The 54,758-nt window shown below is 62.5% G+C and carries 62 protein-coding genes (2 of these 62 running past the window's edge); 49 read left to right on the forward strand and 13 right to left on the reverse strand.

Annotated elements, in window-relative coordinates:
* From FJ973_RS05960 to FJ973_RS06015, 12 genes are all read left to right on the forward strand, one after another.
* Positions 1 to 365, forward strand: the 3' portion of a protein-coding gene (locus tag FJ973_RS05960; protein WP_140555200.1) for a phage portal protein. The gene continues 1,249 nt to the left of window position 1, outside the view; 365 of the gene's 1,614 nt are visible here — the last part of the coding sequence; its start codon lies beyond the left edge, outside the window; its stop codon occupies positions 363 to 365.
* Positions 365 to 1,261, forward strand: a complete 897-nt coding sequence (locus tag FJ973_RS05965; RefSeq protein ID WP_140555202.1) for a S49 family peptidase — start codon at positions 365 to 367, stop codon at positions 1,259 to 1,261. The genes FJ973_RS05960 and FJ973_RS05965 overlap by 1 nt, the downstream gene beginning before the upstream one ends.
* 25 nt (positions 1,262 to 1,286) lie before the next feature.
* Entirely contained in the window at positions 1,287 to 1,793 is a 507-nt protein-coding gene (locus FJ973_RS05970) for a hypothetical protein (RefSeq protein WP_140555204.1), read from the forward strand.
* A 123-nt stretch (positions 1,794 to 1,916) separates the two neighbouring features.
* A complete protein-coding gene (locus FJ973_RS05975; protein ID WP_140555206.1) occupies positions 1,917 to 2,543 on the forward strand; it encodes a head decoration protein in 627 nt (208 codons plus the stop codon).
* Between the two features lie 109 nt (positions 2,544 to 2,652).
* Positions 2,653 to 3,669 carry a major capsid protein gene (locus FJ973_RS05980; protein ID WP_140555207.1) on the forward strand — a complete coding sequence of 339 codons (1,017 nt, stop codon included), beginning with the start codon at positions 2,653 to 2,655 and terminating at the stop codon, positions 3,667 to 3,669.
* A 64-nt stretch (positions 3,670 to 3,733) separates the two neighbouring features.
* A complete protein-coding gene (locus tag FJ973_RS05985) occupies positions 3,734 to 4,249 on the forward strand; it encodes a hypothetical protein (protein WP_140555209.1) in 516 nt (171 codons plus the stop codon).
* A 45-nt stretch (positions 4,250 to 4,294) separates the two neighbouring features.
* A complete protein-coding gene (locus FJ973_RS05990; protein WP_140555211.1) occupies positions 4,295 to 4,666 on the forward strand; it encodes a hypothetical protein in 372 nt (123 codons plus the stop codon).
* Entirely contained in the window at positions 4,666 to 5,010 is a 345-nt protein-coding gene (locus tag FJ973_RS05995) for a hypothetical protein (protein ID WP_140555213.1), read from the forward strand. The genes FJ973_RS05990 and FJ973_RS05995 overlap by 1 nt, the downstream gene beginning before the upstream one ends.
* Before the next feature lie 10 nt (positions 5,011 to 5,020).
* A complete protein-coding gene (locus tag FJ973_RS06000; protein ID WP_140555215.1) occupies positions 5,021 to 5,461 on the forward strand; it encodes a hypothetical protein in 441 nt (146 codons plus the stop codon).
* Between the two features lie 11 nt (positions 5,462 to 5,472).
* On the forward strand, positions 5,473 to 5,913 hold the full coding sequence (locus tag FJ973_RS06005) for a hypothetical protein (RefSeq protein WP_140555217.1): 441 nt from the start codon (positions 5,473 to 5,475) through the stop codon (positions 5,911 to 5,913).
* Positions 5,913 to 6,251: a hypothetical protein gene (locus FJ973_RS06010; protein ID WP_140555219.1), complete on the forward strand. Its 339-nt coding sequence runs from the start codon at positions 5,913 to 5,915 to the stop codon at positions 6,249 to 6,251. Before FJ973_RS06005 ends, FJ973_RS06010 begins: the two co-directional genes overlap by 1 nt.
* A gap of 29 nt (positions 6,252 to 6,280) precedes the next feature.
* Complete coding sequence (locus FJ973_RS06015; protein ID WP_140555221.1) at positions 6,281 to 6,484, forward strand: phage tail assembly chaperone; 204 nt, start codon at positions 6,281 to 6,283, stop codon at positions 6,482 to 6,484.
* A 109-nt stretch (positions 6,485 to 6,593) separates the two neighbouring features.
* Here the strand turns inward: FJ973_RS06015 and FJ973_RS31135 are convergent, their stop codons facing one another.
* Positions 6,594 to 7,091: a hypothetical protein gene (locus FJ973_RS31135; RefSeq protein WP_140555223.1), complete on the reverse strand. Its 498-nt coding sequence runs from the start codon at positions 7,089 to 7,091 to the stop codon at positions 6,594 to 6,596.
* A gap of 15 nt (positions 7,092 to 7,106) precedes the next feature.
* Here FJ973_RS31135 and FJ973_RS06025 point away from each other — a divergent pair, with 15 nt between their 5' ends.
* Genes FJ973_RS06025 through FJ973_RS06070 form a run of 10 tightly spaced genes read left to right on the forward strand, consistent with a single transcriptional unit; the run spans position 7,107 to position 16,282 of the window.
* Positions 7,107 to 8,474 (forward strand): hypothetical protein, encoded by a 1,368-nt coding sequence (locus FJ973_RS06025; RefSeq protein WP_140555225.1) that lies wholly within the window; start codon positions 7,107 to 7,109, stop codon positions 8,472 to 8,474.
* On the forward strand, positions 8,471 to 9,082 hold the full coding sequence (locus FJ973_RS06030) for a hypothetical protein (protein ID WP_140555227.1): 612 nt from the start codon (positions 8,471 to 8,473) through the stop codon (positions 9,080 to 9,082). Before FJ973_RS06025 ends, FJ973_RS06030 begins: the two co-directional genes overlap by 4 nt.
* Positions 9,079 to 9,657, forward strand: a complete 579-nt coding sequence (locus tag FJ973_RS06035; protein WP_140555229.1) for a hypothetical protein — start codon at positions 9,079 to 9,081, stop codon at positions 9,655 to 9,657. Before FJ973_RS06030 ends, FJ973_RS06035 begins: the two co-directional genes overlap by 4 nt.
* Positions 9,658 to 9,690: 33 nt before the next feature.
* Positions 9,691 to 10,110 carry a hypothetical protein gene (locus tag FJ973_RS06040; protein WP_140555231.1) on the forward strand — a complete coding sequence of 140 codons (420 nt, stop codon included), beginning with the start codon at positions 9,691 to 9,693 and terminating at the stop codon, positions 10,108 to 10,110.
* Positions 10,110 to 12,707, forward strand: a complete 2,598-nt coding sequence (locus FJ973_RS06045; RefSeq protein ID WP_140555233.1) for a phage tail protein — start codon at positions 10,110 to 10,112, stop codon at positions 12,705 to 12,707. Before FJ973_RS06040 ends, FJ973_RS06045 begins: the two co-directional genes overlap by 1 nt.
* Positions 12,704 to 14,299 carry a hypothetical protein gene (locus FJ973_RS06050; protein WP_140555235.1) on the forward strand — a complete coding sequence of 532 codons (1,596 nt, stop codon included), beginning with the start codon at positions 12,704 to 12,706 and terminating at the stop codon, positions 14,297 to 14,299. Before FJ973_RS06045 ends, FJ973_RS06050 begins: the two co-directional genes overlap by 4 nt.
* A gap of 58 nt (positions 14,300 to 14,357) precedes the next feature.
* Positions 14,358 to 14,582, forward strand: a complete 225-nt coding sequence (locus FJ973_RS06055; RefSeq protein ID WP_140555237.1) for a hypothetical protein — start codon at positions 14,358 to 14,360, stop codon at positions 14,580 to 14,582.
* Positions 14,583 to 14,584: 2 nt separating this feature from the next.
* Positions 14,585 to 15,616 carry a hypothetical protein gene (locus tag FJ973_RS06060; RefSeq protein ID WP_140555239.1) on the forward strand — a complete coding sequence of 344 codons (1,032 nt, stop codon included), beginning with the start codon at positions 14,585 to 14,587 and terminating at the stop codon, positions 15,614 to 15,616.
* On the forward strand, positions 15,616 to 15,945 hold the full coding sequence (locus FJ973_RS06065; protein WP_140555241.1) for a hypothetical protein: 330 nt from the start codon (positions 15,616 to 15,618) through the stop codon (positions 15,943 to 15,945). Before FJ973_RS06060 ends, FJ973_RS06065 begins: the two co-directional genes overlap by 1 nt.
* The gene (locus tag FJ973_RS06070) at positions 15,932 to 16,282 is read left to right on the forward strand and encodes a hypothetical protein (protein ID WP_140555243.1); all 351 of its coding nucleotides are present in this window, start codon (positions 15,932 to 15,934) and stop codon (positions 16,280 to 16,282) included. Before FJ973_RS06065 ends, FJ973_RS06070 begins: the two co-directional genes overlap by 14 nt.
* On the opposite strand, the gene FJ973_RS06075 is transcribed toward FJ973_RS06070, so the two are convergent.
* From FJ973_RS06075 to FJ973_RS06085, 3 genes are all read right to left on the reverse strand, one after another.
* Complete coding sequence (locus FJ973_RS06075; protein ID WP_140555245.1) at positions 16,168 to 17,949, reverse strand: glycosyltransferase; 1,782 nt, start codon at positions 17,947 to 17,949, stop codon at positions 16,168 to 16,170. The two genes, FJ973_RS06070 and FJ973_RS06075, sit on opposite strands and share 115 nt — an antisense overlap.
* The gene (locus FJ973_RS06080; protein WP_140555247.1) at positions 17,950 to 20,226 is read right to left on the reverse strand and encodes a glycosyltransferase; all 2,277 of its coding nucleotides are present in this window, start codon (positions 20,224 to 20,226) and stop codon (positions 17,950 to 17,952) included.
* 314 nt (positions 20,227 to 20,540) lie between these two features.
* Positions 20,541 to 20,756, reverse strand: coding sequence for a hypothetical protein (locus tag FJ973_RS06085; protein ID WP_140555249.1), 216 nt, complete (start codon positions 20,754 to 20,756; stop codon positions 20,541 to 20,543).
* Positions 20,757 to 20,813: 57 nt separating this feature from the next.
* On the opposite strand from FJ973_RS06085, the gene FJ973_RS06090 reads away from it, so the two are divergent.
* The 4 genes from FJ973_RS06090 (at position 20,814) to FJ973_RS06105 (ending at position 22,828) form a co-directional block, all read left to right on the forward strand.
* Complete coding sequence (locus FJ973_RS06090) at positions 20,814 to 21,665, forward strand: glycoside hydrolase family 108 protein (protein WP_140555251.1); 852 nt, start codon at positions 20,814 to 20,816, stop codon at positions 21,663 to 21,665.
* Positions 21,662 to 21,955 carry a hypothetical protein gene (locus tag FJ973_RS06095; protein ID WP_140555253.1) on the forward strand — a complete coding sequence of 98 codons (294 nt, stop codon included), beginning with the start codon at positions 21,662 to 21,664 and terminating at the stop codon, positions 21,953 to 21,955. Before FJ973_RS06090 ends, FJ973_RS06095 begins: the two co-directional genes overlap by 4 nt.
* A gap of 205 nt (positions 21,956 to 22,160) precedes the next feature.
* Positions 22,161 to 22,532 (forward strand): DUF1515 family protein, encoded by a 372-nt coding sequence (locus FJ973_RS06100; protein WP_224684680.1) that lies wholly within the window; start codon positions 22,161 to 22,163, stop codon positions 22,530 to 22,532.
* Between the two features lie 47 nt (positions 22,533 to 22,579).
* Entirely contained in the window at positions 22,580 to 22,828 is a 249-nt protein-coding gene (locus FJ973_RS06105) for a hypothetical protein (RefSeq protein WP_140555256.1), read from the forward strand.
* 81 nt (positions 22,829 to 22,909) lie between these two features.
* On the opposite strand, the gene FJ973_RS06110 is transcribed toward FJ973_RS06105, so the two are convergent.
* Both FJ973_RS06110 and FJ973_RS06115 read right to left on the reverse strand, forming a co-directional pair.
* Complete coding sequence (locus tag FJ973_RS06110; protein ID WP_246675827.1) at positions 22,910 to 23,116, reverse strand: hypothetical protein; 207 nt, start codon at positions 23,114 to 23,116, stop codon at positions 22,910 to 22,912.
* Positions 23,113 to 23,301, reverse strand: a complete 189-nt coding sequence (locus FJ973_RS06115) for a DUF3606 domain-containing protein (RefSeq protein ID WP_140555260.1) — start codon at positions 23,299 to 23,301, stop codon at positions 23,113 to 23,115. Before FJ973_RS06115 ends, FJ973_RS06110 begins: the two co-directional genes overlap by 4 nt.
* Positions 23,302 to 23,430: 129 nt before the next feature.
* Here FJ973_RS06115 and FJ973_RS06120 point away from each other — a divergent pair, with 129 nt between their 5' ends.
* Complete coding sequence (locus FJ973_RS06120; protein ID WP_140555262.1) at positions 23,431 to 24,294, forward strand: ATP-dependent DNA ligase; 864 nt, start codon at positions 23,431 to 23,433, stop codon at positions 24,292 to 24,294.
* On the forward strand, positions 24,291 to 24,521 hold the full coding sequence (locus FJ973_RS06125) for a hypothetical protein (RefSeq protein ID WP_246675828.1): 231 nt from the start codon (positions 24,291 to 24,293) through the stop codon (positions 24,519 to 24,521). Before FJ973_RS06120 ends, FJ973_RS06125 begins: the two co-directional genes overlap by 4 nt.
* Here the strand turns inward: FJ973_RS06125 and FJ973_RS31700 are convergent.
* Positions 24,518 to 24,763 carry a hypothetical protein gene (locus FJ973_RS31700; protein WP_140555392.1) on the reverse strand — a complete coding sequence of 82 codons (246 nt, stop codon included), beginning with the start codon at positions 24,761 to 24,763 and terminating at the stop codon, positions 24,518 to 24,520. The two genes, FJ973_RS06125 and FJ973_RS31700, sit on opposite strands and share 4 nt — an antisense overlap.
* Positions 24,764 to 24,854: 91 nt before the next feature.
* Here FJ973_RS31700 and FJ973_RS06135 point away from each other — a divergent pair, with 91 nt between their 5' ends.
* Positions 24,855 to 25,598: an SOS response-associated peptidase gene (locus FJ973_RS06135; RefSeq protein WP_140555264.1), complete on the forward strand. Its 744-nt coding sequence runs from the start codon at positions 24,855 to 24,857 to the stop codon at positions 25,596 to 25,598.
* On the opposite strand, the gene FJ973_RS06140 is transcribed toward FJ973_RS06135, so the two are convergent.
* Positions 25,595 to 25,777, reverse strand: coding sequence for a hypothetical protein (locus tag FJ973_RS06140; protein ID WP_140555265.1), 183 nt, complete (start codon positions 25,775 to 25,777; stop codon positions 25,595 to 25,597). The genes FJ973_RS06135 and FJ973_RS06140 overlap by 4 nt on opposite strands.
* A 59-nt stretch (positions 25,778 to 25,836) precedes the next feature.
* Here FJ973_RS06140 and FJ973_RS06145 point away from each other — a divergent pair, with 59 nt between their 5' ends.
* From FJ973_RS06145 to FJ973_RS06165, 5 genes are all read left to right on the forward strand, one after another.
* The gene (locus FJ973_RS06145; protein ID WP_140555267.1) at positions 25,837 to 26,130 is read left to right on the forward strand and encodes a hypothetical protein; all 294 of its coding nucleotides are present in this window, start codon (positions 25,837 to 25,839) and stop codon (positions 26,128 to 26,130) included.
* The gene (locus FJ973_RS06150; RefSeq protein ID WP_140555269.1) at positions 26,127 to 26,501 is read left to right on the forward strand and encodes a hypothetical protein; all 375 of its coding nucleotides are present in this window, start codon (positions 26,127 to 26,129) and stop codon (positions 26,499 to 26,501) included. Before FJ973_RS06145 ends, FJ973_RS06150 begins: the two co-directional genes overlap by 4 nt.
* 225 nt (positions 26,502 to 26,726) lie before the next feature.
* The gene (locus tag FJ973_RS06155) at positions 26,727 to 27,395 is read left to right on the forward strand and encodes a protein-L-isoaspartate O-methyltransferase (RefSeq protein ID WP_140555271.1); all 669 of its coding nucleotides are present in this window, start codon (positions 26,727 to 26,729) and stop codon (positions 27,393 to 27,395) included.
* A gap of 178 nt (positions 27,396 to 27,573) precedes the next feature.
* Positions 27,574 to 28,953 (forward strand): TolC family outer membrane protein, encoded by a 1,380-nt coding sequence (locus tag FJ973_RS06160; RefSeq protein ID WP_140555394.1) that lies wholly within the window; start codon positions 27,574 to 27,576, stop codon positions 28,951 to 28,953.
* 258 nt (positions 28,954 to 29,211) lie between these two features.
* Positions 29,212 to 30,042 (forward strand): PopZ family protein, encoded by an 831-nt coding sequence (locus FJ973_RS06165; RefSeq protein WP_140521041.1) that lies wholly within the window; start codon positions 29,212 to 29,214, stop codon positions 30,040 to 30,042.
* 193 nt (positions 30,043 to 30,235) lie between these two features.
* On the opposite strand, the gene FJ973_RS06170 is transcribed toward FJ973_RS06165, so the two are convergent.
* Entirely contained in the window at positions 30,236 to 31,780 is a 1,545-nt protein-coding gene (locus tag FJ973_RS06170) for an FAD-dependent oxidoreductase (RefSeq protein ID WP_140555272.1), read from the reverse strand.
* 43 nt (positions 31,781 to 31,823) lie between these two features.
* Here FJ973_RS06170 and FJ973_RS06175 point away from each other — a divergent pair, with 43 nt between their 5' ends.
* The 5 genes from FJ973_RS06175 (at position 31,824) to FJ973_RS06195 (ending at position 39,820) form a co-directional block, all read left to right on the forward strand.
* Positions 31,824 to 32,321, forward strand: a complete 498-nt coding sequence (locus FJ973_RS06175) for a MarR family winged helix-turn-helix transcriptional regulator (protein ID WP_140517148.1) — start codon at positions 31,824 to 31,826, stop codon at positions 32,319 to 32,321.
* Positions 32,322 to 32,580: 259 nt separating this feature from the next.
* A complete protein-coding gene (locus FJ973_RS06180; RefSeq protein ID WP_140521040.1) occupies positions 32,581 to 35,364 on the forward strand; it encodes a valine--tRNA ligase in 2,784 nt (927 codons plus the stop codon).
* 359 nt (positions 35,365 to 35,723) lie between these two features.
* Positions 35,724 to 36,953 carry an OmpP1/FadL family transporter gene (locus FJ973_RS06185; RefSeq protein WP_140495753.1) on the forward strand — a complete coding sequence of 410 codons (1,230 nt, stop codon included), beginning with the start codon at positions 35,724 to 35,726 and terminating at the stop codon, positions 36,951 to 36,953.
* 307 nt (positions 36,954 to 37,260) lie between these two features.
* Positions 37,261 to 38,985 carry a dihydroxy-acid dehydratase gene (gene ilvD, locus FJ973_RS06190; RefSeq protein WP_140495754.1) on the forward strand — a complete coding sequence of 575 codons (1,725 nt, stop codon included), beginning with the start codon at positions 37,261 to 37,263 and terminating at the stop codon, positions 38,983 to 38,985.
* Complete coding sequence (locus FJ973_RS06195) at positions 38,972 to 39,820, forward strand: tetratricopeptide repeat protein (RefSeq protein WP_140495755.1); 849 nt, start codon at positions 38,972 to 38,974, stop codon at positions 39,818 to 39,820. The genes ilvD and FJ973_RS06195 overlap by 14 nt, the downstream gene beginning before the upstream one ends.
* Before the next feature lie 36 nt (positions 39,821 to 39,856).
* Here the strand turns inward: FJ973_RS06195 and FJ973_RS06200 are convergent, their stop codons facing one another.
* From FJ973_RS06200 to erpA, 4 genes are all read right to left on the reverse strand, one after another.
* A complete protein-coding gene (locus FJ973_RS06200; RefSeq protein ID WP_140495756.1) occupies positions 39,857 to 40,174 on the reverse strand; it encodes a hypothetical protein in 318 nt (105 codons plus the stop codon).
* Positions 40,175 to 40,238: 64 nt separating this feature from the next.
* Entirely contained in the window at positions 40,239 to 41,033 is a 795-nt protein-coding gene (gene xth, locus FJ973_RS06205; protein WP_140555274.1) for an exodeoxyribonuclease III, read from the reverse strand.
* A 7-nt stretch (positions 41,034 to 41,040) separates the two neighbouring features.
* A complete protein-coding gene (locus tag FJ973_RS06210; RefSeq protein ID WP_140495758.1) occupies positions 41,041 to 41,433 on the reverse strand; it encodes a VOC family protein in 393 nt (130 codons plus the stop codon).
* A gap of 7 nt (positions 41,434 to 41,440) precedes the next feature.
* Positions 41,441 to 41,788 carry an iron-sulfur cluster insertion protein ErpA gene (gene erpA, locus FJ973_RS06215; protein ID WP_140495759.1) on the reverse strand — a complete coding sequence of 116 codons (348 nt, stop codon included), beginning with the start codon at positions 41,786 to 41,788 and terminating at the stop codon, positions 41,441 to 41,443.
* A 126-nt stretch (positions 41,789 to 41,914) separates the two neighbouring features.
* Here erpA and FJ973_RS06220 point away from each other — a divergent pair, with 126 nt between their 5' ends.
* From FJ973_RS06220 to serS, 10 genes are all read left to right on the forward strand, one after another.
* Positions 41,915 to 43,129: a deoxyguanosinetriphosphate triphosphohydrolase gene (locus tag FJ973_RS06220; RefSeq protein WP_140495760.1), complete on the forward strand. Its 1,215-nt coding sequence runs from the start codon at positions 41,915 to 41,917 to the stop codon at positions 43,127 to 43,129.
* A 62-nt stretch (positions 43,130 to 43,191) separates the two neighbouring features.
* Entirely contained in the window at positions 43,192 to 44,949 is a 1,758-nt protein-coding gene (argS, locus tag FJ973_RS06225; protein ID WP_140495761.1) for an arginine--tRNA ligase, read from the forward strand.
* Positions 44,950 to 45,052: 103 nt separating this feature from the next.
* Entirely contained in the window at positions 45,053 to 48,421 is a 3,369-nt protein-coding gene (locus FJ973_RS06230; protein WP_140555276.1) for an SPOR domain-containing protein, read from the forward strand.
* Positions 48,422 to 48,546: 125 nt separating this feature from the next.
* Positions 48,547 to 49,566, forward strand: a complete 1,020-nt coding sequence (gene nagZ, locus FJ973_RS06235) for a beta-N-acetylhexosaminidase (RefSeq protein ID WP_140517130.1) — start codon at positions 48,547 to 48,549, stop codon at positions 49,564 to 49,566.
* A 60-nt stretch (positions 49,567 to 49,626) separates the two neighbouring features.
* Entirely contained in the window at positions 49,627 to 50,430 is an 804-nt protein-coding gene (locus FJ973_RS06240; protein ID WP_140495879.1) for a ScpA family protein, read from the forward strand.
* Positions 50,427 to 51,206 carry an SMC-Scp complex subunit ScpB gene (scpB, locus tag FJ973_RS06245; protein ID WP_140555278.1) on the forward strand — a complete coding sequence of 260 codons (780 nt, stop codon included), beginning with the start codon at positions 50,427 to 50,429 and terminating at the stop codon, positions 51,204 to 51,206. The genes FJ973_RS06240 and scpB overlap by 4 nt, the downstream gene beginning before the upstream one ends.
* Positions 51,207 to 51,385: 179 nt before the next feature.
* Positions 51,386 to 51,607, forward strand: coding sequence for a twin-arginine translocase TatA/TatE family subunit (locus FJ973_RS06250; RefSeq protein WP_015317533.1), 222 nt, complete (start codon positions 51,386 to 51,388; stop codon positions 51,605 to 51,607).
* 86 nt (positions 51,608 to 51,693) lie between these two features.
* Complete coding sequence (gene tatB, locus FJ973_RS06255; RefSeq protein WP_140555280.1) at positions 51,694 to 52,437, forward strand: Sec-independent protein translocase protein TatB; 744 nt, start codon at positions 51,694 to 51,696, stop codon at positions 52,435 to 52,437.
* Positions 52,434 to 53,297 carry a twin-arginine translocase subunit TatC gene (tatC, locus tag FJ973_RS06260; protein WP_140495766.1) on the forward strand — a complete coding sequence of 288 codons (864 nt, stop codon included), beginning with the start codon at positions 52,434 to 52,436 and terminating at the stop codon, positions 53,295 to 53,297. The genes tatB and tatC overlap by 4 nt, the downstream gene beginning before the upstream one ends.
* Positions 53,298 to 53,672: 375 nt before the next feature.
* A protein-coding gene (gene serS, locus FJ973_RS06265) for a serine--tRNA ligase (RefSeq protein WP_140517124.1) crosses the window boundary here: on the forward strand, positions 53,673 to 54,758 show its 5' portion. It continues 219 nt past the right edge of the window; only the first 1,086 of its 1,305 coding nucleotides appear in the window; its start codon is at positions 53,673 to 53,675; the stop codon falls past the right edge of the window.

Below are 54,758 nucleotides of genomic sequence, written 5' to 3' on the forward strand. Positions count from 1 at the left end.
GGCTCGAGGAGTATTTCGACAGGCGCCTGATCAAGCTGCCGTCCAAGGCGCCTTCGTTCGAAGCCATGCCGGCCGCATGGGCGCGGGCGGACTGGATCGGGCCGGCGCGCGGCTGGGTCGACCCTGAAAAGGAAGCCAAGGCGGCAGGCCTGCGGCTGTCGCTCGGCATCTCCGATCTCGATCGGGAATGCGCCGAGCAGGGGCTCGACTGGAAACAGGTCACCCGCAAGCGCGGCCGCATCCGCCGCATGATGATCGCCGAAGGCCTCAACCCCGATCCGGCCCAGCCGGAATTGGTCAGCCAGAACTCGACTGCCGATGATGGCGACCAGCGCGACCGGCGCGAACGGCAGGAGGCCGCGTGATGCGAACCTATCCATTCCAGGCAGCGCGCATGTTCAACACGCCGCTGCTGGTTCATCCCGGCAAGGCGGAGATCATTTGCCGCGCGGTCGGCCGCCGCATTCTCGGCGCCGACATTGACGTCCGCGCGCCGCAGGCCGGCATCCTTGGCGAGCCGATCCGCGAGGACACCAATGTCGACTGGTTCACCGGGGAGGAAAACAGCTCCCTCGAAAGCGTGCGCCGCGTCGGCAATGTCGCAGTGCTGGAGATCGAAGGCTCGCTTGTCGCCAAGGGCAAATGGACCGGCGCCTATTCCGGCATGACCTCCTACGAGGGGCTCAATGCCCAGATTTCCGACCTGCGCGCTGATGACAGCGTGCGCGGCGTTGTCCTCGAGATCGACAGCTTCGGCGGCGAGGTTGCCGGCGCGTTCGATTGCGCCGACCAGATCGCGGCACTCTCGGCCGAGAAGCCGGTCATCGCCATCCTGACCGACCATGCCTGCTCGGCGGGCTATCTCGTGGCTTCGCCCGCGCGATCGATCATCGTCCCGCGCACCGGCATGGTCGGCTCCATCGGCGTCATCTCCATGCATGTCGACATGTCGCGTGCGTTCGACGAGGCCGGCCTCACCGTCACCATTCTCGCGGCCGGCAAGTTCAAGGCGGACGGCTCGCCCTACGCGCCGCTTCCCGACGCCACGGCGGACAAGTTCCGCGCCGAAATGGAAATGCTTCGCGAGATCTTCGCGGAGGCGGTCGGTCGCTATCGCGGCGACCGGTTGCCGAAAGCCAAGGCCCTCGCCACCGAGGCCGAAACCTACGTCGGACAGGCGGCGGTCGATGCCGGCCTGGCCGACGCGGTGGCAAACCCGACCGAGGCCTTCAAGGCCTTCGTAACCGAGATGGCCGGCTGACGCCCGCCCGAACTGGAGAAGCAACATGAGCAGCCTGATGAACGCAATCCGTCGCGCGACGGGCGGCAACCCGCGCCTCGAGGACGACAAGCCTGATGACACGGACGAAGACAAGAACAAGGCCGAAGACACGGCCGACGAACCGGCTGACGACGACGATGACGTGTCGGACGATGACGATCCCGAAGCCGAGGAAGACAAGGACATGTCGGCCGCCGATCGCGCCGTCTTCGCCAGGGGCCGCAAGGTCGAGCGCAAGCGGATCGGCGCGATTCTCGGCTCCAAGGCGGCGATGGCCAATCCGGCGCTTGCCGCGCATCTCGCCTTTGCCACCAACGACCGCGCCTCGAAGGTTCTCGCGGCGCTGAAGGCGGCCGGCCCGGCGGCATCCGCCACTGGCCTGGCCGCGCGCATGGGCAATCGCCCGTCGCAGCTCGGCCGCGGCGGCGACAGGCCGACCAGCCGCAAGGACGCGGGCGCCGCCTGGGATGGTGCCTTGGCAGCTGCCGGCGTCAAGACCAAGCGCAAGTAGCACTCTCGACAGGTCGCCGCCGCGATCGGTCGCGGCGGCCAATGACATCCCGCGCCCAAGACGCCGGCGCGGCATGGAACGGCCCGCTGGCCGAAGCCGGCGTCCAACAGGAAAGGAAATGACATGACGACCTTTGTGGAAGGGCCGCGCACGGCCGAATTCCTGATCTCGGAAGCGGAGCATTTCCGTTCCCGCGATGTCGGCACGATCGACGCCACAGGCGGAGCGCTCGATGCCGGCACGATCCTTGGCAGGATCACCCTGGGTGCTGCTGTCGCGGTTGCCAAGGGCGGCAACACCGGCAACGCCACCGTCTCGGCGGTGACCCGCGGGCCGGGTGCGAAAGTCGGCGTCTATTCGGTCGATTTCACCGCCGCGACCAAGTTCGACGTCACCGACCCGGACGGCTTCAAGATCAAGTCGGGCTCCACCGGCGTCGCCTATGCCGACGATCTCGGCTTCACCATCACCGCCGGCGCCACGCCGATGGTGGCGGGCGATGGCTTCAACATCACCGTCGCGGCCGGCGCCGGCAAGTACAAGCGCCACGATCCTGCCGCCGTCGACGGCAGCCAAGTAGAAGCGGCGGTCCTGTTCGAAGCGATCGGTGCCGTCGAGGACGATCGCACCGTCGTCGCCCGCGCGGCGGCGGTGAAGTCCTCGAAGCTGATCTACGCCGCCGGGGCCAACGATGCCCAGAAGGCCAAGACCAAGGTCGCCCTCGAAGCGCGCGGCATCATCGTCCGCTGACATCATTCCCGGGCGCCCGTCGGCGCCTGGTCTTTTCCGCAGTCATCCAGGCCTCGCGCCGATTTTAACACAAACAGCGCGGCCGCCGGCCGCCGATGGAGAAACCGCCATGCTGTCCATGGACGCATTCAACGACAAGGCCTTCTCGATGGTCAGCCTCACGGCGGCTATCAACAACATCGACTATGTCCCGAACCTGCTCGGTTCGCTCGGCATCTTCGAGGACACGCCCGTCTACACCCGCACCATCGGGGTCGAAAAGAAGGGCCAGACGCTCAGCCTGATCCCGACCTCGCCGCTGGGCGCGGCACCCCGCGAAACCGATCGCGACGGTCGCGATATCCGTGACCTGCGCACCGTTCGTCTGGCCGATTCCTTCACCCTTTATGCCTACGAAGTCGAAGGCATCCGCGCCTTCGGCACCGAAAGCGAGTTCGAATCGCTGCAGGTCGAATACGCCGGGCGTATGGCCAAGGTGCGCACCAACATGGAGCTGACGCACGAATATCATCGCCTCGGCGCTCTCCAGGGCAAACTGCTCGATGCCGACGGCACCTCAGTCATCTACAACTATTTCACCGAATTCGGCATCGCCGAGCCCGCCGCGATCGACTTCAATCTGGACGACGTCAACACCGATGTCTGGGCCAAGTGCCAGTTGGTGAAGCGGGCCGTCATCCGTGCTTCCAAGGGCGTGTTCACGCCGGCTTCGAGCGTCCACGCTCTGGCTGGCGACGCCTTCTACGACGCCCTGACCCAGCACCCGAAAGTGTTCCAGTTCTATATGAACTGGCAGGCTGCGCAGCAAATCCGCGAGGTCAAGGCGTTCGAAAGCTTCGAGTTCGGCGGCATCGTCTGGCACAATTATCGCGGCACTGACGACAATTCGACCGTCGCCATCCCCGTCGACGAGGCGAAATTCTTTCCGGTCAATGCGCCCGGTGTCTTCGTCAAGGCGATGGCGCCGGCCGAGTTCGGTCCGTTCGTCAACACGCGCGGGCAGGACACCTACGCGATCAATGTCCTCGACAAGGATCGCCAGGCCTGGACCAAGGGCGAACTCTACTCCTACCCGCTCTATCTCTGCGCCCGGCCCGACGTGCTCCAGAAGGCAACGCGCACCTGACATCATGATCCGAGGCCGGGCAGCCATGCCCGGCCGCTGACGTCTGCAACAAGGAATTCAGGCAATGACCGCAAAAGCGTCTATCTCGATGACCGTCTCGGGCGGGCAGGAGGGTGCGAATTCATTCGGCGGCGGACCGTTCTGGAACGGTCTCATTTCATTTGCGTCCGCATTGGGTTCCGGTGTCGCGGGCAAGCAGATCGACACTCTCTATATGGCGGAGCGGACGGTGGCCGCCTCGAGCAGCGACGATATCGATCTTGCCGGCGTTTTGACGGATGCACTCGGGGCATCGATCGTTGCCGCCGAACTGGTCGGAATTGTCGTTGTCAACGAACCGAAGGATCCTGCCGCCGCGCGCAACCAGTCCACCCTGACAATCGGCGGTGCGACAAATCCGGTTCCCGGCTTTTCGGCGGCCATCGTCCCGATCGAACCGGGCGGCGTGTTTGCCGCGTTCTCTCCCGGCACTGCGGGCATTGCAACGGTGACGGCGGCGACCGGCGACAAGATCCGCGTCGCCAACGGAGCCGGCGGAACGGCAAAATACCAGATTGCGATTTTGGCGCGCTCCGCCTGACCGCATCCGCGACGTCCTCATATCAACCCCGATCAGGAGGCACCCATGGCCACGGCAGTCGAAACCATCCGCGTCACAGCGGAAAATACCAGCGGTCGCGGCAAGGTGCTGCGCACCCATGGCGGCACCGTCGAGGTGCCATCCTACGGCAAGCTCGTCGATGTCGATATCCTGCCGCTGAGCGAGGAGCAGATCGAGGACTATCGTGTCCGCCACGGCGTGATCATAACCCTGGCGGCGCACGCGCCGGCCCGCAAGAAGAAGGGCCGCAAGACCCCTGACCGCGCCGCTCTGGAGAGCGCGGTGACCGAAGCGGAAGCAGCGCTGCAGGCGGCAGAGGCCGGGAACGACCTCGATGCCATCGCCGGCGCTCAACAGGCGCTCGACGAGGCCGAGCGGGCCCTGGCGGCTGCCTGATGAGTTTGCGGCCCGCTCTCTTCGCCGGCATGGGCGAGGCCTTCGCCAGGAGCTTCGGCGGCGACAAGGAAGCCCTCGTCACCGTCGCGCCTGGCGACGTGCGCCGGATCCCGGACTGCATCTTTCGCGAGTTCCGCGAAGGCGGCTTCGGCGAAGAGGATGGCGCGGCGATCGAGGGCGTGACGCACACGCTGAAGTTCGCCGCCTCGGCCGATCCCGGCGTTGTCCAGGACATGCCGGTCGAGATCGTCGAACCCGGCCAGACATCAGGTCAAAGCTTTGTTGCCGCCGGCGTCCATTTCGACGGCCGCGCCATGACCCGCGTCCTGCTCGCGACGCCATAGGAATCTTGCCATGCATGTCCGCGAACAGATCGCGCAGCGCTTCGACGCGCTGCTGGCGGCGATAACGGATTTCGCCGACACGTCTGGCCCGCGCACGCGCGACATCCCCGAAGAGCGGCTGCCGGCGGCGACCGTGTTTTCCGTGCGTGAAACGTCCACGGTCGACCACCAGGTCGACGGCACCACGGTCGCCTATCGGCGCGAGGCGGAATTCCTCGTCGTCATCCACCTCGCCGCCGGCGCGCTGCGCACCAACTTCAACGCTTTATGCGTGCCGGTCGAGACCGCCATCCTGGCCGATCCGAAGCAAGCAGGCCTGGCGCGCGGCACTGTGCTTTCCGGAACCGAGTTCGGCATCGACCCGCAGACCTCGAAGCCGCTCGGCTTCGGCTTCGTTCGCTTTCTGGTGATCTACGTCACCTCATCAGCAAATCCTGAAACCCCGCTCTGAAGGAGACGGAAATGGAACTCGGCAGAACCCTTACCATCGCGCGCCACGAGGACAACACCCCGACGCTCGCCACCGATCCGGCCGAATACGCCTTCGTCTGCGGCGGCCGCAGCCGCTCCTTCGACATGAGCGCCAACCGCTTCGACCGCACCGTCCCGGATTTCAACAATCCGGGCGCCCCGCTGGTCAAGGCGGAGGGGTCTGGCATCCAGAACCGGACCTTCCAGATCTCCGGGTTGCAGATCAACAACACCGCCGGCCTCGGCATGCTAGAGGACGCCCGCCAGGCGCGCGACTGGTATTACCTGATCTCGGTGCCGGGCTGGGGCGACTTCTCCGGCAGGTACAATGTGTCGATCACGCTCGCCGGCGAGCTCGAGGGCGACATGACCTATGACGCCAGCTTCTCTCTGGCGGACGGCGCCACCGAAGCCTTCACGCCCGAAACCTGATGGCCAGGCTGCCCAATCCTCTGCGCGGCGAGGCATCGCTGCGCATCGGCACCGTCGACGTCGTGATCGGCGTCGAGTTCGATCGGCTCGCCGCCTATAGCGGCGTGACGTTCATCGACGAGATGTCTGCGGCGCTGCAATCGCTGGTCTCCTTCAGCCCGCGCCATGCCAAGGCGGCCCTGGACTGTTTCGTGATCGACGGCGATGCCGCGGACGCCAAGGCCAGCCTTACCGCGGCTGACGCGCAAGCCTGGCGAAAGGCCTTCACCGAGGCGATCGCGGCGCATCTCGCCAAGGCCGGTCAGCGCGGGAAGGAACAAACCCCGGGAAACGGATAAAGCCCCTGACTGTCAGGGGCTTTGTCGAGATGTGGCAACAGGTGGCGACGGGCCCGCTCGGCTGGCCGCCCGCAACATTCTGGCGCGCCACCTTGTCGGAATTGCTTATCGCCCTCGATGGCAAATTTCCCAACACCAAAGCGCAGCCCTTGAGCGGCGAGGAGAGCGCCGCTCTCGAAGCGCAATTCCGCGCCAAGCAGGAAAAGAGCAGGAAGAAACATGCCGCGCCCTGACGTTGAAGCCTTCATTGACGGCAATGCCAAGGGCTTTGAAAAGGCCATGGCGGATATCCGTCGCTTGACCCAGCAGACGGCGCGCGGCGCCTCGGCGGACTTCGCTGCGCTAAGTTCGAAGATTGCCGGCATCTCGCGCGGCGTGACCGCTTCCCTTGCTGCGATCGGCATCGGCTTTTCGCTGGATGGCGTCCGGAACGCGATCAAGGAAGTCGCGGATATCGGCGATGTCTCCGACAAGGTTGGCCTGACGACGGATGCATTGCAGGAACTTCGTTACGCCGCAGACAAGACCGGGGCATCGACCGACGCGCTCGATCGGTCCATGGCCACTTTCTCCAAAAGCATCGCCGAGGTGGCCACCGGCGCCGATAATGACTTGGCGCGCGTGCTGAAGGCCAACAACGTTGAGCTTCGCGACCAGGACGGCAATCTGCGCAAGCAGATCGACATTCTCGGCGACTACGCCAATCTGATCAAGAACGCTCGCACCGAGCAGGATCAGCTGCGCCTGGCCACAATCGCCTTCGGCGATCGCGGCGGCGACCTTGTCAACACCTTCCGCGGCGGAGCCGATGCAATTCGCGCGATGAGCGATGAGGCGCACAATCTCGGCCTCGTCTTGTCCAACGACATGGTCGCCAGTGCTGATGAAATCGACAAGAAATTCCAGGCGCTCGCCAATACTGTCGAGGTGGGTCTTAAGGGTGCCATCATCAGGGCCGCCGAAGACCTGGAGAACTTCATCGACAAGTTCCAGTCCTTCGACAACCAGAAGTCATCGAGCCTGGATGATCAGCTTGCGGGCATCGGCAAGCAGCGCCTTGATATCGAAAATCAGATCAAGCGGTATCAGAATGGGGAACAGCCGGATGACGGCATCTTCGGAACATCCCTCGGCCAATCCACCGCTGGCGAAGCAATTCAGGCGCTCGAACGCGAAAATGAAGCGCTGGCCGAAAATGAGCGGCAAATCCTGAATGTCGTCTCTGCACGTCGAAAAGACGCCGAGGCGCGCAAGGCCGCAGCGGCCGCTTCACCACCGGATAAGCCGACGGTCATCCCTCCCGCGCCGAAGGCAGGTGGCGCAAAAGGCCACAGGCCGACCGGCGACGATCGTGTCGCCGACGATCTGCAAGCGGTAAAGGATCGCACGGCGGCCCTCGAAGCCGAGCGGCAGGCGCTTGGTCTGTCGTTCAAGGAACAACAACAGCGTCAGATCGCGCTCGATCTCGAGCATCAGGCGCTGAAGGACGTGCGCGAGGAGGCGCGCCGCAAGGGCGATCAGGACTGGCAGAATGCCCAGCTATCGCAGAAGCAGGTCGCCGACATCGAAGCCGTCTCGGAGGCCTATGCCGAGCAGGCCGACCAGCTGCGCAAAGCGACGGAGACGCATGAGCTGCAACGTGACGTCCTGAAAGGTGGCTTCAGCGATCTCCGCTCGGCGCTCCAGGACGGCAAGCTGGATTGGAAGGACCTTGGCGACATCGCCACGAATGCCTTGAGCAAGATCGTCGACAAGATCGAGAACGATCTTGTCGACGCCATCGACCAGGCCAACAGCGCCGCCAACGGCGGGGGAGGCGGCATTCTGGGCCTGCTCACCAAGGGCATCGGCGCGCTTTTCGGTGGTGGCGGATCAGGCCAGCCGCCCATTGTCGGCGGAGACCCCTGGATCGGAATGCGCGCCGGCGGTGGCCCGGTCACGGCCGGGCAGCCTTACCTCGTCGGTGAGAAGCAGCCGGAATTGTTCGTGCCCCGCGTCAGCGGCGTCATCGTTCCCAAGGTGCCGGACATGGACCGCTATTCCGGCGAGGCCGCGGCACCGAACGCCTCCATTACCTATGCGCCCAACATCACGATCGGGCCCAATGCGCAGCCGGGCGTCGCGGAGCAGTTGCAGTCAGTGATGAAACAGCAGCAGCGCGACTTTACCAAGAACGTCGCCAAGGCCCTGCGGGAAATGAAGATCAAGGGTATCCGGGCATGACGATCAACCTACCGGCGGTGCGGTTCCAGTTGACGCGTCCGGCCCTGGTCGATTCCGTGTCCGTGGATCGTGCCGGCGAGCGCTACATCGGCTTCATGGACTATGCCGATTCCTACTGGCAGATGCCGATGCGCACGCGGCCTCTCGAGGCCAGCGAATTGATGCTGGTACAGGCGTTCGGCGCACAGGCCAGGCTCGGCAAGGTTACGGTCGTCTGGCGTCCGGTCGATATCTGCCTGCCGCAGGCCTATTGGGGTAACCCGGGCGCGGCGGCGATTGCCGATGACGGCAACCTTGTCTCGGTCACCAACGGCTTCACCGTCGCGATCAACGGCGTCGTCAATGGCCTGACCCTGATGCCGGGAGACCTGTTCTCGTTGCAAAAAGCTGCTTATCGCTCGCTGCACCGCGTCGTCGTCGGCGCGGTCGCGGCGGCCGGAGCGATCGGCCTCACGGTCGAGCCTGCAATCCCCGGCTACATCACGGCCGGCGCCATCGCCAAGTTCCTCAATCCGGAACTGAACTGCCGCGTGGTGCCGGGCTCCTTCGCCATTCCCGACGATCACAAGCCGGTCGCCGCCTTCACCCTGGTCGAGGTGCCGAAATGACCTTTCCGACCCGCTTGCAGGACCTGCTCGAAGAGGGCCGCGTCGTCATTCGCGGCATGATCAAGTTCCAGCTGGGCTCCGGCTTCCATGGCATGTGGCTGGGCAATTACGACCTGGTCTATGACGACGGCGGCGGGCCGGTCACCTACAGGCCGAACCAGCTGCTGTCGGCGGAGCCGCCGGAAGGCTCGCTTGGCATGGAGGCGACCGAGTTTGTCGTCACCATGCCGGCCGCGACCGACTTCGGCGTGACGCCGGACATCCTCGCGCAGATCGAGCAGGAAGACTACAAGGGCCGGCCGTGCTGGATCTACGAGGCCTATTTCGATCCGGACACGCGCGAGCTGCTCTATGTCGAGCAGGAGATGGCGTTCGGCTATGTCGACTTCATTGACCATGTCCAATCGGGCGGCCAGCTTCGGCTTGAAGGCCATGTGATTTCCGGCGCGGTGGACAACCACCGTGACGGTTACCGCTCCGCCAGCAACGAAGACCAGCAGCTGATCTCAGCAGGCGACCTTGGCTTCCAATACGCCACCAGCATCAAGACCGAGAAATTCGACATCAGCTTCTGATCGTCGCTTCACCACCTGGACAGCCACAAAAGCATGACCTCGCAACCTCGTCTCAAAAACTGGGATCGCCGCCTCGCGCGCGTGACCGAGAAGCACCTCGCCATGCCTGGCGAGTGGGGCGTTTCCGATTGCCTGCAAACCGATGGCGAGGCCGTCGAGGCGGTCATCGGAGCCAATCCGTTCGCGGCAGTCCTCAGCCGGTACAAGACTGAAGCCGGCGCCGCGCGGCTGTTGCGCAAGCGCGGCTTTGCCAATGTGGAGGAGGCGCTGGCCAGCCTGTTTGCGAAGATGCCGAGGCTGATGGCGCGTCGCGGCGACCTGGCTGTTGTCGAGCGCAACGGCCAGCTGTGCGCCGGCTATATCTGCGAATATGGCGCGGCCGTGAAGACGGACACGGGGCTGACCTTTGTGCCGCAGACCGAAATCCGCTCGGCTTTCCGCGTAGGCGACTGATGCCTTTTCTCGCGCCGGTCGTCACCAGCATTGGCGGCATCCTGACGGGTGCGTCGGCGTTCCTGAGTTCGGGAACGATCCTGGCCGGCGTGGCGCGCCTCGGCCTTGGCATCGCCGCGCAATATGCCGTCGGCGCCCTGATCGGCACGCCGTCCGCGCCGTCGCAGGTTACGCATCTTCAGGCGCAGTATGGCGAAAACCTGCCGCGCACAGTGGTGCTGGGCAAGCGCGGCCTTGCCGGTCACTTTATTTACCGGAACGCCTATGAGACGGGCAACCGCAGGGTCCAGGACGTCTACGTCCTCTCCCATTTCCGCATCAATGGCGTCACGCGCGTTCGCTACGAGGGCGCATGGAAAACACTCGGCGGCGTGGAAGACCCGGAACGGGGCTTTCGCGTCCAGGACATCGACGCCGAGATCTGGATCAAGGTCTACAAGGGCGCGCTCGACCAGGCCGCCGATCCAAACCTCATTGAGGAAAGCAACCCGCCTGGCCGCTGGACAGCCGCGCACCGGCTTGCCGGCCTTGCCTATGCTGTCGTCACTCAGCAGCTCGACCGGGAGAAGCTTCCCAATCCCTGGGATGCATTCTTCGAGGTCGAGGGCGTCTGCTACGACTGGCGGCAGGATGATTCGGTAGGCGGCGACGGCGACCAGCGCTGGAGCGATCCGGCGACGTGGGGACCGTCCTACAATCCGATCGTCCAGGCCTACAATCTGGAGCGCGGTTTCTATCTCGGCGATCAGCTGATCGTCGGCAAGGGCATCGCCGCGTCACGGCTGCCGCTCGCCAACTGGACGCTTGCCTCCAACATCGCCGACGAGGCGATGGTCAGCGGCCCACGTTACACCTCGTCCTACATCGCTTCGGCCGGCCAAGGCATCACCCATGCCAACAACATGGAGCCGATCCTCGCCGCCTGCGCCGGTTCCTGGTACAACGGACCCGCCGGCGAATATCCGATCGCCGGCGCCAACCAGGCTGTCGTGGCCACCATCACGGACGCCGATCTGCTGGTCGACGAGGATGAGCGCATCTCGCTGAAGCGCACGCGCTCCGAGCTCGTCAACACCATCGCCGGCACATACTACGATCCGACCACGTTCTATGAGCCGTTGCCGCTGGCGACGCGCACCGATGGCGACGCCTTCGCGGCCGACCGCGAGCGGCTGGCCGCCTCGATCGGCTACGAGGCGGTGACCGATCCGGCCGTCGGCGACCGGCTGAACGACATCGCCCTCCGCGCCAGCCGCTACCAGGGCAACGCCGAAATCTGCCTGCGGCCGAAATTCCTTGGCCTCAAGGTCGGCCAGTGGATCAGGTGGCAGAGCGACAAGGCCGACGGATTCGACAAGAGTTTCCAGATCCTTCGGCGCCGGCTGGGCCCGCTCGGCCCAAAGGCATGCCGTGCCGTCTACCTGACCTTGCAGGAAGTCGGCGAAGGCATCTTCGACCCGACTGCCTATCAGACCCTGCCGCCCGATTCCGTGGTGCCCGGCGCCCCGGACTATCAGAGCGAGCTGGTGAATTTCCAGGTCAACGGGATCCTTGGGGAGGCCACCACCGGCTCGAAGCGGGCTGCCATCCGGGCGACCTGGAATGCGCTCGAAGACATCACGATCACCGGTATCGATCTCGAATACGGGCCGATCGCGGCGACCGGACAGGTACCGGCAACGACCATCACCAAGTCGGCGTCATCCGACCAGACGCTGGTGGACATGTACGAGGGCGTCATGTCGTCCTCGCTCTGGGCCGCGCGCTATAAGTTGCGCTCTTCCCCGCCGCGCACCTTCTTTCCGAGCGCATGGTTCGAGGTCGATACGCTCGAGGCGCGCCTTGGCGACGCCGATGTTTATCTCCCCGGCATGGTCGACCAGATCAATCAAGCCACCGCAGACCAGCTTGCTCCGCTGAACGTCAACATCCGCGACGTGATCGAGGATGCCCGCCGAGTCGCGCGCGAGGCGTCGAACCAGGATGCGGGGCAATTCCTCGACCGTCTGTCCTCGCTGACGCAGGTGAAGTCTGTCTATGGGCAGATAACCGCCGATTATCAGCTGCTGGTAACGGCCGCGACCGGACCCGGATCTGCACTTGTGCAAAGGCTGGAAACGCTCGAAGTAGATCTGTCGGGTCTGGCCAGTGTCTCGGCGCTGAATTCGATCGGCTTGGTAGCAACGGACGTCGATGGCCATATCACTGGCGTTGGCACCTCGGTGTCCGGTCTGCAAGCGACCGTCGCCAATTTCTCGGCCTCGAGCCTGTTTCGGGCTTATGTCAGTGCCACCGAGGCTGGCGCGTTGTCGACGATCGGCATCAGTGTGGCCGCCACCGCCGGCGGGGACACCTCGCAAGCTGCCATGCTGCTCTCAGCCCTTGCGGGCGGCGACAGCATGCTCGGGCTGGTCGCCAGCAAGGTCTACATGACCGACGGGATCAACAAATACTCGCCCTTCGTGTTCACGGGGGGTGTCCTCTACCTCGAGGACATCGTCGTCGGCACGCTGAAGTTCAACCAGCTGTCGTCCAACAACGGCAAGCTCGTCATTCGCGGATCGGGCACACTGGCAGACATTTCGGTCTTCGTATGAAGCGCGTCTATTGGGGGAATGTCGCCGGCACAGGTCCGGTTCTCAAGGGCTTCTACAGCGATGCCGACAATCCACTGACGACGCCCGACAGCGCTACGGGCAAGTTTTTCTTCAATTCCAGGATCCAGACCATCGGCTACATTCTGGACATCCTGCCGATCAATGCTGATTTCGTCACCTATCCAGCATCCGGGGGTACAGGGCTTAGCCCGAACCGTTACTATCTGCCGGCCGGCACCGACGAGGACAATTGCCAAATCAGGATTTCCAGTTGGATGAACGACGGGAATTCCTTTCAGGTGAGGGCCTTCTATCAGTCCTGGTTCACGGCGACCTATGGGCTCTCTTACCTGCCTCTCGTCGAGTACCGCCTGGCTCTCAACTACGTGACCAACAAGTTCCGCGGCCCGTATCTGGATCTGCGGCAGGGACAGGCCACCGGCCAGGGTAAGATATGGTCCTGGTCCGGCGCCATATCCCAAATGTTCATCGATCTTGACTCCGGCTATGACAGCGGGGCCGGCGCCAATCGGGCCAGCGTCAAAGTGGGCACGCTCACATCGTCCGGGGCTGCGGAGCCGGTTTCCAGAGCCCTCATGACCGTCTATGCGCTTCCCGCCGAGGCGGACGCGATCCCGAACTTTGCCGGCGTCGCCGTGGCGGGCCAGGAGTCCATCCGCATCAATCCATCCATGTGCCGCGTGGCTCTCCCGGGCTACACGGTCGCGGACACAAACCTCAACCATTACATCCTGCATGAGAACAAAGTGCCGGCGAAAATCATGCGGTGTGGCACTATCACCGTGCCGGCGCTTGGCACGGTAAACATCACGACGCGCCTGCCCATGACGGCCACAACCTACATGGACTTTCTCTGCAAGAAGTCGAGCGAGGCCACCTATTGGAACCCTCCCTATATCGACAGCTTCAATTCGCATGCCAACGACTTCAGCTACACCATCTCGGGCTCGACGCTCACCATCGTCAGCACCTGCGATGTCTCGATCGACATTCTCTACGTGATCTACGCCGATTCAGGCGATGCCTACACGACGGGCGGCAGCAAGGTCACGGTAAGGGCTTCCGATGCCGTGGGTGAATACTATCAGATCAAGCGCCCCGGCTCATCCGATGCCGCTCCGGGGCTGAATGACATCCTGTTCGACACCAGGCTCTCCTATCTGCCGATCCTGAAAGAGGGTTTCCTCAATTATCCGGGAGACTTTCCGACCGATATCTCCGGAGGCAGCGATCGCTTCAAGGGCGTCCGCAAGGCGACGGTCACGGTTCCAAACCCGCAAGGGCTGGCGCTCTTCCCCAAAGCCGGGTCGGTCTATAACGCGCCCGCGCCTCAAGATTACAACGAACCTCGCGTGATGTGGGGACACCATTCGGTCTTCGTCAATGTGGGAACCGATTCCGGCAAGTCCGCCGGCGGGTCGACATGGATCAACCCGACAAGCACGACCAGCGTCGACATCTACACATCAGGCAACGAGCCCTGGACGGTCGCCGACGGTTCCTACAGTTCCTACAATGCCCATCTGAAGGGCGTTCGCTACTACATCTTCGGCGTTCCCAACAGTCTCTGACCCCATCGACCAAGTCGTCGCCCTGCGCCTGCGGGGTTTCCAGTCATGGAGAAACATCATGTCCGATCCCAACCAGGTGCAGGTTCATCCGCTCGCTGCGCTGACCGAGGCAACCTTTGACTGCGAGGTCCACCGGAACCGGCGCCTCGTGCTTGCCGGCGACATCCACATCCTGACGCAGATGGTTGGGGAACGTGATGTGCGGATCAAAGAGCTTGAGGCGGAGCTGGCGGGCTATCGAGCGCAAGCCGACGCCCCAGACCTCGCCGGCGAGGCCAAATAGCAATGGCTGTTCCCTTCTACGACGTCGGCACGGCAACGCTGACCGCGGGGTCGACCGCCATGGTTGGTCAGGGCACGCTTTGGATCGGCAACGTGCGGCCCTATGACATGGTCATCGGCAATGACGGCAAGGTCAACTACGTCCTCACCGTGGTCGACAACACGCACATCACCTTGGCTTGGGGATGGGGTGGCGCGACCCAGGCAGCGCTGAAATACTTCATCGGATACACCGCCGACGATCCCTTTACGCAGACCCTTGTGCGCCAGGTCATGCAGGCCTTGGCGGCGAGCGCCTTGGTCGCGCTCGGCGGGCTGACAGCAGCAGCCAGGCAGGGCGTCTACTTCGACGCCACCTCGACGGCCGCGCTATTCGATCTGTCGGATGCCGGCCGCGCGTTGCTGGCCGCTGCCGACGCGGACAGTCAGCTCTCGGAGCTCGGTTTCAGCACGTTCGCCAAGACTCTCGTCAACGCCGACGCGTCTGCGGCACTCGACACTCTCGGCTTCAGCGCATTCATAAAAACGCTGATCAACGACGCCGATGCCGCAACGGCGAGGGCTACTCTTGTGCTAGCCGCGGTCGCGGCGAGCGGCAGCGCGTCCGACTTGAGCATTGGCACACTGCCCAATGCCCGCGTATCGGCTACGCTTACTGCCGACAAGGCGTTCCGCCAAGGGAACATTCTCGCGACCGTAGCGCAATCCGGCGGCGTTCCAACTGGCGGGATCATCGAAAGAGGCGTCAACGGGAACGGTAATTATGTTCGCTTTGCGGATGGCACGCAAATGTGTTGGAGCACGTTCAACGGAACAACGGTGGCCGGTAACGTGAACTTCGCAGCTATCAATTACCCCGCTGCTTTTTCAGCCGTGCCGAATGTGTCGACTGACAAACTTTCATCACTGGCAACGCGGTTTTTCACCTCGGTTGCCTCACCTTCTGCCACCACGATTACGATTGGATTGGGTGACACTGGCGCAGGCGGCATATCTATCAACGTCACCTATATCGCAGTAGGCAGGTGGTTCTGATGCGCATTTCCTTTTCTCCGCAGCGCCGCGATGAGGAGCTGGTGCTCGAAAAGACCGGCGACCGCATTCGCATCAATGGCGAGCTTTTCAACTTCAACGGGCTCGCGGAGGGCGACACGATCAAGAGGGAGAACATCCCGGGGGAGTTTTTTGCGGGCGATGTCACCAAGATCGATGGCGAGGTTCACATCGTTCTGACCCTGCCGCATGGCCCGAATCCCTCGCAGTCCGTCGCTTTTCCCGCCGACATCGTGGTGACAGCAGACGGGCCGATCGCCGTGCCGCACGATGATGCGCCAGTAGAGGAGATCAATGATGTGGACGCCTGATCCATCAATCGTCATCACCGCCGCCCAGAAGGCGGAAGACGCACAAGCGGCCCTGCTAGCGAGCTTCCAGACGGCAATCCAATCGCTCGTCGATCAGACAGCCACGTCGCGCTCCTATGCCGATGGAAACGCCCTTGCCAGCTATGTTACCTCGACTGTGCCTGCATGGTCGGCGGAGGCGGCAGCCTTCGTCGCCTGGCGCGATGCCGTGTGGGTCTATGCCTATGGAGAACTGGATAAGGTGACGGCCGGCGAACGCGAGGTTCCTTCCGTCGACGCGTTCCTGGCCGAACTGCCGGCGATCGCGTGGCCGGCCGCCCCTCCGGCGACGCTTTGAGCTTGGACTCTGAAAGCCGGAATGCCTGCTGCGACAATCTTGCGGAACAGATCCACATGGTCCTGTCCGACGTCGGCCCAGGATCGGTTGCGCATTTCGTTGTAGAGAGGCGTTTGCAGCTCAAGGAGCCGCTCTCGGTTCTTCAAACCCCAAACAATCTTCGAGGCAATGTCCTCGGGTGACATCGGGTCAAACAGCATTGTATCCGCAAGTTCGCCATGAACAAACTCGGTCACCTGAGGGATCCTGCTCATAATACTGGGGGTGCCGACGGACATTCCTTCGCTGAAAGTGAAGGGAAAGCCCCCCTCATAGAGGGTAGGATTCACTACCAGCCTGGCTCTTGCGTATAAAGCTGCCAGGACCTGATCAGGGACATCGTAAGCGAACAGGACATCATATTGGAGCCGATGTTTCTTGACATACTGTTCCACATCGGGCGCGTGCGAGATGTTTCCGGTCAGGATGAGTTTCGAGTAGATGAACCTTTTCCGAAGGGCAATCTCGTAGCCTTTGATGAGGTTTAAGACGTTTTTGTTTGGCCTGATCTGCGAAGCATAGAAGATGAAGTTGGTATCTTGGAAATTGATGTTCGCCAGGTATTGATCGTTTTGCCATGACGTCATTCGATAGCCATCAATCAAGTTTCTGGCAAATTGCTCACGCGCATAGGCATCGTCGAGCGTTCCTTTGATGTTTATCTTTGCAGAAAAATCCATCGCGGCATGAGGAATTATCGCGATCCTGTCCAATGGCACTGAAAATTGAGCGGACAAACCTCTTTCAGCTGTAACCGTGCTGTACGTGGTGAAGTAGGTCCCGCCTGTGATCGCCTCCTTTGCCCGCTTGTATATGTGGGGCGCATCCTTGATGCTCGACACGAATGCTGTCGGAAACTCCGAGATCAGCATGTCCGGAAAGGCCTGCACCCGTGCCGCGCGGATCGAGTTGAACTCTGGCCAGAAGACCGTCGGACTATACCAAACGTCGACGTCCTTCATGGAGTTTGCCATCCTTACAAGATGGCGTGCCTCACGACGCGCCACTTCACGCAACACAATCTGGCCGAACGGGGGCAATTTTCGCTGTAGCAGCGATCCTAGGCGGCGCTCGATCACACGCCGGACTCTTGATCTAAAAGACAAAAGCCGCTGCCGCGCACGCAGAGTAGTCACCAGCTTTGCGATTAGGTAGGCCACCGCGAGAACAGCAATCGCCAAGAGCGCTACGGGCGCTAGGATCGCTGCAAAGGCCAGGAGGACAACTAAGCACGCGAGGAACCAAAGATCGTTATCGGAAGACAACATCCAAAGGAGACTTCGGCCGGCCACCCTTAGCGACTGGGCGAACGATCGGAAGGCGGCTGCTTTTAGCCTGGCCAATCGACCGCGGCCTTCCTTTCGCTTCTGCCGGTTCTTCGCAAGGAATTTCTCCCAGAGCTTGACGACGAGGGGAACCTTAGATTTGCTGACGATCTCGAACCGGTCACTCGGAAAGCCATGGAAGAGGTTTCGCACCTCTTCGTGCAGCCAGGAGGGGCACAGTAGGACAACCTGTCCGTTTCCGCTCTCATTAATGCCGGCGACGATCGACCGCAAAAGCCGACCGAGGCCTTGATTGGAGAGTTCGCTTTTCGGCGGGTAAGCAATGAAGATGCCTATTTTCATTTAGCGCCCCAAAATGCCTTTGATGGAACCGAAGAAGTCGTAGGAGACCCCTCTCCACCCAAACCCTTCCAGATGCTGGACGGATGGGAGTGTGGCCTGCTTCGAAACCCAAGTCTTTTCCATTTCTTTCAGTCGTTTCGCTAAGAAGGCAGGATCGGATGGATCAAAGAATTCCGCATTGAGCGAGTATCGCTCGGAAATGTACCGCATAGGGGGATAGTCGCTGCTGAGGGTAGGGGTTCCTACGTAAGCCGCTTCGACTGCGCACAACGTGCCATTGTCCATTATGACGTTGTGCAGCAGGAACTTGGCGCCTTTCATCTGCGCCGCGTATTCCGAGCTAGAAATGTCGCCCAGGATTGTCAATCGATCGGCAAGGTGGGGGTGCTTGCGGATAAAGGCTCGGGCATCTTTGACGTGATCCGGCAAATTGCCATCATCGATCTTAACATTTGGATCGAGCTTATCAGTCCCGACTCCGGTTATATGGCAATCAAGTGTCCCGTCGTGACTAGAGTAATACTGACTGAGCGCCATCAGGGTCTTGAGGTGGTTCTTGTGCGGCCCGAGATTTGTGGTCCAAATAAAGTAAGAACCCTTTTTTACTTTCACGTCAGCTTCTAGTTGATCTAGTTCGGCCACATGAGGGACGAGAATTGCCTGCGATCTGGGCTTGCCGACATAGTGCACGACGTCTTCAATGGTGTGCGGAGTGTTTGCCAACACCGCAACCCCATTTCTGGCGGTTTCGATAAAGCCGCCTTCGTAGTTATCTCCCATTAAAGGCGCGTAGTAACGCTGAAGATAATCGTGCGCAAAGACGCAGTAGGGGCGCAAAGGCGCCACAGGCTGAACGTACCGATCTGAGCCCAAGAGCCAGAAATCACAGTCAAGAAAATCGTAGGTTCCATCTTTGTGGAGAGTGAACTTTCCACTTTGGGGTTTCGATTCATATCCCAAACATGCCTGTATCTCACTCAGATCGACTCCATCGATCTCAGCGATCTTGAAGGGGCGAGTTTCGATGCCCTCGGCATGTAAATCTCGCCAATCTGTTTCGGTGTAGATAGCGTCGTCGGGATAACCAAAGACAACCTCCACCGTGGCGCCGTGCTCAATGCTGCCGCGTTTCAGCATCTTCGCCAAAAGCTTAACCATGTTGAGGGTGCCGCCTCGATATGGCGCCGGCAGAATGACGGCGACCTTCTTTCTCTTTCTGGTCTCAATCAGTGCCTGTGACCGGCAATGTTCCACGCTGGCTTCGATCTTCGGAAATTCCTTTCGCCAACCGGCCTCGCAGAAATCCCTCGACATCGAATTCAACAGGATGCCCTGGGTACTCTTGATGGCAGCTATGAGCTTCTTGTCGCCGGCGAGGACGGCCTTTAGTTTCTTCTTCGCTTCGGCTTCTGTTTTGCACCGACCGGGCAAATTGGCACCACCAAGCAGGTCGAGCATTCCGCCCGCCATGAACACCAAGGGCATGCCCAGCCGCACCGCTTCTAGGGGATGATAGTGGAGGTGCCGCATTTCCTGGCTATGATAGAACATCACGCGGGTCTGGCGCATCAACCGGTCATAGTCGTCGCGAGGTAGCATCCCGGTCACATTTGGATCGGGGATGTCGATCGGCTGAGCGCCTCCGATGACGTGAGGATACTCGCCGAACGCCCGCAGAAAATTTCTGTAGATGTAGTTGAAATACGGCGATGACCCGATGCGCGGGCAGACGAACAGGATCTTGGCGTTTTCGCCGGTCCACTCGTCAGTGACACGCGCATCGTCAAGCCCGAGGGGAAGTGTGACTGCCTTCTCTAGATACACCCCGGTCTCAATTTCTGCGAGATGGTCATAGGCCTGACCGAACCAAAATCGCGACTTGTTCTTTTGCAACTCGTCCAGGAAAAAGTATTTGAGGCTTGCAACGGTAACATCGGTATAGGTGACGCCTTTCGATAGACCGAATGGTCTCATTACGCAGACGTTCTTGAACTGCCGTATAAGGCCTGCAAGCTGGGCCGGGAAAAAGCCAAAGAACGCAATGTCGAAATGGCGGTTCGCGATTTCTGCAATTTCGGGAGAGAGCCCCGAATAGAAGTCGTGCTGGTTGAGAATCTCCAGATCATCGGGCGGGATAGAAAGCCCGGCATCCCTGCTGTAGTCGATCGACGCGCTTAAATTCCCCTCATCATAGGGAAAGACTTTCGGCAGAAATACTTCGTAGCCAAGGGATTCAAGAAGCGGGACCTCAAATTTCCTGAGGGTGCCGTGGTTCATGAGCCACATTGCTCGCCTGGTACGGCGTGTTGACATGGTTTCTCCTGGCGCAATAGGGCACGCGACCGTTGAAGGACGGGGGCTTCCTCCACACGACACAGCGGCATCGTTCGATAGATGCGCTGAACCGTCCGATCTGGGCCAAGCTGGCTTAGAACTCAGAGACGTTCTCGTCAGACACCCAAGCCAAAACGCCTCTGAATGGCTCTTGTAGTTCATCGTTCGGTTTAGAGCAAATGTACGAGCAGCAGTCGGCCCAACGGCAAGTTTGCTCGGCTAGTGCTCAGCCAGCAACCAGCTCGTCTCACTGCTGCCTAACTCGGCCTGCGCAGCACATTGAGGATCACAACGGCGTCGTTGTGATCGCCGCTCTCCAGCACTTCCCACACGCCGTCAATGCGTATGAGGCGCCCGCCGTCATAGGTGTGGATTTCGCCGGCGTTTAAAACCGCATCGCGCATGCCCTGCCGTAGCTCCAGCCACGGCTTGGGCAGCGATACCCAATCCCCTCGGGGTTCGTCGTACTTCATCACTCCGGCCCTCCCGGGCGCGGAACATAGCCAATCATCATCCCGAAAGGAAACCTCATGGTCGCTTCACGCGAAAAGGAATCGCTTGCCAAGGTGCTGGTGCACGAAGGCGGCTATGTGAACCATCCGGCCGATCCTGGCGGCCCGACCAACAAGGGCGTGACGCAGCGCGTCTATGACGGCTACCGGAAGGGCAAGGGCCTGGCGAAGCGCTTGGTCAAGAGCATCACCATGGACGAGGTCGGCGAGATCTATGATCGCCAGTACTGGGACGCGGTGAAGGGCGACCTGCTGCCCGACGGCGTCGACTACGTCGTATTCGATGGCGGCGTGAACTCCGGGCCCGGCCGCTCGATCATGTGGCTTCAGCAGGCGCTCCGCCCGATCTATACCGGGCCGATCGACGGCGTCATGGGCGTGGGCACGCTGGCGGCGCTGAAGGCGGTCAACAACAATGACGCGCTGATCGATCGCATCTGCGATGCGCGGATGAACTTCCTGCGCCATCTCGGGACCTTCCCGACCTTCGGCAAAGGCTGGACGGCGCGTGTCGCCGAAGTGCGCGCGATCGGCAATGCATGGGCTACCGGCGAGAAGCCGCAGGCCGCCAACTTCATCGCCGGCGGCCATGCAAAGGCGCTGGTCGAGGATGCGAAGCCGGCGCCATCGACCGCGCCGGCCGACCTGGCGACCGGTGGTGGCGTCGCCGGCGGGGGACTTGCTGGCACGTTGACCGAGCTGCAGAACCAGATCTCGCCGCTCTCGTATTCGAGCGAGCTCATTGGAAAAGTCGTCGTTGCCCTGGCGTTCGCGAGTGCACTGCTGGTTATCGGCGGCCTTGCCTACCGCTGGTACGTCAACCGCAAGGGCAGGCGCCTGGCTGAAGCGCTCGGGACCGCGCCGGCATGACCTGGCTGATCTCCCTGGTTGCCGGCCTCATCGGCGTTCCCCGCCCGCTGGCCGGGGTCATAGCCTGGGCCGCCATTGCTGTCGCCGTCTCCGGCACCGCCATTGGCGGCTACCAGCTCATCAAGCATTGGGGGGCGGAGGAAGTCCGCGACCAGATCGAGAAGGAGAACATGGATGCGGTACTCAAGGGCATTGAGGCCAGTCGGAATTTTGATGACTGCAATCGCGCTAGCGGGCTGTGGGACTTCCGGCGTCAACGGTGTTCCAGCCCTTCGCGCAGCGATCGGTAGCAGCCTTGCCGGCGCACAAGGCAAGACGGTCGAGGATCAGAACAGGATCGACCACACCATGGCGCCTGGCTGTGCGGTGAAGTTCTACACGCCGGCGGAATGCGACCGGCACACCAAGGCCAGTGCCGCGCGCCGCGTCGAACTGAAATCATAGCATTGCGTCGAGGGCGGGGACATGCCGACATCTGGAACGAAGAGCTTGGAAATGATGATCGGCGGCCTGCTGCAAGCGACGCAGGACATGCAGCGCGACATCACCGAAATCCGGCGCGACATCAAGGATAGCGATGCCCGGGCGGCGCTCAGTTACGAGCAATCTGAACAGCGCGCCGCCGCCAGCCGGGCGAAGATGTACCAGAAGACCGACGAGCTGGTGGAGCGCGTGAGCGCCACTGAAAGCGCGGTCAGCAAGCTCAATGCCGACATGACCAGCGTCAAGCAGGTGACTGCCGAGGTCACCAGGTGGAAGCTGATGGGGCTTGGCGCACTGGGCGTCACCGGAATCGCGGCCGGCGCGATGGCGTCGACCATCACCTACTTTTGGCACGACATCTGGCGCGTTCTGCGCGGCGGCTGAAATCCGCGCCCGGCGGATCCGGGCACCCACCTCATGGAGATGAAGAGATGGGCATTCGTTGTAAAATGCGCTTGGAAAACGTGTTCGCTCAGGCTTGGGGCGGCGCGAAAGCGATCTTCCGTTGCGAGTACGATCAGAAGCTCGCGGAGGATCTGTCTTTCCAGAAGGCCACCCCGAGCGGCCATGCGGAGTTCCAGATCGACAATCCGAAGGCCGCGGAACAGCTGGTGATCGGCAAGAGCTATTACGTCGATTTTACCCCAGTTCCTGCGCCCGAGTCGGCAGCTACAGCCTAAGTCGCCGGTCAATTGAGGCTAAACACACCGCCCGTCTCGGCTCACGCCGGGGCGGGCTTTTTTTCGTTTTCCGGACCATCATCAGCTCTGATATTTGCGCGAGATCGGGAGCGCGTCGATCTCAAGCGGCTCGTGGTCGGGCTGTTCATGCCACATGACCTGCCGCAGGTCGCGCATATCAACCTTCTGACCGCAAACTTTGCACGTGTAGAAATTCTCCTGCTCGGGGATGTGTTTGCCGCCGTGCAGTTCGCCGGGAATCGGAGGGCCGAGGTCGGACAGTTTCATAATCCGCGCAGCTTTTTTGCTTCGAGTTCCAGCGTGGCGCGTTCGTTGCCGTGTCGCTTGATCAACTCGCGCACCTGTTCTGCGGTAATGCCCGCCTGCTCGGCGAAATACCTGACCTCATAGTCTTCATCGGCTGAAACGCGGTTTCGATCGCGGAAATCTCGTTTGCTCTTGTCGTCTGCCATTACGGTTCCTCCTCGCTCCCACCGATGGGCAACGCTCGGCCGGCATCTTTGTTGCACTGCGATGCTGCTTTCCGGTTTGGGAACCATTTTAGCTAAAGCTGATTGAGTCGCGGTCTTGCGAGTCAGTTCATGCGTTTGAAGTTCATCCCGCCCATGGAGCCGGAGCTTGTTGACACCCCACCCGAGGGTGGTGACTGGATTCACGAGGTGAAGTTCGACGGCTATCGCACACAGGTCATCAAGGACGCCAGCGGCATCCGCCTGCTCACCAGGCGGGGGCACGACTGGACGGGGCGCTACAAGGTCCTCGCCGACGAGGCCGCGGCAATCGAGGCGGACACCTTCATCCTCGAGGGCGAAGCCATCATGATCAACGAGGCCGGCCTGTCCGACTTCCACGCCTTGCAGGCGGCCGTCAGCAAGCGCACGCCTTCGCGCGACCTCTATCTCGTCGCCTTCGACCTGCTCCATCTCAACGGCCACGATTTGCGCGACATGCCGGTGGAAGACCGGCGCGAGATCCTGCATGCGATGGTCCCGGCCGGGGGCCGCATCCAGTTCAGCGAGGCGCTGCCGGGCACTGGTGCCGCCGTCTACCACCTTGCCTGCGAGGCGAACATCGAGGGCATCGTCTCGAAGCGGAAAACCAGCGCCTACCGCAGCGGCCCGACGATGAACTGGCGCAAGATCAAGTGTTTCGACGAAAAGGAGATGGACATCATCGGCGTGCAGCGGGAGGCGGGCAAGCCGGCCATGGTGCTGATGGCCGACAAGGGCGACTACAAGGGCGGCGCCTTCGTCACCTTCAAGGCCGACAAGCGCCAGCGCCTGTGGGATCGCGTGCAGGGCAAGGTCGGCGGGCCGGTACCGAAGGGCCTAAAGAAGGAAAAGGCCGAATGGCTGAAGCCGGGACTTGTCGGCCGGGTGAAGTTCCTCAAGGGTGAGGAAAAGCTCCGGCATGCGAAGCTGGTGGACTACCGGGAGAATGAATGATGGCCGTAGCCAAGAAGGACCAGGAGCGCGTCACATACGCCTGGATGTATGGCGCCCAGGCGCGAAAGGACGGCAAGGAGCGCGCGGTACCCGCCTATTGGCAGGAATTCGCCGACGCCTGGCTCCAAGGCTTTGATGGCCAGCCCATCGCTGGCGCGGGCAAGGTCTCACCAATCAGCGACCAGATGGAAGCGGAGATCGGCGAGGCCGGCGTCGAGAAGAGCTAGAGCGACTTGCCGGCGCGGATCATCGCCCGCGCAATCGCAAGCTCCGCTTCGGTCCTGGCGTTCTCTTTCTGGGTCATGTTGTCGGCCGCGATGAGCCGCTTCAACGATTTCAGGATCTCGCCACGGCTCCAGCCTGCGTCCAGCATGCAATCGACTATCGCTTGAAACCCCGGCTCCATGGCCTCCTGGCAGTCTATCGCCCGATCAGGGTATTCCTCTTGCCTCCTCGGCGGGTTGATCATGTTGCTCCTCGAAGCTGCCGTACCTTGACTGGTTCCTGTTCCGTTTCCATCTTGGTCGTTCGGAAAAATTATCAATGAGCTGGCACTGAATATGTGTGGACGTGTTTTCGTCAAGTCGACCATCCCGGACATGGTGCGGCGCTTTGAATTCGCACATCCTGGAGACATCGAGCGTATGGGCAACGGCTTCCCGATCTGGAACGGCGCGCCCAGCCTGTCCTACCCGATCATCATCCGGGAGGAGCTATCCACAAGTATGGCCGGCTTCGTTTCGGCCAAATGGGGCCTTGTTCCCGGCTGGGCTCGCGACGGTGGCGGTCGGCCGCCACCCGTCAATGCGCGGTGTGAGACCATCGCCAGCAACGGGCTGTTTCGCAAGGCCTATGCGTCGCGGCGCTGCCTGGTGCCGATCGACGGCTATTTCGAATGGCAGAAACTCGACCCCTCCGGCAAGAAAAAGCAGCCCTACGCGATCGCCATGAAGTCAGGCGATCCCTTTGCCTTGGCCGGGATATGGGAGGAATATGCAGACCGGACGACGGGAGAGCTGGTGCGAACCTTCGCTGTCGTGACCTGCGAGCCGAACGAGCTCATGGCCAGGATCCATGATCGGATGCCCGTTATTCTGGCGCCGTCTGATTATATGCGCTGGCTCGGACCGGAACCCGATCCCCGCGACCTGATGAAACCCGATCCCCGCGACCTGATGAAACCCTATCCGTCCGAACTGATGAAGATGTGGCCGATCGACAGCAAGGTCGGCAGCCCGCGCAACAATACACCCGATATCATCGACGAGATCGGGATCGGGCCACGCGACCTGTTCGACGTCTAGAGGTAGCGATCGCCTTCGCCGCGGTGCTCGAAACAGAACCAGTGCGGATCCTGGCGCGGCCTGGCGAAGCCGAAACCGGCATGCTTGGCGCAACCCTCGTGCTCGCAGACATGGCCAAGGATTGGGCCGCGTTCGCGCGGCACAGCCGCTTCGGGGAGGCGTATCACTTCGTCGCTCATGAGGAAAAGATTCCACGATCCGTCTTGACGATCAAGGGAAATGTTCTTTTTCTGTTCTCATGGCTCACGATCCGATCGACACGCTGGGCAAAGCGACCCGGCACAACATGCTCGTCAAGGCGGAATGCAGCTGCGGAAATGTCCGCTACTGCCGTTCGGCCGACTTGATGATGGTCTATGGCGGCGGCGTCGACCCGCTGTCGCTGAAGTTCGATTGCAGCCGGTGCAAGCCGCAGGTGACGATTACGCTCCTCGAGGTCCATCCGGAACACCTGCCGAAGCGGCTGATGATCCACAAGCCAATGAAGGTCGACGGCAAGATCACCTGGCATACCGAACGGTTTCGGGGATGAGCGAGCGCCTCACCGTCCGTCTCGCCTATCAACGCGGCTGGCAGGTCGTGGATGGCAGCACGGTCCTAGCGACCTTTGAAACGAAGGAAGGCGCCTTTCAATATCTCGTCGACCGCGGCGCGCGCGTGCATCTACAATGGCGACGGACGAAGATAGGCGGCCAGGAACCGCCATATGACTTTGCTGCGGAGTTCCAGAGCGAGAGCGTCGGCCGGATCAAAAAGGAGATGCACGGCCCGTCCGCGGGGCTCTGGTTCTGGTCATGTTTCGTTGGCGGCGCCAGAGGGTCGACTGAGACCAGGGACGAAGCCGTCTTCGAGGTCGAGCGCGCCTATACCAGGATCGTCGTCAAAGCTGACTATCCGAAGTGACTGCCACAAAGCGGGCGCACCGAGGTGTGGCACTTAGCAGCGAAAACCGGCGATTGACCATGACAATTGACTCTGCCACACCCTCGGCTAATAGGATGCAAATTAACGGGACGCGAGCTCCGGGCGAGGCCTCCAATCTCCGGGCTCCCGCGCGTCAGCGCAGGGAGCTCGCCGTTCCCGTCTAAATGAACCGCGATGTGGCGCGGCAAGCGGATTGGTTGGGACATGAGCGCTGATTTCTCCGAGCTTCGCGTCAAGATGGTCGATGGCCAGATCCGCACCACCGACGTGACCAGCACGCCGCTGCTCGACGCCATGCTTTCCGTGCCCCGCGAGCTTTTCGTCGACGAACGCCAGCGCAATTTCGCCTACATCGACGAAGACATCCGCATCGCGGACGGCCCCGGCGGCGCGCGATATCTGATGGAGCCTTCGCCGTTGGCCAAGCTGATGCAACTGGCCGAGATCAGTCAGGCTGATTCGGTCCTCGATGTCGGCTGCGGCACCGGCTATGCCTCGGCCATCCTGTCGCGACTGGCGGGCTCCGTGGTGGCGCTTGAAAGTGATTCGGCGCTGGCCGAAACCGCAAAGTCGGTGCTCTCATCGCTGGGCTGCGGCAATGTGACCGTGGTCCAGGGCCCGCTGCCGCAGGGATATGCCGCCAAGGCGCCCTACGATGTCGTCTTCGTCGGCGGCAGCGTCGGCAAAGTGCCGGCGGCGCTGCTCGACCAGCTCGCCGAAGGCGGCCGCCTCGTCGCGGTCGAAGGGCAGGGCAATTCCGGCGTGGCGCGGCTTTTTTTCAAAGCAGGGGGGGTTGTAACCGGTAGACGGGCATTTAATGCGGCAATTAAGCCACTACCCGGGTTCGAACGTGAGCATGCTTTCGAATTCTGAATGATTTGGCCTTGCAGCAGAGGCTTTGTCATGGTCGCTTGCATTTGAACAATCGTTGCTGATCCCAATGGGGGCACTTTGGGCCGAGCGACAGGGAACATTCTGACACGCCGCTCCGGTTCTCTAAGGAGAAGCCGGTGCGGCGTGGTTCCCATGGAAAACGAATGAGGGTTTAATGGTGCCGTCTCTACGCAAGTCACTTTTCACCGCCGTCCTCGTTTCGGCGACCGCGCTTTCCCCGCTGGCCGCCTCGGCCGAAACCATCTCCGGCGCGCTTGCAAAGGCCTATCAATACAATTCCTCGCTGAATGCCTCCCGAGCCGGCGTACGCGTCACCGATGAGAGCGTGGCCATCGCCAAGTCCGGCTGGCGCCCGACCATCACCGGGACGGCCGACACGAATTATGTGAATACCCGTGCCAGCGGCGCCAACGTCAAGACGGGGTCGGCCAGTGTGGGCATCGTCATAAACCAGAACCTGTTCGACGGCTTCCAGACGAGAAACAATGTGGCGGCAGCCGAATCGCGGGTCAAGGCATCCGTCGAAAGCCTGCGCAACACCGAGGAGAACACGCTGTTGAGCGCGGCCACGGCCTATATGGACGTGATTCGCGACCGGCAGATCGCGGTGCTGACGGAGCAGAATCTGCAGTTCCTGACCGAGCAGGCGCGCGCCGCGCGCTCACGGTTCGAGGTCGGCGAAGGCACGCGCACCGACGTTGCGCAGGCCGATGCGTCGCGCGCTTCCGCCGTGGCGTCGCTCAGCGCCGCCCGCGCGCAGGCGCTGGCAAGTGCGGCGAGCTATCACCAGATCGTCGGTGACGAGCCGGGCAAGCTCAGGCCTGCCTCGCCATTGGCCGGGCTGCTGCCGCCGAGCCTCGATTCGGCGATAGCCATCGCCTCGGCCGAGCATCCGGCGATCCTCGCCACCCAGCATCTGGTCGATGCGGCCGCGTTTTCGGTGAAGTCGTCCGAGGGCGCATTGCTGCCGCAGCTTTCCGCATCGGCCGGCATTTCGGAGGATTATCTGCATCGCAATCCCGACCTCCAGGGGAGCAACGGCGGTTCGACCTCGGCCAACATCGGTGCGACACTGACGATCCCGATCTATTCGGGCGGCCGCACCTCGGCGGTCGTGCGACAGAACAAGGAATCGCTTGGCGAGGCCCGCATCCAGGTCGACGTCAGCCGCGACCAGGTGCGCCAGGCCGTCGCCTCGGCGTGGTCGCAATACACCGCCGCGCAGCAGAGCGTCGCTGCCAACAGGCAGGTGATCGACGCCGCTCAACTGGCGCTGAACGGTGTCATCGAGGAACGCAATGTCGGCCAGCGCACCACGCTGGATGTGCTCAACGCGCAGGCCACCGTCATCACCGCCAAGATCAACCAGGCAAATTCCGAGCACGACGTTGTGGTGGCGAGTTATGCCATCCTGTCGGCGATCGGCCGCCTCTCGGCCGAGCGCCTTGCGCTGCAGGCGACGAAGTACAGGCCTGAAGAGCACTACAATGCCGTCAAGGACAAGTGGATCGGCCTGCGCACGCCGGATGGCCGCTAAACTCCACAGATTCGAGTAGTTCTCTCGAAGCGACCCGGCGTTCGATCGAAACGCCGGGTCGCTTCATTGTTTGCGCAACTGCGCCGGCAACTCGTCACATGCTTTTCGACGAATTGCGCTAATCTGTTGAAATCCCACATGTCCCCAGAATGGGGATTCTCGTACGGCGCTCCGTCGGTTACGCTGTCGCCATGATTCGAATCCGGCTTTTACCGGAGCGGAAGTCTGTAACAGGTCACAAGGGCGGCGGATGTGACGATGGCAACGGCAAGCAGCGCACAGCGCGAACCTTCCATGGAAGAGATATTGGCTTCCATCAGGAGGATCATCGAGGACAGCGACAGCGGCCGCAAGCAGCCGGACGATGCCGATGACTTGCGGCAGGATCTGAAGCCGGCGGCGGGCGCTGCTCCCGACGTCGATGCGCTCCGCGCCGAATTGCATGCCGCTCCCGAGGTCAGGAAGCCGGTCACGCTGGCGGAGGTGCAGGCACAGACATCGGCGGCCGAACCAACGGTCGCGCGCATGGAAGCGCCGGAGCGAACCGATCCCGTAGCACCAAGGGCGTCGATGACGCTTGCCGAGGTGAGCGCCCGGATCGCCGCCGAGCCGCTGCCCGCCGAAAGGACCGACAGGCCCGCGACGCCCGAGGCCGGTGCGGCAAGCGATGCCATCGTCGCCGATTGGCGCCGCGAGATCGCAGCGGTCGGCGAGCAGGCGAAGGCGATACCAGGCATTCGCAAGCCGGTTGTTCAGCCCGAAGCGCCGGTGGACGAGCCGATGCCGGAGCCGGCGTTCGAGCGGACCCCTTCGATCGCCGCCCCGGCGAGCACCGACGAGGCGCGCAAGGCGGCGGATGAAACGCCTGCGGCCCGTCCGGCAATCCTTTCCGAGCATACGGGCCGGCAGGTCGCCGCGGCCTTTGGCGAACTCTCCGACGCCTTTGCCAGCCGCAGCAAGAAGACATTCGACGAGATGGCCGAGGAGATGCTGCGGCCGATGCTGCAGGACTGGCTGGACAACAACCTGCCAACGCTGGTCGAGCGCCTGGTGCGCGAGGAGATCGAGCGCGTGGCGCGCGGCGCGTAATGATTTTCCCGGGTCGCCTTAGGTGGCTAGTTGGACACCGCTGCGCCTTCACCCTGGCGCAGGCACGGTAATCTCAGGATCGGCACGTCGAAGGAGGCGGTGGCCGCAATAATAGCTCCGATGATGGCGATTGCCACGACCACGCCGCTCCACGCTTCATATAGGCCCGACCCAAGCATAGAGCCCGCCAACCTCATTGTTCGAACATATCTCGGCAGTCTTTCGGGTCTTCTCCGGGTTGGACTAGGCCCATGCGGGCCAAATAGGTTTCGAGCTTCGCGGTTCGGTCTGCATCAAGAATCGCCATCACACCGATATATCCGTCCGGCCGGATCAGCACACACTCGCCCGGTGCCAGTGCATAAGCATCGCGAAGGTGTCCCCAGGCATCGATGACATCGCCTTGCGGGCCGATGTGGTGGACATGCAGCCCCTTGAGTGGCCCAACCGTCTCTCTCCCGGCTTGATGAACAAGCAGTGTCCAATGCGGCCCTTGCAGCAATTGGAACAGTCGCCATGGTTGCCCCGCCGCGCCCCTGATTTGGGCATCCGGCGCGCGGTCCCCCGCGTGCGGGCCGCTGCTGCGTTCGGCCATTTCCCTGGAGAGCGGCGATTCCGGATAGGCGATATCGAGCTGGCGCACCTCGCGGCCGCGGTGCATTCCACCCTGTTTCTGGGTGTCGAGCAGCCGGGTCGAAAGGCCGAGAACCGATTCTGCGACCGGACGTCGTTCCTGCTCATAGGTGTCGAGCAGGCAATCATCCGCGCCGTCGAGGACGGCGGCAAGTTTCCAGCCCAGATTATAGGCATCCTGCACGCTGGTGTTCAGGCCCTGGCCGCCGGTTGGCGGATGGATATGAGCTGCATCGCCAACGAGGAATACCCGATCGACCCGGTAGCGATCGGCAAGCCGGGCCTTCATCAGGTAGGCCGACGCCCAGGCGACCGAATCCACCCGCACGTCGCCGCGGCCGGTCCGCTCATTAATCAAGCGCCCCAGCTGTTCTGCTGAGAGGTCCACTTCGCCGTCCAGCAGAATGGGTGCCTGAATCTGGAAGAGATCGGTTCCGGCGAGCGGGCAAATCGCGACCATTCGCTCCATGTCACCGTCGTTGAACTGGTGCCACGCATCGCGGTCCAGCCCGGTCAACAGCACATCCGCCACGACCGCACGCACGCCCAGCGTCTTGCCGGGGAAATTCAAGCCGAGCGCGCCGCGCACGAAGCTGTGCCCGCCGTCCGCCCCGACAAGATAGCGTGCGCGAACGGTTTGCTCGCCATTCGGCCCCGCAAGACGTGCCATGACACCGTTCTCACCTTGCTCGAACCCAACCAACTCACATCCGTACTCGACCCTATGGCCTAGTTCTGCCAGCCGCTCTCGCATGATCCGCTCGGTGAGGAATTGCGGAATCATTAGCGCGATGGCGTAAGGCTCTGCCGGCGTCGGATCGGGGCGCTCGCCGGTGTCCTTTTCGATATAGCTGCCGTCATCGCCATACACGCGCATCGGCGGATAGACGCCGCCTGCGGCAACGACCCTGTCGAGAATGCCAAGATCTTCGAAAATCTCCTGTGTCCTCGGCTGGATGCCCTTGCCGCGCGAGCCACGGAAGGGTTCGCTCATCTTCTCAATGAGCTGGAAGGATATACCGCGCCGTGCAAGCTCGATCCCCAGCGTCAGGCCAGCCGCTCCTGCGCCGCAGATGAGCACATCTGCCGCAAAACCGTTTGTCATGTCGATCTCCTTGTGTGTAAAATGCACATAATGGAGAGTCGGAGTGCTGTCAATGAAAAGCGTGAAAAATACACATATTGGGAGTCATCAGATTCGTGAACTCCACGGAGCGCTGATCGAGATTGCCAGCCTTATGAACCGGCCTCAGCGCGATGAGCAGATGGTAAAGGAGGCCGGAATTGCGCTCGACCGCGCACTGTTTCCTCTGCTGGTCGGGATAGAGCGGCTTGGGCCGATAGGGATAGTGGACCTCGCCGACCGGGCTGGCCGCGATTACACCACTGTCAGCCGTCAGGTGGCGAAGCTCGAAAGCCTTGGCCTGGCCGTGCGCCGGCAGAGCGAGACAGACCGCCGCGTGAATGAGGCTGTCGTCACGCCAAAGGGCAAGGCGATGACCGACAAGATCGACGCAGCACGAGAGAGAAACGCTCGCGCCGTTTTCGAAAGCTGGGACGCACACGACATCGACGAACTCGTGCGGCTCATGCGCAAGTTCGCCGAAGCTTTGAAAGAAAAACCAGAGGACTCCAGCGCGTCCTGAGACGTCGCACTATTCCTCGTTTCGTACGACCCGAGCTGGCATTTGGGATTGGGCGGCGTAGGCGTGCAATGCCTCTCCGGCTGGAGCCGGTGACAGTGCCGACGCCACCAGGGATTGTCGCATACGGGACAGACACTATCTGAACGGTGATCCTCTTTCTGTTGTGCCGGTTGCCGAGGCGGCCCCTACGGTTGACTCGGTCAAAGCCTTCCGATTTACACCGGACCAGCAAAAATCCGACAGCGCGGACCATTTTCCCATGCTTGAAAAGACCTACGACGCCAAAACCGTCGAACCGAAGATTGCCAAGGTGTGGGAAGAGGCCGACGCGTTTCGCGCCGGCGCCGGCGCCGAGGAGGGGGCTGAGGCCTTCACCATCGTCATCCCGCCGCCCAACGTCACCGGCTCGCTGCATATGGGCCACGCGCTCAACAACACGTTGCAGGATATTCTCGTTCGCTTCGAGCGCATGCGCGGCAAGAACGTGCTGTGGCAGCCGGGCATGGACCATGCCGGCATCGCCACGCAGATGGTGGTCGAGCGGCAGTTGATGGAAAAGCAGATCCATCGCCGCGACCTCACCCGTGAACAGTTCATCGAGAAAGTGTGGGAGTGGAAAGCCGAATCCGGGGGCGCGATCCTCAACCAGCTGAAGCGGCTCGGCGCCTCGGCCGACTGGTCGCGCGAACGCTTCACCATGGACGAAGGCCTGTCCAAGGCCGTGCTCGAAGTGTTCGTCACGCTCTACAAGGAAGGCCTGATCTACAAGGACAAGCGCCTTGTGAACTGGGATCCCAAGCTGCTCACCGCGATCTCCGATCTCGAGGTCGAGCAGCAGGAGGTCAACGGCAATCTCTGGCACTTCCGCTATCCCGTCGAAGGCGTGGCCTTCGATCCGGAAAACCCGAAGACCTTCATCATCGTGGCGACGACGCGCCCCGAGACGATGCTGGGCGATACGGCCGTCGCCGTGCATCCGGACGACGAGCGCTTCCGGCACCTGGTCGGCAAGAATGTCGTCCTGCCGATCGTCGGCCGCAAGATTCCCGTGGTGGCGGATGAGTATTCCGACCCCGAGAAGGGCTCTGGCGCGGTTAAGATAACGCCGGCGCATGACTTCAACGACTTCGAAGTCGGCAAGCGCCACAAGCTGCCGGCGATCAATATCCTCACCGTCGAGGCGGCGGTAAACCTCAGGGACAACGAGGATTTCCTCGCCGGGCTCGAGGTGACGCCGGAGCGCCAAGCCGTCTGGGATGAACTCAACGGCCTTGACCGCTTTGTCGCGCGCAAGAGGATCGTCGAATTGATGGAAGAAGGCGGCTTCCTCGACAAGGTCGAGCCGCATCGCCACGCTGTGCCGCATGGCGATCGCGGCGGCGTGCCGATCGAGCCGTTCCTGACCGAGCAGTGGTATGCAAACGCCGCCGAACTGGCCAAGCCGGCGATCGCCTCGGTGCGCGAGGGGCGTACCAAGATCATACCCGCGAATTGGGAAAAGACGTACTTCCAGTGGATGGAGAACATTGAACCCTGGTGCATCTCGCGCCAGCTTTGGTGGGGCCACCAGATTCCGGCATGGTATGGGCCCGACGGGCGCGTCTTCGTCGAGAAGACGGAGGAAGAGGCGCTGAGTGCCGCGATCGAATATTATCTGGCGCTCGAAGGACCCTGGAAGGCCTGGGTCGAGGACAAGCTCGAGAATTTCCAGCCGGGCGAAATCCTGACCCGTGACGAGGACGTGCTCGATACCTGGTTTTCCTCGGCGCTGTGGCCGTTCTCGACGCTGGGCTGGCCGGATGAGACGCCGGAGCTGAAAACCTACTACCAGACCGACGTGCTGGTGACCGGCTTCGACCTGATCTTCTTCTGGGTCGCGCGCATGATGATGATGGGCCTGCACTTCATGGACGAGGAGCCGTTCCACACCGTCTACATGCACGCGCTGGTGCGCGACAAGAACGGGCAGAAGATGTCGAAGTCGAAAGGCAATGTCGTCGACCCGCTCGACCTCATCGACGAATATGGCGCCGACGCGCTGCGCTTCACGCTGACGGTGATGGCGGCGCAGGGGCGTGACGTGAAGCTCGACCCGGCGCGCATTGCCGGCTACCGCAATTTCGGCACCAAGCTTTGGAACGCGACGCGCTTCGCCGAGATGAACGAAGTCGCGCGCAACGACGATTTCTGGCTGAACGACGCCAAGCTGGCGGTCAACCGCTGGATCCTGACCGAGCTGACGCGCGCCGCGCGAGAGGTCACGGACGGCATCACCTCATATCGCTTCAACGAGGCGGCGGGGGCGGCCTACCGCTTCGTCTGGAACCTGTTCTGCGACTGGTATCTGGAGCTGCTGAAGCCGGTGTTCATGGGCACGGACGAGGCGGCCAAGGCCGAAAGCCGCGCCTGCGTCGCCTTCGTGCTCGACGAAATCTACAAGCTCCTGCATCCGATGATGCCGTTCATGACCGAGGAACTTTGGGCGCAGACCGCGGGCGAGGGCAAGGAGCGCGCTTCGCTGCTTTGCCATGCCGCGTGGCCGTCGCCGGATTTCGAGGACGCTGAAGCGGCCGCCGACATCAACTGGCTGGTTGATCTCGTCTCCGGCATTCGTTCCGTGCGTTCGGAAATGAACGTGCCGCCGGCAGCCATCGCGCCGCTGATGGTGATCGGAGCCAACACGCTTACCCGCGAACGGCTGGGGCGCCACGCCGCCGCGATCAAGCGGCTGGCGCGCGTCGGCGACATCTCGCAGGTTGACGCCGCACCCAAGGGCTCGGCGCAGATCGTGCTCAACGAGGCAACGGTCTGCCTGCCGCTCGGCAGCCTGATCGATCTCGCCGCCGAGGCCGCGCGCTTGCAGAAAGAACTGGCCAAGGTGACCGAGGAGATCGCACGCCTGCACAAGAAGCTGTCGAACGAAAGATTCGTCGCCAGCGCGCCGGCCGAGATCGTGGAAGCCGAGCGTGAAAAGCTGGCCGAATACCGCGAGGCGCAGGGCAAGCTTTCGGTGGCGCTGGCCAGGGTTCGCGAAGCGGGTTGAGGGCAGATTCGGGAGACTTTAGGGCCCTCTAAAATGGGGTGGCTTTTTGCCTCGAAACTGGCATTCCGTAGCGTTAATGTTGACGTAAACGGAAGTTTTCGCCCCATTGTTGCCATAATGTAACAATGGGGCATTCGACTGCTCAAAACTGATTATTTTTGGCCTTTTTGGCCGATTTTCTCCCGTTTTTCTGAGTGAGACACGCCCGGCGAACCGTTTTTCTGCCTCGCTGCGCTGGTCTGCATTTTGTCCGGAATGCGTCCGGTGGACATGTACATGTACGCCCCAAGAATTCGTTGTTGCACCGTTAACCCGAATTGGTTCTAGCTGGATGTACTGACTATTCGGGGAGGACATCCATGAACAATCTGCGTTTGAAAGCACTGCTGGGGGCAGGGTGCTTTTCGCTGGCTTTGCTGGGGACGGCAATGAGCTCGGCACATGCCGGCGGCCTGGAACGTGGCGGCTACGATATCGACCTGCTGTTTGATCCGGCGCCGTTCGCGACGGACGCGGAAGCGACCTATGTGATGCCGGACCGTAAGTACGAGAATGCGCGTGGTCCCGGCGGAGCCAATCTCGGCCTTGGTACCTCGGCCGACGGAGCCGAGGGCTATTGGGTACCGCGCATAGGAATGAAGGCCCAGGTTGTGCAGGGCGTCGACTGCATGGTCGATTATTCGCAGCCTTGGGGCGCGCATACCGCACCAGGTATGTGGAACGGAGCGCTTTCTAACGTCGAGACCGATATCAAGAGCAACAATTACGCCGGCACCTGTTCCTACAAGTTTGATGCTGGCAAGGGCCAGCTCCGCTTTATCGGCGGGTTGTTCTATCAGGACATTTCAGGCTTCAAGGAAAGCTTGGTCGGTTTTACTCCCCTCGGACAACCGCTGCTTGGTCGTGTCGATCTGGAGGCTAACGGTTGGGGCTGGCGCGCCGGCGTTGCCTACGAAATCCCTGATATCGCGCTCCGCGCCAGCTTGGTCTACAATTCGAAAGTCAAGCTAGACAACATTTCGGGCACACTCACCTTACCAGCTATTCTTGGAGGTTCTCGGCCGATCTATGGCGCAGAGGAGTCGATGCCGGATTCGCTGGAACTGAAACTGCAGTCCGGTATTGCGCCTGACTGGCTGGCCTTCGGCTCAATCAAGTGGGTCAACTGGAGCGTGCTGCAGAGCGTTCCGATCTGTCCAACAATTGCGCCTGGGGCGGCTTGCTTCACGAACGGCCCGGGTCAGGTGACGTCGCTCGACCTGATGTATCGTGACGGTTGGACCGTTTCAGGTGGTATCGGCCACAAGTTCAATGATCAATGGAGTGCCGCCGGTCAATTGACCTGGGATCGTGGCACCTCGCATGGCTATGGTGCGCAGACCGATACGTGGACCCTGGGCGGCGGCGTCGCCTATACGCCGCAGCCCAACATCGAAGTGCGGCTCGCTGGAGCGGTCGGCGTTTTGACCAGCGGCCACTCGGGGACATTGGCTGGTGAGAACGGCTATGTTGCAGGCGAGGATGCCAGCTATGATTTCGGGAATGATCTGATCACGGCGATCTCTGGTGGTGTGAAGATCAAGTTCTAAGTCTCTGTAAAATCAAATGAAAGGCCGGGCAATGCCCGGCCTTTTTCGTTCCGGGGCTGTGGCCGAGCCTGTCGGCCCCAGGGCTGCGTTGCAGATAAACCGCACCAGCTCCGCCTCGTGTCGTTGTGATGTTTTGGCAACACTTTCTGAACAACCCCTGCGCTAGAAGTCAGGCCGACGAAATTGCCCATTTCCCGCCATAAACCCGGCGCACCTCGATCTTGTCTCGGGACACGCGCCAAAAGGCTCGGCGATGGGAGCAGGCCGCACCGCCCTCTTGCGAGGAAGATGTGGGGCAAGGAAGAGTATGGACGCCAAAGTCATCTCCAAGGCTAAGCTCCCCAGCCGCTATGTGACCGTCGGTCCGGCGCGTGCGCCGCATCGCTCCTATCTCTATGCCATGGGCCTGTCGGCGGCCGAGATCGCACAGCCGCTGGTCGGCGTCGCCTCCTGCTGGAACGAAGCGGCGCCCTGCAACATTTCGCTGATGCGCCAGGCGCAAGTGGTCAAGAAGGGCGTCGCGGCCGCCAACGGCACGCCGCGCGAATTCTGCACCATCACCGTCACCGACGGCATCGCCATGGGCCACCAGGGCATGAAGTCGTCGCTGGTGTCGCGCGAGGTCATCGCCGATTCGGTGGAGCTCACCATGCGCGGGCATTGCTACGACGCGCTGGTCGGGCTCGCCGGCTGCGACAAGTCGCTGCCCGGCATGATGATGGCCATGGTGCGGCTCAACGTGCCGTCGATCTTCATCTATGGCGGCTCGATCCTGCCCGGCAGCTACCGCGGCCGCCAGATCACCGTGCAGGATGTGTTCGAAGCGGTCGGCCAGCACTCGGTCGGCACGATCGGCGATGCCGAACTGCTTGAAATCGAGCAGGCCGCCTGTCCCTCGGCCGGCTCCTGCGGCGCCCAGTTCACCGCCAACACGATGGCGACCGTGGCCGAGGCGATCGGTCTGGCACTGCCCTATTCCTGCGGCGCGCCGGCGCCTTATGAAATGCGCGATCGTTTCAACTTCGCCTCCGGCGAGAAGATCATGGAACTGATCGCCAGGAACATCCGGCCGCGCGACATCGTCACGTTGAAAGCACTGGAGAACGCGGCGACGGTGGTTTCGGCCACCGGCGGCTCGACCAATGCGGCGCTGCATTTGCCGGCCATAGCGCATGAGGCCGGCATCAAGTTCGACCTGTTCGATGTCGCCCGGATTTTCGAGAAGACGCCATACATCGCCGACCTCAAGCCCGGCGGCAAATATGTCGCCAAGGACATGTTCGAGGCCGGCGGCATTCCGCTGTTGATGAAGACGCTGCTCGACCACGGCTACCTGCATGGCGATTGCCTGACGGTCACTGGCCGCACTTTGGCCGAAAATATGGAGCATATTGCCTGGAATGAACACCAGGATGTGGTCCGCCCGGCCGACAGACCTATTACCCAAACCGGCGGTGTCGTGGGCTTGAAGGGAAACCTTGCCCCGGAAGGCGCGATCGTGAAGGTCGCGGGCATGACGGAGTTGAAGTTCTCCGGCCCGGCGCGCTGCTTCGATTCGGAAGAGGAATGTTTCGAAGCGGTGACGCATCGCAACTACCGGGAAGGCGAAGTTCTCGTCATCCGCTACGAAGGGCCGCGCGGCGGACCTGGCATGCGCGAGATGCTGTCGACGACGGCGGCACTCTACGGCCAGGGCATGGGTGGCAAGGTGGCGCTGATCACAGACGGCCGTTTCTCGGGCGCGACGCGCGGCTTCTGCATCGGCCATGTCGGGCCCGAGGCCGCCGTTGGTGGTCCGATTGGCCTCATCCGGGACGGCGATGTGATCTCCATCGATGCCGTGAACGGCACGATCGATGTGGCGTTGTCCGATAGGGAACTGGCTGCGAGGGCAAAGAGTTGGAAGGCGCGCACAACCGACTATCAGTCCGGCGCGATATGGAAATACGCACAGACGGTAGGTTCCGCCCGCGACGGCGCGGTCACCCATCCGGGCGGTGCGAAAGAAACACACTGCTATGCGGACATCTGAGTTGTTGAAGTCAACACCAGAGTTGTTGAGGTCGTCTGTCCTTCCGGCACTGGTCGCGTTAGCGATCTTTGGCGCCGTCGGCCAGGCCATGGCCTTCGACGACAAGGTGTTCGACGACAAGACCGGCGTGAAGCCGCAGTCGAGCCCCTGGGCGGTGTTCCAGTTCGGCTTCTCCGCCTACAAGAACGGCCACAAGGAACAGGCCGCGGAGGCTTATAAATACGCCGCCGAGAACGGCCAGATCGGCGCCACCTGGAAGCTTGCCCGCATGTATGCCGAGGGTGATGGCGTGGCGCGCGACGATTACGAGGCGTTTAAGTTCTTTTCGGAGATCGTCGATCAGGACGTCGAGCCCGGCTCACCGGAAGAAAGCTACGTTTCCGACGCGCTGGTGGCGCTGGGCGACTATTTGCGCAAGGGCATTCCCGGCAGCCCGGTGACCGAGAACGAAGTGGCGGCCCAGGAATATTACATGCGCGCCGCCGCCAACTACCGCAACCCGAATGCCCAGTTCGAGATGGGGCAGATGTTCCTGAAGGGCGAGGGCGGCGTGAAGGCCAGCGTCAAGCAGGCCGGGCGCTGGTTCCAGCTCGCCGCCGAAAAAGGCCATGCCGGCGCGCAGGCGACGCTTGGCCATCTGTTGTTCCAGAGCGGCAAGATCGTGCGCGGCCTGGCGATGATGACGGCAGCACTCGAACGTGCGGCGCCCGCCGACCAGCCCTGGATCCGCGGCATGCAGGAGGAGGCCTTTGCCGCCGCCGGCGAAGCCGACCGCCGCACAGCGATCTCGCTCGCTGACGACATCCTGACCAAGGGCAACAGCGCCGATCAGTAAGGATGATCTCCCCACGAGGAGATCGCTAATCAGACATTAATTCTCGGTCGGCTCCGCCGGCACCATGCTGGGAGCCGGCGCCGAGATCGGCGTCATCCGCCGGTGCGGCGCCAGCCTGTCTTGCGGGCAGCTGTCCCCGACTTTCGTCCATGAGGTGTTGTTGAGCACCATCTCGCAGCGGGCGAGGTAGTTCTTGTCGGCGATCGTCAGACAGGCGACCTGGCCGACCGGGTAGGATTTTCCATTGGCAAGACATTCCTCGGCGGCGAAAGCCGCCGCAGGGACGGCGACAGCGAATGCCAGGCCGATCGGACAAAGGACAAGTCGTATGGTCATGGGAACCCCAGCCGCCATGATGATCTCCCATCATGCGCCTGATTGTGGCGATACGAGGTCCAGCGCGGGCCCGGGGTCTCCCTCAGGCCGGCAGCAAATCGAGATCGATGGCCACCGGCACGTGGTCGGACGGTTTTTCCCAGGCGCGCACATGCTTTTCGATCGAGGCCGATGAAAACCGGTTGGCGGCCTCGGGCGACAGCAGCAGGTGGTCGATGCGGATGCCGTTGTTCTTCTGCCAGGCGCCGGCCTGGTAGTCCCAGAAGGTGAAGGTGTCGCCCGCATCGGTGACCGAACGCACCGCTTCGGTGAAGCCGAGATTTTTCAACCTGCGGAACGCCTGCCGCGTCTGCGGCTGGAAGAGCGCATCATTCAGCCAGTTCTCCGGGAACTTCGCGTCGACAGGTTCGGGAATGACGTTGTAGTCACCGGCCAGCACCAGGGCTTCCTCCAGCCTCAGCCGCTCCTCGGCCCAGCGCTCCAGCCGTGCCATCCAGGACAGCTTGTAGGAGAATTTCCTCTCGTCATCGATCGGATTGCCGTTCGGCAGATAGAGCGAGGCGACGCGCAATGCGCCCTTGTCGGTCGAGAACACGCCATCGATGAAGCGCGCATGCTCGTCGGCGTCGTCGCCGGGCAGACCTCTGATGACCTCGTCGAAGCGCAATTTCGACAGCAGGGCGACGCCGTTGAAACCCTTCTGGCCGTGGGTTTCCACATTGTAGCCAAGCGCCTCGATCTCGGCGCGCGGGAACTGCTCGTCGACCGTCTTGATCTCCTGCAGGCAGACGATGTCGGGGGCGCTTTCGGTCAGCCAATGGGTGAGATTGCCGATGCGGGCGCGAATGCCGTTGATGTTCCAGGTGACGATCTTCATGGCGGCCTCAATGTTCTTCCGGGGCAAGACGTTCGACCAGGCCGATCGTATTGCCTGCGGGATCCTTTAGAAAGGCCATCCACTCGCTTTCCCCCGCCGGACCGAACTGGCCCTCGGTGTCGCGATGAACAAGCGTTGGAGGCGCGGTGAAGGGAACGCCCGCAGCTTTCGCGCCGGCGTGGAAATCCTCGAGACCTGATATGTCGAGATAGACGGTTCCGGCCGGAATGCCGTCGGTGAACAGCAGCCGCACGCTGCCGGCCATGATGAAGGCGATGCCCGGCGGATCGTAACGCACATGCACGCTCATCCCGAGCACGTCGCACCAGAAGGCCAGAGTCGCGTCGAGGTCTCGCCCGGCCGAGAGCGCGACCTGACGAACCGCGCCAATGGCAGGCATGTTGTTCCTAAATGGAGAAGCTTGTGCCGCAGCCGCAGGAGGCGACCGCATTCGGGTTGCGGATCTGGAACGACTGGCCCATCAGGTCGTCGACGAAATCAATCACCGACCCGCCCATATAGACCAGCGACAGATCATCGATCAGAACCGTGGCGCCGTCCTTCTCGATGGCGACATCGTCGTCGTTGCGCGCGTCGACCAGATCGAACTTGTAGGAAAAGCCGGAGCAGCCGCCGCCTTCGACGGAAACGCGCAACGCCGTCTTGCCGGCCTCGTCCGACACAATCTTGGCGATCCGCCTTGCGGCGGCATCGGTCATCTCGACTTTCATGGCGGTCTTGGCATCCGCGCCCATGGGCGTCACCTTGCTTTCGGTTTCACATGATAGGTATGAAGCGCGAAGGGCCAAGTCAACCGGCCAAGTCAACCGGCCATAGTCTGGCGGCCAAAGTCAGGCGGCCAAAGTCAGGCGGCATCGACCATGACCAACGAGTTGGGCGACATCGGATTTGGCTATAGGCCCCGCGCGGCCTATGCCAGCGATCCGGCGCGCTCGCGCGGGCGCCTGTTCGAAGAGGTCGAAAGCCCGACCCGTACGCCGTTCCAGCGCGACCGCGACCGCATCATCCATTCCACCGCGTTCCGCCGGCTGAAACACAAGACGCAGGTCTTCATCGCCCATGAAGGCGATCATTATCGCACCCGGCTGACCCATTCGATCGAGGTGGCGCAGATCGCACGCGCTCTGGCGCGGGCGCTGCGCGGCGACGAGGATCTGGCTGAAGCGGTGGCGCTGGTGCATGATTTCGGCCACACGCCCTTCGGCCACACCGGCGAGGACGCCCTCAACGAGAAGATGGCTGATTGGGGCGGCTTCGACCACAACGCGCAATCGCTGCGCATCGTGACAAGGCTGGAAGCGCGCTATGCCGAGTTTGACGGACTGAACCTGACCTGGGAAACGTTGGAAGGCCTGGTCAAGCACAATGGTCCGCTGACCGATGCCAACGGCAAGGGCCTGAAGGGTCCGGTGCCGCAGGCGATCCGCGACTATTCGGAACTGCACGACCTCGAACTCGACCGGTTCGCCGGCATCGAGGCGCAGTGTGCTGCGATCGCCGACGATATCGCCTACAACACGCACGACATCGACGACGGCCTGAGGGCGGGGCTGCTGACGCTGGACATGCTGAAGGCCGTCTCGCTGCCGGGGACCATCCTGGAGGGGGTGCGCGCGCGCTATCCCAATCTCGACGAGGTGCGCACCGGCCACGAGCTGATGCGGCGCCAGATCACCGCCATGGTCGAGGACGTGATCAGGTCGACCACCGCCAACCTGGAACGCACCGGGCCGCGGAGCGCCGATGCGGTGAGGGCGGCGGGCGAGACGATGGTGACCTTTTCCGCCGAAATGGCCGTCGCCGAGAAAGAGCTGAAGGCCTTTCTCTACAAGCACCTCTACCGGCACAAGGAAGTCATGCGGGTGCGCGCCGATGCGGAGCGGATCGTCAGGGACCTGTTCGACGTCTATTTCGCCGACCCGCGCGCTATGCCGGACGGCTGGCGCGAGGGGCTCGACCGGGCCGAGGATCGCATCAAGGCGCGCAGCGTGGCCGACTTCCTGGCGGGGATGACCGACACCTACGCGCTGAAGGAACACCGGCGTTTGTTTGACGATACGCCGGATTTGAGCTAGGGCGGGCTCGATTTTGCCGGCCAACAAGCCGGATTCCCTGCAAAGCCGCCAGAGTCATACCCATGAACATCTTCGCCGACTTCACCGCGCGAATCATAAAAGCCGTCGAGACGCTTGATCTGAAAGACAATGACGGCGTTTCGCCCGACCTGTCGCGCATCGCCGTCGAGCCGCCGCGCGATGCCAGCCATGGCGACCTCGCGACCAATGCGGCGATGGTGCTGGCCAAGCCCACCGGCCAGAGCCCGCGGGCGCTGGCTGAGCGCCTGGCGCTCGCGCTGCGGGACGACAAGGATATCGCGGCCGCCGAGGTTGCTGGCCCGGGCTTCGTCAATTTGCGGCTCAAGGACGGTTTCTGGCAGGCACATCTCACGACGCTTCTGGGCGAGGGCCGCAATTACGGCCGCTCCAGCATCGGCGGCGGCAGGAAGGCCAATGTCGAATATGTATCGGCCAACCCGACGGGGCCAATGCATGTCGGCCATTGCCGTGGCGCCGTCGTTGGCGATGCGCTTGCCAATCTGATGGCCTTTGCCGGTTACGACGTGACCAAGGAATATGTCATCAACGACGCCGGCTCGCAGATCGACGTTCTCGGCCGCTCGGTGATGCTGCGTTATCGCGAGGCGCTTGGCGACGAGGTCGGCGAGATTCCGGCCGGGCTCTATCCAGGCGACTATCTGGTCCCGGTCGGGCAGGCGCTGGCCAAGGAGTTCGGCCGGTCCTTGCTGCAGATGCCGGACGAAGAGGCGCTCGCCATCGTCAAGGACCGCACCATCGACGCGATGATGGCGATGATCCGCGAGGATCTGGCGCTGCTCAACGTGCATCATGACGTGTTCTTCTCCGAGCGCACGCTGCACGCCGACAATGCCAGGAAGATCCGCTCGGCGATCAACGACCTGACGCTGAAGGGCCATATCTACAAAGGCAAGCTGCCGCCGCCCAAGGGCGAGAGGCCGGACGACTGGGAAGATCGCGAACAGACCCTGTTCCGTTCGACGGCGGTCGGCGACGACATGGACCGGGCGCTGGTCAAGTCGGATGGTTCGTTCACCTATTTCGCCGCCGACGTCGCCTATCTCAAGGACAAGGTCGATCGCGGCTTCGTCGAGCTGATCTACGTGCTCGGCGCCGACCATGGCGGCTACGTCAAGCGGCTGGAAGCGCTGGCGCGGGCGATCGCCGGCGACGAGGTGAAGCTCACGGTTCTTCTGTGCAACCTGGTAAAGCTGTTTCGCGATGGCGAGCCGGTGCGCATGTCCAAGCGGTCCGGCGATTTCGTGACGCTGCGCGAGGTTGTGGAGGAAGTCGGCCGCGACCCCATCCGCTTCATGATGCTCTATCGCAAGAACGATGCGCCGCTGGATTTCGACTTCGCCAAGGTGACCGAGCAGTCCAAGGACAATCCGGTGTTCTATGTGCAGTACGCTTCGGCGCGCTGCCATTCGGTATTCCGGCAGGCGAGCGAGCAGTTGGGAGAGGCCAATTTCGATCGCAACAGTCTGGCGGCTGCCGTGGCGTTGCTGACCGACGAAGGCGAGATCGGCCTGATCAGGAAACTCGCTGAATATCCACGGTTGATCGAGTCGGCGGCACTTGCGCTCGAGCCGCATCGGCTGGCATTCTACCTCTACGATCTGGCCTCAAGCTTCCACGGGCACTGGAACCGCGGCACCGATAATCCGGACTTACGTTTTGTTAAGGTTAACGACCGACAATTGACGCATGCCAGACTAGGGCTGGTGCAGGCTGTTTCGGATGTCTTGACGTCCGGCCTGACGCTGATCGGCGCCGCGGCGCCCACCGAAATGCGTTAGGTTTGACTAAAAAACCTGTCACCTTTTGCCCACATTGCGCTGGTAAGGGCCAACCCTGCGCGACGTCCATGGCGTCCGAATGAGTGCGAGTTCGGGAACAATAATGGCAGACAGAACCCAGCTGAGAATAGCCGACAACAACGACATCGCCAACGATGATCCGTTCGCGGAACTGACCAGGATCATGGGGTTCGACCCGCGCCAGCCGGTCAAGCCACAGGCGCCCGCCCAACCGAAAGCCGCCGCTGATCAGCAGGCGCAGGAGGTCGATTTCGACATCGATCTCGAAAAGGAGTTGATGGGCGACTTCGACTTTGCCGAAGGCAACGCCGCGACGGTCGCCGATGTTGATGAGCCGGCGTTCGACGCCGCCGCTACCGACGGCATGGATGACGAACTCGCCATGGCGTTCGACGACATGCAGCTCGACGATGAGCATGGTGCCGACGACGCTGTTGCCGAGGCCGCGCCAACCGTCGATGCCGCTTTCGATACGGATTTCGACGATGCGGTAGCCAGCTCTCTCGATGGCGTTTCGCCGCTCGATGACGATCTGCCCATGGCGGACGAGCTTGCGGCATCGCTCGATCAGGACTTCCGGCTTGATGACGCGACCGATGCGGCCGAGCCCGCCTTGGCCGCCGAAGTGGCGGAGCCTGTCGCGGAGCCTACCGTCGACCATGAATTCGACGATGGCTTTGCCCTTTCGCTCGAAGACGAACTGATGCTCGATGGTCACGTGGCGGAGCAGCAGCCTGAAGCGGCCGCGGCTCCGGTCGAGCCTCCCGTCGAGGCGGCGCTGAACGCGAACCATGCGGTTTCCGAAGAGGATTTTGGCGATCGCTTTGATGACGCCACGGCTTTCGACGACGGGCTGGCGGATATCGATTTCGATCTGGCTGCCGATCACTCGGTCGCGACCGATGCGCCCGTGGCTGCGGAGACGGATGCGCTTGACGCGCATGACGTGACCGCCGAGACGGCAGATGCGCACGAAATGGAGGACGTGTTCGCCGAGGCGACGGATGCGGAAGGCGAGGCGGCAGACCTGGCCGCCGATGAGCCGCTGGACGATGCTTTCGAGCAGGATTTCAACGACGCGCTTGCCGAAGCGACGGACGAGCCGGCCGCTGAGTCTGTGGCTGCCCCCGTTCATCCGGCCGCCCCGGCTATGGCCGAACCGGTGCATGCCGCCGCCGTCGAGCGTAGCCTTGAAGACGAGTTGAACGCGCTGTTGGGCGCCATGAGCGCGCGCCCGGCGCCGGTGGCCAAGGAGGAGGTCGCGGTTCAGCAGCCTGTCGCCGCGACCGCGAAACCCCACGAAGAACCGACGGCCGGTGACCTCGACTGGAACCTGGACGAACCTGCGGCGACGCAGCAGCATCAGGCGGTCTCGACCGCTGACGTCGATCTTGACGATCTCATGCTCGATGAGCTTCAGGACCAGGACCTCGGCGCGCATGCCACTGTCTCTGAAGACGATGATTTCGAAGCGGAACTCGCCGCAAGCATCGACCTGGCTGAAGGAATCGACCGGGATGAAGACCTCGCCGCGGATTCCGCCGCGCCGGAAACTTTCCGCGACGATCCCCTCGATTGGCTGACGACGCAGTCCACGCCGCCCGAGCCGGCCCGCTCGTGGAGCCGGGTTACGCCGGTCCCGCAGCCGCAACAGGCGAGTTTTACCGCCCAGCCGATGGCTTCGGCGGCCCCCATGGCGGCGCCGGCTGCCGCGATCCCGACCTATCGTGCGGCCGAGCCTGCCGCTTATGCGGCGCCGGCCGCCGCGCAGCGCGAGCAGTCCGCGTTCGATGACGAGATGCCTGACGTCGAGACCGTCGATGTGCCGGAGCGCGTCGTGGCACTTCAGGATGATCTCGACATTCCGGAATTGCACTTCGAAGAGGACGAGCCGGCCGCGCCCGGCTACGACGATCTCGACGCCGAATTCTCCAATCTGCTGACCGAGATGAATACAGTGGATGTCGCTGCGGCTCCCGCAAACGCCAGCGCGCCCTATGCCGACGACTCCTACAATCCCGGCTTCAAGTCGGGATACGATGCCTTTGAACAGGGCTATGAGGCTCTCAAGCCGGGCTATGAGACGCTCAAGCCGGGCTATGAGGGGCTCAAGCCGGGCTATCAGCCCGAGGCGCGCACCTACGCGGCACGGCCAGCGGAAATGTCTGCCCGCGCGACAGCGCCGGCGGGTTATGCCGACGCCACCAATGGCTTCGACGTCGACGACTTGCCCGGCAGCCAGCCGGTTTCACAGGCCGACGATTTTGCCGTCGACGAGCTCGACTACGATCCCGAGCTGGACGAGGCGATGTCGGTTCCTGGTCTCGCCGAACGCGAGGCCGGCGGGTCGCCGCGCAGGCGCGGCCTGCTCATCGCCGCCATTGTCGGTGCAGTCGTTGTCACCGGAGGCCTCGGCGCCTTCGCGCTGTCTCCGGGCGGCCAGGGCAGCGGTGACGCCCCGGTCCTGGTCAAGGCGGACAATGCACCGATCAAGGTCAAGCCGGAAAACCCGGGCGGCGCCGTGGTGCCGAACCAGGACAACAAGGTCTATGACGCGGTCGCCAAGGGCGCCAAGCCCGCCGAGCCGGTCCAGCAGAAGCTCGTCACCAATGTCGAGGAACCGGTCGATGTGGCGGCGAAAGATCCGGCTCGCGCCGTCGATCTCTCGCCCGACCAGACCGCAGCCGACGCGACCGACGGCGACGGCGGCGATGCTCCAACCGCCGTTGCGGCGCCAGCCGATAACGCCGCGCCCGCAGCCAAGTCCGAGGACCGCATCGCGCAGGTCCTCCAGGATGCCGACAAGGGAACGAATCCCGACGTCGTCGCCGTGGCGCCGCGCAAGGTTAGGACCATGGTGGTCAAATCGGACGGGTCGCTGGTGCCGCGTGAGGATCCGGCGCCCGCCGCACCGAAAGTGGCTGCCGTGGAGCCGGTCGATCCGGCGCCGCAACATGTCGCGCCGTCGGCTCAGGCTGATGCTGACCAGACCGGCACGGTGGCGCCGGACGCCGCGCAGGCGGCCGATGAGCCAGCCCTGAAACCGGTGGCCGAGCCCAAGGCGGAAGCCAAGGCCCAGTCGGCCAACACGCCGGCCAAGGTCCCGGTCGCGCCGCAGCGCCCGTCCGACCAGCCGGTCGACGTGGTCGGCGAGGTCAAGCCCGATCAAGTTGCCTCCATCAGTCCCGCGGCGCCCTCGACCGGCGGCGGTTCGTGGTCGATGCAGATCGCCTCGCAGCCGACGGTCGAAAGCGCGCAGTCGACCTATCAGGATCTGCAGCGTCGCTATGGTGGCGTGCTTTCCGGCCGCACCGCCAACATCGTCAAGGCGGAGATCGCCGGCAAGGGGACTTTCTACCGCGTCCGCGTGCCCGCGCAGTCGCGCAACGATGCTATCAATCTGTGCACCAGCTACAAGGCTGCCGGCGGCAACTGCTTCGTGTCGAGGTAGTCATTCACCTCCCGTGTCGGAGGAGAGCAGTTTGAAAACCGGCGCGGCCTCAACGCCGCGCCGTTTTCTTTTTGCACTTTTCGACGTGATTCCCTTTGGCCGCGGAAGATTCTAGACTCGTCGGCATGACCGAATCAAAATCCATGATCCTCGGCTGTGCCGGGAAATCGCTCACCCGCGAAGAAATCAGTTTCTATCGCAATGAATGCCCGTGGGCCTTCATCCTGTTTGCCCGCAACATCAGCGAGACCGAGCAGATCCGCGATCTGGTCGCCGAGATGCGCGACTGCATCGGACGGCCGGACGCGCTGGTGTTCATCGACCAGGAGGGCGGCAGAGTGCAGCGGCTGCGGCCGCCTCTGGCGCCGAACTATCCAGCCGGCGGCGCGCTCGGTGCGCTGTGGCGCGACGACCATGACGCCGGAGCCCGCGCCGCCTGGCTGATGGCGCGGCTGCACGCTTTCGACCTTCTGCGCTACGGCATCACGGCGGATTGCCTGCCGGTGCTCGACGTGCCGATCGAAGGGGCGAGCGACGTCATCGGCGCGCGCGCTTATGGCAAGGAGCCGCGCCCGGTCATCGAGCTCGGCCGCGCCGCGGCGGAAGGCCTGATGTCTGGCGGCGTGCTGCCGGTCATGAAGCATATTCCCGGCCATGGCCGGGCTTTCGCGGACACGCATTTCGAACTGCCTGTCGTCGACGCTTCGATGAGCGAGCTGCAGCGGCACGATTTTGCGCCGTTCAGGGAACTCAACCACCTGCCGATGGCCATGACCGCGCATGTCGTCTACAGCGCGATCGACCCGAAAAACCCGGCAACCACCTCCGGCAAGGTCATCGACGAGATCATTCGCCGCGAGATCGGCTTCGATGGGCTGCTGATGAGCGACGACACCTCGATGAAGGCACTTTCTGGGGATTTCCCGACAAAGGCGGCCTCGATCCTTGCGGCCGGCTGCGATCTGGTCCTTCACTGCAACGGCGTTTTCGAGGAGATGGCGGGCATCGCATCGCGAACCAAAGGGCTTGAGGGCAAGTCGCTTGAGCGCGCAAACCGGGCAATGACCTATATAGAAAAACGCGACGCGGCTGAAGAAACCGAGATACGCGCCGAATTCGCCACCTATTTCGATGCGGTGGCCTGACAGAGGGAAGAACGGGACGTGGCGGAAGCATTGGAAAGCAAGGCCGGGAAGGCCGCACCGATGGACCGCCTGTGGGCCGAAAGCGATGATACCCGGCTGACCGGCGATCCGTCGCTGGTCGTCGACGTCGCAGGATTCGAAGGCCCGCTCGATCTTCTGCTGCATCTTGCCCGCAACCAGAAGGTCGATCTCGCGCGCATTTCCATCCTGGCGCTGGCCGAGCAGTATTTGGCCTTCGTCGAGACGGCGAGGGCACTGAGACTTGAGCTCGCCGCGGATTATCTGGTGATGGCGGCGTGGCTCGCCTTCCTCAAATCGAAGCTTTTGATCCCGAAGCAGCCGGGCGAGGAAGGCGAAAGCGGCGAGGAACTGGCGGCGGTGCTGCAATTCCGGCTCAAGCGGCTGGAAGCCATGCGCGATGCATCGGCGCGGCTGGTCAACCGGAACCGGCTCGGCCGCGACGTGTTCGCGCGCGGCATGCCGGAAATGGTGATCATCGAGAAGCGCAACGCCTATTCGGCGTCGCTCTACGATCTGCTCACCGCCTATGCCCAGCAGCGGCAGAAGCAGGCAATCACCAATGTCACGATCGCCAGGCGCGGCGTCTGGTCGCTCAAGGACGCCCGCGACATCCTGACCAGGCTGATCGGAAGCTTGCGGGACTGGACGGCGCTCGACAGTTTTCTCGTCCAATATCTGTCCAGCCCTGAAGAACGGCGCACCGCGATCGCCAGCTCGTTCGCGGCGACACTGGAACTGGTGCGTGAGGGCAAGATGGATGTGCGGCAGGACGAGGTGTTCGCGCCGATCTATCTGCGCGATCACCGCGCACCGGCAATCAAGGCAGTCGAGGTGGCATCATGAGCGAACGCGCCAACGCTTCGGTTGTCCCGTTCAAAGTGGACAACGAACCGGAGGAGGGCGAGGTCGACCAGGCTTCGGTTCAGAATCCGACCCAGAATCCGGCGCAGAATCCCGCCGAGCGGCTGCATATGGCGGAGGCGGTGCGCATGGCCGAGGCGATCGTTTTCGCCAGTGCCGAGCCGGTCAGCGAAAAGCAGTTGGCCGCGCGCCTTCCCGATGGCATTAACATCGCCCTCGCGATGGCCGAGCTGCAGCAGATCTATGCGCGGCGCGGCGTCAACCTGGTGCGGGTCGGTGATGCCTGGGCGTTTCGCACCGCCGGCGATCTCGCCTTCCTGATGAGCCGCGACACCGTGCAACAGCGCAAGCTGTCGCGCGCGGCGCTCGAAGTTCTGGCGATCATCGCCTATCACCAGCCGGTAACGCGCGCCGAGATCGAGGACATCAGAGGCGTCGAAACCTCGAAGGGCACGCTGGATACGCTCTTGGAAACGGAATGGGTGCGCATGCGCGGCCGGCGCAAAACGCCGGGCCGTCCCGTGACCTATGGCACCACCGAAACCTTCCTCGACCATTTCGCGCTCGAGGAAATCCGCGATCTCCCCGGCATGGAGGAGTTGAAGGGCGCCGGCCTGCTTTCGGGCCGCATGCCGTCGAATTTCTCCATTCCGCAGCCGCCAGCCGATCCGGATGCGCTGACCGAGGACGAGGATCCGCTGACCGATATCGATCTCGAGGAACTCGGCCTGCTGACGCCGCGCGTCACGGAAGATTGACCACAAGCCCCTGTTCCTGGAGGCTTTCCCGGGCTAGATGCGCCGATTGGTAGCGGACCGCATCGCCGAAAATGCGTGACATCCGACACCCTTTCATAAACTCTGTCGCGGTTGTGTTTGAATCCCAACGCGAAAACGCATAGATCATCGCCAGGGAAACCATTCGAGAGAGAGTTGCTATGGGTTCATTTTCGATTTGGCACTGGATGATCGTGCTGGTCATCGTGCTTCTGGTGTTCGGCCGCGGCAAGATACCCGAGCTGATGGGCGACATGGCCAAGGGTATCAAGAGCTTCAAGAAGGGCATGGCCGACGACGACGTTGCCGACGACAAGCGTACCGTCGAACATCGCGCCGACGAAACCGTTTCGGCAGCGAAGGAAAAGGCCAGCAAGAGCTGAGCCAAGGGTTGTTGCTTTTGTGTGTGTCGTTGTCCCAGAACCGCTTCGCACTTTTGGGCGGCATGCATTAGTCGGAACGGATAGCCATGTTTGAAGTCGGCTGGACCGAAATGCTGGTGATCGCGATCGTTATGATCGTGGTCGTCGGGCCGAAGGATTTGCCCAACATGCTGCGCACCTTCGGCCGCACGACGGCGAAGCTGCGTGCCATGGCGGCCGATTTCCAGAAGCAGTTCAACGAGGCGCTGAAGGAAGCGGAGCTCGACGACGTCAAGAAATCGGTCGACGAGCTAAGGGGGCTCAGCCCGGTTGCCGAGATCAGGAAACAGCTCAATCCGTTCGAGCAGGCGGCCGCCGATGTACGTTCCGGCGTCGACGCGGCGATGAAGCCGAAGCCGGCCGTCGATACGGCAGCGCCCGCCGGCTCGGTACCGCAGGCGGCCGAACCGTTGAAGAACGGCGCGACCACCATGCCGGGGCCCAATGACCGTGATGTCACGCCGGCCGCGGCGATCTTCCCGGTCATGACCGATGAATCGGTGGTGGCGTCCTCAGTGCCGACAGAGCTGGCGCCAAAGACACCCGCGGCAGGGAAAGCGGCCAAGCCTGCCAAGGCTTCGGCAAATGGCGCGAAAGCTTCCACGCCTGCGAAAGCGGCGACCGCCAAACCCGCGCCAGCACCCGAAGCGCCGGCGAAGCCCGTGGCGGCCTCAAAGGCTGCCAAGGCTGCCAAACCGGCAGCAGCCAAGACGGCGATGACCAAGGCCGAGGCGAAACCGGCTCCAGCGAAGAAGCCGGTGGCCAAAAAGACGGCGGGAGCCGCCAAGTGAGCGTTTCGGACAAGGAAAAGGACGAGATCGAGAAATCCTCGGCGCCGCTGATGGAGCATCTCATCGAGTTGCGCCGCAGGCTGATCTGGTCGCTCGGCGGCTTCTTCGCCGCGTTCCTGGTCTGCTTCTTCTTTGCCAAGAAGCTGTTCAACCTACTTGTCGTGCCATTCAAATGGGCGACGCAATGGGCGGGGCTCGACCCGCACAAGGTCGAGCTGATCTATACCGCGCCGCAGGAATTCTTCTTCACCCAGGTCAAGCTCGCCATGTTCGGCGGCATGGTGATCGCCTTTCCGCTGATCGCCACGCAGATCTACAAGTTCATCGCGCCCGGCCTCTACAAGAACGAACGCAACGCCTTCCTGCCGTTCCTGATCGCGTCGCCAATCCTGTTCCTGATGGGCGCCTCGCTGGTCTATTTCTTCTTCACGCCGATGGTGATGTGGTTTTTCCTCGCCATGCAGCAATCGGGCACCAACGACCAGGTGCAGATTTCGCTGCTGCCGAAGGTGTCGGAATATCTCAGCCTGATCATGACGCTGATCTTCTCCTTCGGCCTGGTATTCCAACTGCCGGTGGTGACCAGCCTGATGACGCGCGTCGGCATGCTGTCATCCAAGGCGCTGGCCGAGAAGCGCAAATGGGCGATCGTCATCGCCTTCGTCGTCGCGGCGGTGCTGACGCCGCCCGACCCGATGAGCCAGATCGGCCTCGCCATCCCGACCATCCTGCTCTACGAGGTCGCCATCTGGTCGGCGCGGATGATCGAACGCAGCCAGGAGCGCGAGCGCCTGGCGCGGGAGAAGCAGCAATCCGAGGAAGAGGTGGCGGAAAAGCCGGCAGACGCATCCTCCACATAGGGCAGGCGCGTCGCCCCTGCGGGCTGCCGGCCCCGGAATCGGTGCGCGGCCCGGTGCCGATAGGAATTTTTTCTTGACTTGGTGCCCGCCGCTATGGTACATATTCGGTTATGGTGCTGATTTGCGCCAAGGACCCGCCGCCGAGGCGGGTTTTTTATTTCTGGACTGTCGCGCTATCCCTCACCACTCGAAAGCGGGCTCGCGGCCCCTGCCGTCAGCAAGCCCGATCTTGCATCGATCAGAGATGCGGTTTACCCCCTCTGGCCTGAAACGCATCGCGAAACCGACGATGCGTTTCAGGCTATATTCTTGAGCATATCGTAGCGCAAACCGCCGCGCGCTTTGGCGGCAAGCTACCGCAGGAGCTTTCAGACCATGCTTGACATCAAATGGATTCGCGACAACCCGAAGGCCCTTGTCGAGGCGCTGGTCAAGCGCTCGTGGTCGGTCGAGGAAGCGCAGTCAACCGTCGATGACCTGATCGCCAGGGACGAGGCGCGGCGCGAACATGTTACCGAGCTGCAGACCAAGCAGGAACGCCGCAACGCCGCCTCGAAAGAGATCGGCAATGCCATGCGTTCGGGCGATGCCGCCCTTGCCGAAAAACTGAAAGCCGAAGTCGGCGAGATAAAAACCTTCATCCAGAACGGCGAGGCGCGCGAGCGCGAGCTCGACAAGGCGCTGAACGACGCGCTGGCGGTGCTGCCCAATGTGCCGCTCGACGATGTGCCGGTCGGCAAGGACGAGCACGACAACGTGGTCAAGCATATCATCGGCAAGGTGCCGACCCGCCCGAACTGGGTGAAGGAGCATTTCGAGATCGGCGAAGCGCTCGGCATGATGGATTTCGAGCGCGCCGCGAAACTTTCCGGCTCGCGCTTCACCGTGCTGAAGAGCGGGCTGGCGCGGATGGAACGCGCGATCGGCCAGTTCATGCTCGACCTGCACACGACCGAGCATGGCTATGAGGAAGTCATCCCGCCGCTGATGGTCAAGGACGATGTTCTTTTCGGCACCAACCAGCTGCCGAAATTCGAGGAGGATCTGTTCTTCACCCCGCATGGGGACGGCAGGCTTGGCCTCATCCCCACCGCCGAAGTGCCGCTCACCAACCTCGTGCGCGAGGAGATCACCGCCCATGAGAAACTGCCGCTGCGCTACACCGCGCTGACGCCGTGCTTCCGCTCGGAGGCCGGCTCGGCAGGGCGCGACACGCGCGGCATGCTGCGCCAGCACCAATTCTACAAGGTCGAGTTGGTGTCGATCACCGATCAGGAGTCGTCGCTCGCCGAGCATGAGCGGATGACCGAGTGTGCCGAGGAAGTGCTGAAGCGGCTCGAATTGCCGTTCCGCACCATGGTGCTGTGCACCGGCGACATGGGTTTTGGCGCGCGAAAAACCTATGACATCGAGGTGTGGCTGCCCGGCCAGAACGCCTATCGCGAGATCTCGTCCTGCTCT

The organism is Mesorhizobium sp. B2-1-3 (assembly GCF_006442495.1).
GTDB lineage: Bacteria > Pseudomonadota > Alphaproteobacteria > Rhizobiales > Rhizobiaceae > Mesorhizobium.

Bases quoted from the DNA above. Each gene is read 5' to 3' on its own strand.
- FJ973_RS05965 (WP_140555202.1), top strand. From the start codon at position 365: ATGCGAACCTATCCATTCCAGGCAGCGCGCATGTTCAACACGCCGCTG.
- FJ973_RS05970 (WP_140555204.1), top strand. From the start codon at position 1,287: ATGAGCAGCCTGATGAACGCAATCCGTCGCGCGACGGGCGGCAACCCG.
- FJ973_RS05975 (WP_140555206.1), top strand. From the start codon at position 1,917: ATGACGACCTTTGTGGAAGGGCCGCGCACGGCCGAATTCCTGATCTCG.
- FJ973_RS05980 (WP_140555207.1), top strand. From the start codon at position 2,653: ATGCTGTCCATGGACGCATTCAACGACAAGGCCTTCTCGATGGTCAGC.
- FJ973_RS05985 (WP_140555209.1), top strand. From the start codon at position 3,734: ATGACCGCAAAAGCGTCTATCTCGATGACCGTCTCGGGCGGGCAGGAG.
- FJ973_RS05990 (WP_140555211.1), top strand. From the start codon at position 4,295: ATGGCCACGGCAGTCGAAACCATCCGCGTCACAGCGGAAAATACCAGC.
- FJ973_RS05995 (WP_140555213.1), top strand. From the start codon at position 4,666: ATGAGTTTGCGGCCCGCTCTCTTCGCCGGCATGGGCGAGGCCTTCGCC.
- FJ973_RS06000 (WP_140555215.1), top strand. From the start codon at position 5,021: ATGCATGTCCGCGAACAGATCGCGCAGCGCTTCGACGCGCTGCTGGCG.
- FJ973_RS06005 (WP_140555217.1), top strand. From the start codon at position 5,473: ATGGAACTCGGCAGAACCCTTACCATCGCGCGCCACGAGGACAACACC.
- FJ973_RS06010 (WP_140555219.1), top strand. From the start codon at position 5,913: ATGGCCAGGCTGCCCAATCCTCTGCGCGGCGAGGCATCGCTGCGCATC.
- FJ973_RS06015 (WP_140555221.1), top strand. From the start codon at position 6,281: ATGTGGCAACAGGTGGCGACGGGCCCGCTCGGCTGGCCGCCCGCAACA.
- FJ973_RS06030 (WP_140555227.1), top strand. From the start codon at position 8,471: ATGACGATCAACCTACCGGCGGTGCGGTTCCAGTTGACGCGTCCGGCC.
- FJ973_RS06035 (WP_140555229.1), top strand. From the start codon at position 9,079: ATGACCTTTCCGACCCGCTTGCAGGACCTGCTCGAAGAGGGCCGCGTC.
- FJ973_RS06040 (WP_140555231.1), top strand. From the start codon at position 9,691: ATGACCTCGCAACCTCGTCTCAAAAACTGGGATCGCCGCCTCGCGCGC.
- FJ973_RS06045 (WP_140555233.1), top strand. From the start codon at position 10,110: ATGCCTTTTCTCGCGCCGGTCGTCACCAGCATTGGCGGCATCCTGACG.
- FJ973_RS06050 (WP_140555235.1), top strand. From the start codon at position 12,704: ATGAAGCGCGTCTATTGGGGGAATGTCGCCGGCACAGGTCCGGTTCTC.
- FJ973_RS06055 (WP_140555237.1), top strand. From the start codon at position 14,358: ATGTCCGATCCCAACCAGGTGCAGGTTCATCCGCTCGCTGCGCTGACC.
- FJ973_RS06060 (WP_140555239.1), top strand. From the start codon at position 14,585: ATGGCTGTTCCCTTCTACGACGTCGGCACGGCAACGCTGACCGCGGGG.
- FJ973_RS06065 (WP_140555241.1), top strand. From the start codon at position 15,616: ATGCGCATTTCCTTTTCTCCGCAGCGCCGCGATGAGGAGCTGGTGCTC.
- FJ973_RS06070 (WP_140555243.1), top strand. From the start codon at position 15,932: ATGTGGACGCCTGATCCATCAATCGTCATCACCGCCGCCCAGAAGGCG.
- FJ973_RS06075 (WP_140555245.1), bottom strand. From the start codon at position 17,949: ATGAAAATAGGCATCTTCATTGCTTACCCGCCGAAAAGCGAACTCTCC.
- FJ973_RS06080 (WP_140555247.1), bottom strand. From the start codon at position 20,226: ATGAACCACGGCACCCTCAGGAAATTTGAGGTCCCGCTTCTTGAATCC.
- FJ973_RS06085 (WP_140555249.1), bottom strand. From the start codon at position 20,756: ATGAAGTACGACGAACCCCGAGGGGATTGGGTATCGCTGCCCAAGCCG.
- FJ973_RS06090 (WP_140555251.1), top strand. From the start codon at position 20,814: ATGGTCGCTTCACGCGAAAAGGAATCGCTTGCCAAGGTGCTGGTGCAC.
- FJ973_RS06095 (WP_140555253.1), top strand. From the start codon at position 21,662: ATGACCTGGCTGATCTCCCTGGTTGCCGGCCTCATCGGCGTTCCCCGC.
- FJ973_RS06100 (WP_224684680.1), top strand. From the start codon at position 22,161: ATGATGATCGGCGGCCTGCTGCAAGCGACGCAGGACATGCAGCGCGAC.
- FJ973_RS06105 (WP_140555256.1), top strand. From the start codon at position 22,580: ATGGGCATTCGTTGTAAAATGCGCTTGGAAAACGTGTTCGCTCAGGCT.
- FJ973_RS06110 (WP_246675827.1), bottom strand. From the start codon at position 23,116: ATGAAACTGTCCGACCTCGGCCCTCCGATTCCCGGCGAACTGCACGGC.
- FJ973_RS06115 (WP_140555260.1), bottom strand. From the start codon at position 23,301: ATGGCAGACGACAAGAGCAAACGAGATTTCCGCGATCGAAACCGCGTT.
- FJ973_RS06120 (WP_140555262.1), top strand. From the start codon at position 23,431: ATGCGTTTGAAGTTCATCCCGCCCATGGAGCCGGAGCTTGTTGACACC.
- FJ973_RS06125 (WP_246675828.1), top strand. From the start codon at position 24,291: ATGATGGCCGTAGCCAAGAAGGACCAGGAGCGCGTCACATACGCCTGG.
- FJ973_RS31700 (WP_140555392.1), bottom strand. From the start codon at position 24,763: ATGATCAACCCGCCGAGGAGGCAAGAGGAATACCCTGATCGGGCGATA.
- FJ973_RS06135 (WP_140555264.1), top strand. From the start codon at position 24,855: ATGTGTGGACGTGTTTTCGTCAAGTCGACCATCCCGGACATGGTGCGG.
- FJ973_RS06140 (WP_140555265.1), bottom strand. From the start codon at position 25,777: ATGAGCGACGAAGTGATACGCCTCCCCGAAGCGGCTGTGCCGCGCGAA.
- FJ973_RS06145 (WP_140555267.1), top strand. From the start codon at position 25,837: ATGGCTCACGATCCGATCGACACGCTGGGCAAAGCGACCCGGCACAAC.
- FJ973_RS06150 (WP_140555269.1), top strand. From the start codon at position 26,127: ATGAGCGAGCGCCTCACCGTCCGTCTCGCCTATCAACGCGGCTGGCAG.
- FJ973_RS06155 (WP_140555271.1), top strand. From the start codon at position 26,727: ATGAGCGCTGATTTCTCCGAGCTTCGCGTCAAGATGGTCGATGGCCAG.
- FJ973_RS06165 (WP_140521041.1), top strand. From the start codon at position 29,212: ATGGCAACGGCAAGCAGCGCACAGCGCGAACCTTCCATGGAAGAGATA.
- FJ973_RS06170 (WP_140555272.1), bottom strand. From the start codon at position 31,780: ATGACAAACGGTTTTGCGGCAGATGTGCTCATCTGCGGCGCAGGAGCG.
- FJ973_RS06180 (WP_140521040.1), top strand. From the start codon at position 32,581: ATGCTTGAAAAGACCTACGACGCCAAAACCGTCGAACCGAAGATTGCC.
- FJ973_RS06185 (WP_140495753.1), top strand. From the start codon at position 35,724: ATGAACAATCTGCGTTTGAAAGCACTGCTGGGGGCAGGGTGCTTTTCG.
- ilvD (WP_140495754.1), top strand. From the start codon at position 37,261: ATGGACGCCAAAGTCATCTCCAAGGCTAAGCTCCCCAGCCGCTATGTG.
- FJ973_RS06195 (WP_140495755.1), top strand. From the start codon at position 38,972: ATGCGGACATCTGAGTTGTTGAAGTCAACACCAGAGTTGTTGAGGTCG.
- FJ973_RS06200 (WP_140495756.1), bottom strand. From the start codon at position 40,174: ATGGCGGCTGGGGTTCCCATGACCATACGACTTGTCCTTTGTCCGATC.
- xth (WP_140555274.1), bottom strand. From the start codon at position 41,033: ATGAAGATCGTCACCTGGAACATCAACGGCATTCGCGCCCGCATCGGC.
- FJ973_RS06210 (WP_140495758.1), bottom strand. From the start codon at position 41,433: ATGCCTGCCATTGGCGCGGTTCGTCAGGTCGCGCTCTCGGCCGGGCGA.
- erpA (WP_140495759.1), bottom strand. From the start codon at position 41,788: ATGGGCGCGGATGCCAAGACCGCCATGAAAGTCGAGATGACCGATGCC.
- FJ973_RS06220 (WP_140495760.1), top strand. From the start codon at position 41,915: ATGACCAACGAGTTGGGCGACATCGGATTTGGCTATAGGCCCCGCGCG.
- argS (WP_140495761.1), top strand. From the start codon at position 43,192: ATGAACATCTTCGCCGACTTCACCGCGCGAATCATAAAAGCCGTCGAG.
- FJ973_RS06230 (WP_140555276.1), top strand. From the start codon at position 45,053: ATGGCAGACAGAACCCAGCTGAGAATAGCCGACAACAACGACATCGCC.
- nagZ (WP_140517130.1), top strand. From the start codon at position 48,547: ATGACCGAATCAAAATCCATGATCCTCGGCTGTGCCGGGAAATCGCTC.
- FJ973_RS06240 (WP_140495879.1), top strand. From the start codon at position 49,627: ATGGACCGCCTGTGGGCCGAAAGCGATGATACCCGGCTGACCGGCGAT.
- scpB (WP_140555278.1), top strand. From the start codon at position 50,427: ATGAGCGAACGCGCCAACGCTTCGGTTGTCCCGTTCAAAGTGGACAAC.
- FJ973_RS06250 (WP_015317533.1), top strand. From the start codon at position 51,386: ATGGGTTCATTTTCGATTTGGCACTGGATGATCGTGCTGGTCATCGTG.
- tatB (WP_140555280.1), top strand. From the start codon at position 51,694: ATGTTTGAAGTCGGCTGGACCGAAATGCTGGTGATCGCGATCGTTATG.